The 55,067-nt window shown below is 65.1% G+C and carries 57 protein-coding genes (2 of these 57 cut by a window edge); 18 read left to right on the top strand and 39 right to left on the bottom strand.

Features of this window, described 5'->3' with window-relative positions; translation table 11 throughout:
* The 4 genes from RFM52_RS05935 to RFM52_RS05920 all read right to left on the bottom strand — a co-directional run.
* A protein-coding gene (locus RFM52_RS05935) for a MoaF C-terminal domain-containing protein (RefSeq protein WP_320294581.1) crosses the window boundary here: on the bottom strand, positions 1-178 show its 5' end (the start). Its footprint begins 617 nt before the window's first position; 178 of the gene's 795 nt are visible here — the first part of the coding sequence; its start codon is at positions 176-178; its stop codon lies beyond the left edge, outside the window.
* 13 nt (positions 179-191) lie between these two features.
* The gene (locus RFM52_RS05930) at positions 192-980 is read right to left on the bottom strand and encodes an SDR family NAD(P)-dependent oxidoreductase (RefSeq protein WP_320294580.1); all 789 of its coding nucleotides are present in this window, start codon (positions 978-980) and stop codon (positions 192-194) included.
* 182 nt (positions 981-1,162) lie between these two features.
* On the bottom strand, positions 1,163-1,750 hold the full coding sequence (locus RFM52_RS05925; protein WP_320294579.1) for a YceI family protein: 588 nt from the start codon (positions 1,748-1,750) through the stop codon (positions 1,163-1,165).
* Between the two features lie 40 nt (positions 1,751-1,790).
* Complete coding sequence (locus tag RFM52_RS05920) at positions 1,791-2,687, bottom strand: hypothetical protein (RefSeq protein WP_320294578.1); 897 nt, start codon at positions 2,685-2,687, stop codon at positions 1,791-1,793.
* 205 nt (positions 2,688-2,892) lie between these two features.
* Here RFM52_RS05920 and RFM52_RS05915 point away from each other — a divergent pair, with 205 nt between their 5' ends.
* Positions 2,893-4,395, top strand: a complete 1,503-nt coding sequence (locus RFM52_RS05915) for an aldehyde dehydrogenase family protein (RefSeq protein ID WP_320294577.1) — start codon at positions 2,893-2,895, stop codon at positions 4,393-4,395.
* 4 nt (positions 4,396-4,399) lie between these two features.
* The gene (locus RFM52_RS05910) at positions 4,400-5,989 is read left to right on the top strand and encodes a GMC family oxidoreductase (RefSeq protein ID WP_320294576.1); all 1,590 of its coding nucleotides are present in this window, start codon (positions 4,400-4,402) and stop codon (positions 5,987-5,989) included.
* Between the two features lie 2 nt (positions 5,990-5,991).
* On the opposite strand, the gene RFM52_RS05905 is transcribed toward RFM52_RS05910, so the two are convergent.
* The 3 genes from RFM52_RS05905 to RFM52_RS05895 are packed head-to-tail and all read right to left on the bottom strand — an operon-like array spanning position 5,992 to position 10,192.
* Positions 5,992-7,482, bottom strand: a complete 1,491-nt coding sequence (locus tag RFM52_RS05905; RefSeq protein WP_320294575.1) for an aldehyde dehydrogenase — start codon at positions 7,480-7,482, stop codon at positions 5,992-5,994.
* 2 nt (positions 7,483-7,484) lie between these two features.
* Positions 7,485-8,678 (bottom strand): cytochrome P450, encoded by a 1,194-nt coding sequence (locus tag RFM52_RS05900; RefSeq protein WP_320294574.1) that lies wholly within the window; start codon positions 8,676-8,678, stop codon positions 7,485-7,487.
* Positions 8,679-8,734: 56 nt separating this feature from the next.
* A complete protein-coding gene (locus RFM52_RS05895) occupies positions 8,735-10,192 on the bottom strand; it encodes an APC family permease (RefSeq protein ID WP_320294573.1) in 1,458 nt (485 codons plus the stop codon).
* 166 nt (positions 10,193-10,358) lie between these two features.
* Here RFM52_RS05895 and RFM52_RS05890 point away from each other — a divergent pair, with 166 nt between their 5' ends.
* From RFM52_RS05890 to RFM52_RS05875, 4 genes are read left to right on the top strand one after another with little or no spacing between them, the layout of a single operon-like run.
* Complete coding sequence (locus RFM52_RS05890; RefSeq protein ID WP_320294572.1) at positions 10,359-11,123, top strand: IclR family transcriptional regulator; 765 nt, start codon at positions 10,359-10,361, stop codon at positions 11,121-11,123.
* Positions 11,124-11,151: 28 nt separating this feature from the next.
* The gene (locus tag RFM52_RS05885) at positions 11,152-12,411 is read left to right on the top strand and encodes a Tm-1-like ATP-binding domain-containing protein (protein ID WP_320294571.1); all 1,260 of its coding nucleotides are present in this window, start codon (positions 11,152-11,154) and stop codon (positions 12,409-12,411) included.
* A complete protein-coding gene (locus RFM52_RS05880) occupies positions 12,408-13,073 on the top strand; it encodes an HAD family hydrolase (protein ID WP_320294570.1) in 666 nt (221 codons plus the stop codon). The genes RFM52_RS05885 and RFM52_RS05880 overlap by 4 nt, the downstream gene beginning before the upstream one ends.
* 23 nt (positions 13,074-13,096) lie before the next feature.
* Positions 13,097-14,455 (top strand): aminotransferase class III-fold pyridoxal phosphate-dependent enzyme, encoded by a 1,359-nt coding sequence (locus RFM52_RS05875; protein ID WP_320294569.1) that lies wholly within the window; start codon positions 13,097-13,099, stop codon positions 14,453-14,455.
* Between the two features lie 49 nt (positions 14,456-14,504).
* Here RFM52_RS05875 and RFM52_RS05870 read toward each other — a convergent pair whose 3' ends face one another.
* Positions 14,505-15,377 (bottom strand): helix-turn-helix domain-containing protein, encoded by an 873-nt coding sequence (locus RFM52_RS05870; protein ID WP_320294568.1) that lies wholly within the window; start codon positions 15,375-15,377, stop codon positions 14,505-14,507.
* Positions 15,378-15,472: 95 nt separating this feature from the next.
* On the opposite strand from RFM52_RS05870, the gene RFM52_RS05865 reads away from it, so the two are divergent.
* Positions 15,473-17,017, top strand: coding sequence for a 4-hydroxyphenylacetate 3-hydroxylase family protein (locus RFM52_RS05865; protein ID WP_320295019.1), 1,545 nt, complete (start codon positions 15,473-15,475; stop codon positions 17,015-17,017).
* Between the two features lie 25 nt (positions 17,018-17,042).
* Entirely contained in the window at positions 17,043-17,552 is a 510-nt protein-coding gene (locus RFM52_RS05860) for a flavin reductase (protein ID WP_320294567.1), read from the top strand.
* A 183-nt stretch (positions 17,553-17,735) separates the two neighbouring features.
* On the opposite strand, the gene hpaR is transcribed toward RFM52_RS05860, so the two are convergent.
* Positions 17,736-18,140: a homoprotocatechuate degradation operon regulator HpaR gene (gene hpaR / locus RFM52_RS05855; protein ID WP_320294566.1), complete on the bottom strand. Its 405-nt coding sequence runs from the start codon at positions 18,138-18,140 to the stop codon at positions 17,736-17,738.
* Positions 18,141-18,361: 221 nt separating this feature from the next.
* Here hpaR and RFM52_RS05850 point away from each other — a divergent pair, with 221 nt between their 5' ends.
* The 5 genes from RFM52_RS05850 to hpaH all read left to right on the top strand — a co-directional run bounded on the left by RFM52_RS05850 (position 18,362) and on the right by hpaH (position 23,199).
* A complete protein-coding gene (locus RFM52_RS05850; protein ID WP_320294565.1) occupies positions 18,362-18,748 on the top strand; it encodes a 5-carboxymethyl-2-hydroxymuconate Delta-isomerase in 387 nt (128 codons plus the stop codon).
* Between the two features lie 20 nt (positions 18,749-18,768).
* Positions 18,769-20,286 carry a 5-carboxymethyl-2-hydroxymuconate semialdehyde dehydrogenase gene (gene hpaE / locus RFM52_RS05845; RefSeq protein WP_320294564.1) on the top strand — a complete coding sequence of 506 codons (1,518 nt, stop codon included), beginning with the start codon at positions 18,769-18,771 and terminating at the stop codon, positions 20,284-20,286.
* 12 nt (positions 20,287-20,298) lie between these two features.
* Positions 20,299-21,279 carry a 3,4-dihydroxyphenylacetate 2,3-dioxygenase gene (gene hpaD / locus RFM52_RS05840; RefSeq protein ID WP_320294563.1) on the top strand — a complete coding sequence of 327 codons (981 nt, stop codon included), beginning with the start codon at positions 20,299-20,301 and terminating at the stop codon, positions 21,277-21,279.
* A gap of 244 nt (positions 21,280-21,523) precedes the next feature.
* The gene (locus tag RFM52_RS05835) at positions 21,524-22,399 is read left to right on the top strand and encodes a fumarylacetoacetate hydrolase family protein (protein ID WP_320294562.1); all 876 of its coding nucleotides are present in this window, start codon (positions 21,524-21,526) and stop codon (positions 22,397-22,399) included.
* Entirely contained in the window at positions 22,396-23,199 is an 804-nt protein-coding gene (hpaH, locus tag RFM52_RS05830) for a 2-oxo-hept-4-ene-1,7-dioate hydratase (protein ID WP_320294561.1), read from the top strand. The genes RFM52_RS05835 and hpaH overlap by 4 nt, the downstream gene beginning before the upstream one ends.
* A 221-nt stretch (positions 23,200-23,420) precedes the next feature.
* Here hpaH and RFM52_RS05825 read toward each other — a convergent pair whose 3' ends face one another.
* The 8 genes from RFM52_RS05825 to RFM52_RS05790 form a co-directional block, all read right to left on the bottom strand.
* Positions 23,421-24,440, bottom strand: a complete 1,020-nt coding sequence (locus RFM52_RS05825; protein WP_320294560.1) for an isopenicillin N synthase family dioxygenase — start codon at positions 24,438-24,440, stop codon at positions 23,421-23,423.
* Positions 24,441-24,610: 170 nt separating this feature from the next.
* Positions 24,611-25,267, bottom strand: a complete 657-nt coding sequence (locus RFM52_RS05820) for a methionine ABC transporter permease (RefSeq protein WP_320294559.1) — start codon at positions 25,265-25,267, stop codon at positions 24,611-24,613.
* Complete coding sequence (locus RFM52_RS05815; protein ID WP_320294558.1) at positions 25,248-26,339, bottom strand: methionine ABC transporter ATP-binding protein; 1,092 nt, start codon at positions 26,337-26,339, stop codon at positions 25,248-25,250. The genes RFM52_RS05820 and RFM52_RS05815 overlap by 20 nt, the downstream gene beginning before the upstream one ends.
* 80 nt (positions 26,340-26,419) lie before the next feature.
* A complete protein-coding gene (locus RFM52_RS05810) occupies positions 26,420-27,271 on the bottom strand; it encodes a MetQ/NlpA family ABC transporter substrate-binding protein (protein WP_320294557.1) in 852 nt (283 codons plus the stop codon).
* 209 nt (positions 27,272-27,480) lie between these two features.
* On the bottom strand, positions 27,481-28,278 hold the full coding sequence (cuyB, locus tag RFM52_RS05805) for a cysteate racemase (RefSeq protein ID WP_320294556.1): 798 nt from the start codon (positions 28,276-28,278) through the stop codon (positions 27,481-27,483).
* On the bottom strand, positions 28,275-29,639 hold the full coding sequence (locus tag RFM52_RS05800) for a dicarboxylate/amino acid:cation symporter (RefSeq protein WP_320294555.1): 1,365 nt from the start codon (positions 29,637-29,639) through the stop codon (positions 28,275-28,277). The genes cuyB and RFM52_RS05800 overlap by 4 nt, the downstream gene beginning before the upstream one ends.
* A gap of 2 nt (positions 29,640-29,641) precedes the next feature.
* Positions 29,642-30,481 carry a substrate-binding periplasmic protein gene (locus RFM52_RS05795; RefSeq protein ID WP_320294554.1) on the bottom strand — a complete coding sequence of 280 codons (840 nt, stop codon included), beginning with the start codon at positions 30,479-30,481 and terminating at the stop codon, positions 29,642-29,644.
* A gap of 199 nt (positions 30,482-30,680) precedes the next feature.
* Positions 30,681-31,364, bottom strand: coding sequence for an SDR family NAD(P)-dependent oxidoreductase (locus tag RFM52_RS05790; RefSeq protein WP_320294553.1), 684 nt, complete (start codon positions 31,362-31,364; stop codon positions 30,681-30,683).
* 185 nt (positions 31,365-31,549) lie between these two features.
* Here RFM52_RS05790 and RFM52_RS05785 point away from each other — a divergent pair, with 185 nt between their 5' ends.
* Positions 31,550-32,665 (top strand): anhydro-N-acetylmuramic acid kinase, encoded by a 1,116-nt coding sequence (locus RFM52_RS05785; protein ID WP_320294552.1) that lies wholly within the window; start codon positions 31,550-31,552, stop codon positions 32,663-32,665.
* Here the strand turns inward: RFM52_RS05785 and RFM52_RS05780 are convergent, their stop codons facing one another.
* A complete protein-coding gene (locus tag RFM52_RS05780) occupies positions 32,666-33,091 on the bottom strand; it encodes a GNAT family N-acetyltransferase (protein WP_320294551.1) in 426 nt (141 codons plus the stop codon).
* A 91-nt stretch (positions 33,092-33,182) separates the two neighbouring features.
* Positions 33,183-34,367, bottom strand: a complete 1,185-nt coding sequence (locus RFM52_RS05775) for an MFS transporter (RefSeq protein WP_320294550.1) — start codon at positions 34,365-34,367, stop codon at positions 33,183-33,185.
* Positions 34,368-34,415: 48 nt separating this feature from the next.
* Between RFM52_RS05775 and RFM52_RS05770 the strand changes: the two genes are divergently transcribed.
* Positions 34,416-34,955, top strand: a complete 540-nt coding sequence (locus RFM52_RS05770; protein WP_320294549.1) for an Lrp/AsnC family transcriptional regulator — start codon at positions 34,416-34,418, stop codon at positions 34,953-34,955.
* Here the strand turns inward: RFM52_RS05770 and RFM52_RS05765 are convergent.
* Positions 34,952-35,455 (bottom strand): hypothetical protein, encoded by a 504-nt coding sequence (locus RFM52_RS05765; RefSeq protein WP_320294548.1) that lies wholly within the window; start codon positions 35,453-35,455, stop codon positions 34,952-34,954. The two genes, RFM52_RS05770 and RFM52_RS05765, sit on opposite strands and share 4 nt — an antisense overlap.
* Before the next feature lie 50 nt (positions 35,456-35,505).
* On the bottom strand, positions 35,506-36,351 hold the full coding sequence (locus RFM52_RS05760; protein ID WP_320294547.1) for a class I SAM-dependent methyltransferase: 846 nt from the start codon (positions 36,349-36,351) through the stop codon (positions 35,506-35,508).
* An 85-nt stretch (positions 36,352-36,436) separates the two neighbouring features.
* On the opposite strand from RFM52_RS05760, the gene RFM52_RS05755 reads away from it, so the two are divergent.
* Complete coding sequence (locus RFM52_RS05755; protein WP_320294546.1) at positions 36,437-37,390, top strand: LysR family transcriptional regulator; 954 nt, start codon at positions 36,437-36,439, stop codon at positions 37,388-37,390.
* A gap of 79 nt (positions 37,391-37,469) precedes the next feature.
* Here RFM52_RS05755 and RFM52_RS05750 read toward each other — a convergent pair whose 3' ends face one another.
* From RFM52_RS05750 to RFM52_RS05740, 3 genes are all read right to left on the bottom strand, one after another.
* Positions 37,470-37,661 carry a hypothetical protein gene (locus RFM52_RS05750; RefSeq protein WP_320294545.1) on the bottom strand — a complete coding sequence of 64 codons (192 nt, stop codon included), beginning with the start codon at positions 37,659-37,661 and terminating at the stop codon, positions 37,470-37,472.
* Positions 37,648-37,983, bottom strand: coding sequence for a hypothetical protein (locus RFM52_RS05745; protein ID WP_320294544.1), 336 nt, complete (start codon positions 37,981-37,983; stop codon positions 37,648-37,650). Before RFM52_RS05745 ends, RFM52_RS05750 begins: the two co-directional genes overlap by 14 nt.
* A 67-nt stretch (positions 37,984-38,050) precedes the next feature.
* Positions 38,051-38,884 carry a helix-turn-helix transcriptional regulator gene (locus tag RFM52_RS05740; protein ID WP_320294543.1) on the bottom strand — a complete coding sequence of 278 codons (834 nt, stop codon included), beginning with the start codon at positions 38,882-38,884 and terminating at the stop codon, positions 38,051-38,053.
* A gap of 97 nt (positions 38,885-38,981) precedes the next feature.
* Here RFM52_RS05740 and RFM52_RS05735 point away from each other — a divergent pair, with 97 nt between their 5' ends.
* Positions 38,982-39,884: an SDR family oxidoreductase gene (locus RFM52_RS05735; protein WP_320294542.1), complete on the top strand. Its 903-nt coding sequence runs from the start codon at positions 38,982-38,984 to the stop codon at positions 39,882-39,884.
* Positions 39,885-39,900: 16 nt separating this feature from the next.
* On the opposite strand, the gene RFM52_RS05730 is transcribed toward RFM52_RS05735, so the two are convergent.
* The 8 genes from RFM52_RS05730 to RFM52_RS05695 form a co-directional block, all read right to left on the bottom strand.
* Positions 39,901-40,626 (bottom strand): GntR family transcriptional regulator, encoded by a 726-nt coding sequence (locus tag RFM52_RS05730; RefSeq protein ID WP_320294541.1) that lies wholly within the window; start codon positions 40,624-40,626, stop codon positions 39,901-39,903.
* 116 nt (positions 40,627-40,742) lie between these two features.
* Positions 40,743-41,474: an aspartate/glutamate racemase family protein gene (locus RFM52_RS05725; RefSeq protein WP_320294540.1), complete on the bottom strand. Its 732-nt coding sequence runs from the start codon at positions 41,472-41,474 to the stop codon at positions 40,743-40,745.
* A gap of 11 nt (positions 41,475-41,485) precedes the next feature.
* Positions 41,486-42,208 (bottom strand): ABC transporter ATP-binding protein, encoded by a 723-nt coding sequence (locus RFM52_RS05720; RefSeq protein ID WP_320294539.1) that lies wholly within the window; start codon positions 42,206-42,208, stop codon positions 41,486-41,488.
* Positions 42,205-42,984, bottom strand: a complete 780-nt coding sequence (locus tag RFM52_RS05715; protein ID WP_320294538.1) for an ABC transporter ATP-binding protein — start codon at positions 42,982-42,984, stop codon at positions 42,205-42,207. Before RFM52_RS05715 ends, RFM52_RS05720 begins: the two co-directional genes overlap by 4 nt.
* A gap of 3 nt (positions 42,985-42,987) precedes the next feature.
* Positions 42,988-43,968, bottom strand: coding sequence for a branched-chain amino acid ABC transporter permease (locus RFM52_RS05710; protein WP_320294537.1), 981 nt, complete (start codon positions 43,966-43,968; stop codon positions 42,988-42,990).
* Between the two features lie 7 nt (positions 43,969-43,975).
* Positions 43,976-44,842, bottom strand: a complete 867-nt coding sequence (locus RFM52_RS05705) for a branched-chain amino acid ABC transporter permease (RefSeq protein WP_112095129.1) — start codon at positions 44,840-44,842, stop codon at positions 43,976-43,978.
* Between the two features lie 81 nt (positions 44,843-44,923).
* Entirely contained in the window at positions 44,924-46,126 is a 1,203-nt protein-coding gene (locus RFM52_RS05700; RefSeq protein ID WP_320294536.1) for an ABC transporter substrate-binding protein, read from the bottom strand.
* Positions 46,127-46,418: 292 nt separating this feature from the next.
* Positions 46,419-46,688, bottom strand: coding sequence for a hypothetical protein (locus RFM52_RS05695; RefSeq protein ID WP_430699230.1), 270 nt, complete (start codon positions 46,686-46,688; stop codon positions 46,419-46,421).
* Between the two features lie 313 nt (positions 46,689-47,001).
* Here RFM52_RS05695 and RFM52_RS05690 point away from each other — a divergent pair, with 313 nt between their 5' ends.
* Positions 47,002-48,501: an HAL/PAL/TAL family ammonia-lyase gene (locus tag RFM52_RS05690; protein WP_320294535.1), complete on the top strand. Its 1,500-nt coding sequence runs from the start codon at positions 47,002-47,004 to the stop codon at positions 48,499-48,501.
* Positions 48,502-48,571: 70 nt separating this feature from the next.
* Here RFM52_RS05690 and RFM52_RS05685 read toward each other — a convergent pair whose 3' ends face one another.
* The 7 genes from RFM52_RS05685 to RFM52_RS05655 form a co-directional block, all read right to left on the bottom strand.
* The gene (locus RFM52_RS05685) at positions 48,572-49,339 is read right to left on the bottom strand and encodes an SDR family NAD(P)-dependent oxidoreductase (protein ID WP_320294534.1); all 768 of its coding nucleotides are present in this window, start codon (positions 49,337-49,339) and stop codon (positions 48,572-48,574) included.
* Positions 49,336-50,301, bottom strand: a complete 966-nt coding sequence (locus RFM52_RS05680; RefSeq protein ID WP_320294533.1) for a carbohydrate kinase family protein — start codon at positions 50,299-50,301, stop codon at positions 49,336-49,338. The genes RFM52_RS05685 and RFM52_RS05680 overlap by 4 nt, the downstream gene beginning before the upstream one ends.
* 20 nt (positions 50,302-50,321) lie before the next feature.
* A complete protein-coding gene (locus RFM52_RS05675; RefSeq protein ID WP_320294532.1) occupies positions 50,322-51,308 on the bottom strand; it encodes an ABC transporter permease in 987 nt (328 codons plus the stop codon).
* A complete protein-coding gene (locus RFM52_RS05670) occupies positions 51,305-52,336 on the bottom strand; it encodes an ABC transporter permease (RefSeq protein ID WP_320294531.1) in 1,032 nt (343 codons plus the stop codon). The genes RFM52_RS05675 and RFM52_RS05670 overlap by 4 nt, the downstream gene beginning before the upstream one ends.
* Entirely contained in the window at positions 52,333-53,859 is a 1,527-nt protein-coding gene (locus RFM52_RS05665) for a sugar ABC transporter ATP-binding protein (RefSeq protein WP_320294530.1), read from the bottom strand. The genes RFM52_RS05670 and RFM52_RS05665 overlap by 4 nt, the downstream gene beginning before the upstream one ends.
* Before the next feature lie 67 nt (positions 53,860-53,926).
* The gene (locus RFM52_RS05660; protein ID WP_320294529.1) at positions 53,927-54,928 is read right to left on the bottom strand and encodes a sugar ABC transporter substrate-binding protein; all 1,002 of its coding nucleotides are present in this window, start codon (positions 54,926-54,928) and stop codon (positions 53,927-53,929) included.
* Between the two features lie 102 nt (positions 54,929-55,030).
* Positions 55,031-55,067, bottom strand: partial view of an L-fuculose-phosphate aldolase gene (locus RFM52_RS05655; protein ID WP_320294528.1) — the 3' portion only. It continues 623 nt past the right edge of the window; 37 of the gene's 660 nt are visible here — the last part of the coding sequence; its start codon lies beyond the right edge, outside the window; its stop codon occupies positions 55,031-55,033.

Below are 55,067 nucleotides of genomic sequence, written 5' to 3'. Positions count from 1 at the left end.
CGCTCCATGCCACCGTGTCCGCGGCGGTGAAGGCGAGATCGATGACGCGGCCGGTTTTCAGCGTGATCTTGAAGGTCCGGCCGCGCAACGCATCGGTTGTCGGCAGCCGGTTGGTGGCGATGCCGGCGGCAAAGTCGTCAAAATGCTTCCAGTCGGCGGGTCTGTTCTGGTCGTTCATCGCCATCTCCAAATCAATCGACAAAAGCAAGCGTCGGCAGGTCGACGACGGTGGCGCCGCCATCGACGGTCAGGATCGAACCGTTCATCATCGCCGCCTCGGCGGAAGCGACGAAGCAGATGACGTTGGACACCTCCTCCGGCGTCGCCGGTCGGCCGAGCGGCACGTCCCTGGTGACAAGCCTGTAGGCTTCCTCGATCGAGCCAAGCCCGTGCTTGTCGACGATTACCTGCATCTGCTCGTCGGCCATGGCGGTCGCCACCCAGCCGGGGCAGATGATGTTGGTGCGAACGCCCTGGCGGCCATAGTCGCGCGCCAGCGATTTGCCGAAGCCGACACAGGCGTGCTTCATGGTGACGTAGCCCGCCGCCGCCGGTCCTGCGAACAGGCCGGCGATCGAGGCGACGACGACGATGTTGCCCTTGCGCGCGATGAGATCAGGCAGGCATTCGCGGGCGCAGACGAAGGCGGTGTCGAGGTTGGTGCGCGTCGCCAGCGCCCAGGTCTCGTCGCTCATCGTCACCGTCGGGCCGACACCATGACCGCCGGCATTGGCGACGAGGATATCGACCGGGCCGATCTTTTCGTGAACCTCGGCAAGAGCGGCGCGCACAGCCTTGGCATCGGCGGCGTCGCCCTGCACGACCAGCCCGCCAATGTCCCTGGTCACGGCCTCGAGGGGCTCGCGCCGCCGGCCCATCAGCACCACCCTGGCGCCGTCGGCGGCCATGCGCCGGGCGACAGCCGCGCCGATACCGGTGCCGCCGCCGGTGATGAATGCCGTCTTGCCGGAAAATCTCATGCTGCGGTCCTTGCGGGCACGACGCCCAAATGCTGCCGATCGTTGACCTGGAGTGTGCGACGAGAGTTCTCCGCCGTCTTGTCCGAGCGGGAACTTTGTTTTGACTGAGCGCGCACTTCTCCGCTCCTCTTGGGTGCCGCGCGAACTAGCCGCGCGGCATCATGCGATTGGCTTGCGGCGGCCTATTTCTTGATCGCCTCGAGATCGATGGCGATCTCCACCTCAGGTCCAAGGCCGAACCCATCGGCCGCCTTGGCCATCGGGAAGTCGGCCGTGCTCACCTTGCCGGTGGCGCTGAAAGCGGCCTTGGTCAGCGTCGCGTCCCACGGGGCCTGCGCCTCGTTGAGCAGCTTGACGTCGAGCGTGACCTCCTTGCTGACGCCGCTGATGGTGAGATTGCCGGTGACCTTGCCGGTCTTGTCGTCGACCTTCTCGACCTTGGTGCTTTCGAAGCTGATTTTCGGGAACTCGGCGGCATTGAAGAAGTCCGGTCCCTTCAAATCGCTGTCGCGCTGATCGAAAGCCGTATGGACCGAGCCGACGTCGAGCTCCGCCTTGACGCTGCTCTTGGTGACATCGGCCTTGTCCAACGTGATCGCGCCTTTGACGTCGTCGAACTGGCCATGCGCGATGCCATAGATGCCGTGCTTGATGGTGAAGGTGACCCAGGCGTGCTGGCCGTCGATCTCGTAGTTGTCGGCATGGGCAGACACGGCCAGCATGGATGCGCCGGCGAAAGCGAGCGCGGCAATCAGTTTTCTCGTTCTCACATGTTTCTCCCTGTTGTTGGTTGTTGTGTTTGGACCCGGCTCATGAGAAGCCGAGGGCTGCCCCGTGCGGCGCCCAGACGATCGCCGTCACGATGGCCAGCACCGCCGGAATGGCGATCAGGATGCCGGCGACGAGCGGCCGCAAAGGCCGCGTGCCGGGAAGCAGGCCTTGCAGCCGGCCGCGCACGAGCACGGCGGCGATCGGCGGCAAGGACGACAGGATGAGCGCGGCGGGATTGGCCTTGGGCGCGAGCAGCGCCACCTGGACCAGCACCGTGGCGGCGGCGTAGAGCAGCAGGAATTCGACGCCCTTGCTCCACCAGACGGCAGCGCCGCCGCGCAGCATCACGACATACTGCACGAGGCACCAGCCGCCGATCAGCGCGGCGAGCGAACCAAGCAATTGCCCGGTGACGATCGATGCGCCGAGCACCGAGACGATGGCGGCAGAGAGCGACAGGGCGAGCACCGCTGCCGGCGCCAGGAACGGCTCTTCGGGTGACGGCATTGGCGAGGGTTGCCGTGCGGTGAGCAGCGCGGCGCCGATCAGCGTCAACAGTCCGACAGCCAGCGCGGCAATCATCTGCAGGTCGAGCGAGCCGCCGGCCAGCCGCCGCCAACCGAGCCACAGGAAGGCCGCCGCAAAAGCGATGACGGCGACAAAACTCGTTGCGCGGCCCAGCATCCGCTCGGGCAGCAGACCGATGACGATGCCGGCGAAAGCGAGATAGATCAGCTTCTGGCTGGCGGCGACCGGCGGCACGGCTGGTGGACCAAGCGTGTCCCAGTAGAAGAACAGGAGCAGCGCTGCCCAGAACAGCGTCAACACCGGCGATGCGGCCGGCAGGGCAAAGCGCGCAGCGAGTGCCAGCACGATGCCAAGCAGCAGCGGCAGCGCGGCGGTGGTGACCATCGGATTGCCGAGAATTGCGCTCAACCGCCGCCGCCCTCCAACACTGATTGAGACCATCCGGCGTGGCTGATCTCGTCATTCAATCTTGATTGGCCTTGAGCGAAGCGTCTTGTCCGAGCGGGAACTTTGTTTTGACTGAAAGCGCACTCGCGACGGCTTCGGCTTGAAGGTGCCTGGCGCGCTCCATAACCCTCTCGAAAAAATGTCGTCAGCATTCGAGGAGGATGGCGTGAACGAGAGAACCGTGCCGCCGATCAGCGTGGCCGCCGCAGCGTTCCTGTCGCGGCCGCATCGGCCCTTCATCAATGGACGTTTCGTCGATGGCCTCGCCGGAGACGGGCTGGCGGTCGATGATTCCGCTTCCGGTGAGATCGTCGCTTATGTGCCGGAGAGCGGCCCCGAACTCGTCGACCAGGCGGTGCGCGCGGCACGCGCGGCGCTTGAGGGGCCATGGGCCTCGATGCGGCCGGTCGACCGCCAGAACCTGATGCTGAAGCTTGCCGATGCAGTCGAGGCCGACGCCGACCTTTTGGCCGAGATCGAAAGCATCGAGAACGGCAAATCGCTGGGCGTCGCGCGCATGTTGAGCGCCGGCGGCACCGTCGACTGGCTGCGCTACTATGCCGGCTGGGCGACCAAGATCGAAGGCTCGACCTTCCAGGTGTCGATCCCGGTGCCGCCGGGCGCCAAGCATCATGCGATGACGGTGATGGAGCCGGTCGGCGTGGTCGGCGCCATCGTGCCGTGGAATTTTCCGCTGCTGATCGGCATGTGGAAGATCGCGCCGGCGTTGGCCTGCGGCTGCACGATCGTGCTGAAGCCGCCGCAGGAAACGCCGCTCGGCCTGCTGAGGCTCGCCGAACTGATCGAGGCGTCAGGTTTCCCGCCCGGCGTCATCAACATCGTCACCGGCAGCGGCACCGTGACCGGCGAGGCGCTGATCCGTCACCCGGGCATCGACAAGCTGACCTTCACCGGCTCGACCGAGGTGGGCAAACGCATCGGTCACGCCGCCGTCGACCGAGTCGCGCGCTTCACCCTGGAACTCGGCTCCAAGTCGCCGATGATCCTGCTCGCCGACATGGAGGACGGCATCGAGCCGCTGCTTGCCGGGCTCGGCATGTTCTTCAACCAGGGCCAGGTCTGCACTTCGGCGGCGCGGCTCCTGATCGAGAAGCCGATCTACGACCGCACGCTGGCGCGACTGGCCGAGATCGCCGACGGCATGACGATGGGCGCCGGTCGCGACGCGGAAGCGCAGATCAATCCGCTGGTCTCGGCCAAGCACCGCAACAGCGTGCAGGGTTTTGTCGAGCGCAGCCTGGCGGCCGGCGTCGAACGGGTAAGTGGCGCGCGGCCGGTGCCCTCGAAGGGTCACTATGTGGCGCCGACCATCCTGCATCATGTGAAGCCGGAGATGGAGATCGTGCGCGAGGAAGTGTTCGGGCCGGTGGTGGCGGCGATGCCCGTCGCCGATCTCGACGAGGCGATCCGCATCGCCAACGATACGCGCTACGGCCTGTCGGCCTCGATCTGGACCCGCGACATGGGCAAGGCAATGACGGCGATCCACGGCCTCAAGGCGGGCACGGTATGGGTGAACTCGCACAACACGCTCGATCCGGCGGCGCCCTTCGGCGGCTTCAAGCAGTCCGGCATCGGCCGCGAGCACGGCCGCGCGGCGATCGAGGGTTACCTCGAGACCAAGACCGCCATCATGCGCTACGCCTGACCAGATGACGGAGGCTTACGACTACATCATCGCCGGCGCAGGCTCGGCCGGCTGCACGCTGGCGAGCCGGCTGGTCGCGGCCGGCAAGCGCGTGCTGGTCGTCGAAGCGGGGCCGGCCGACAACACACGTTTCATCGACATGCCCGCCACCTTCGCCAGGGTGATCGGCACGGCGCGCAGCTGGATCTACCAGTCGGATCCGGAGCCGAGCGTCGGCGGCCGCTCGCTGCCGATCCCGCAAGGCCGCACGCTGGGCGGCGGCTCGTCGATCAACGCCATGCTCTACATTCGAGGGCAAGCTGAAGACTATGACGGCTGGCGCGATCTCGGCTGCCCCGGCTGGAGCTGGGACGACGTGCTGCCGGTCTACAGGCGGCTGGAGCGCAACGAGCGGCTGGCAGGCGAACGGCATGGCACCGAAGGTCCGCTGCCGGTCTCCGACCCACGCTACCGGCATCCGTTGTCGCTTGCCTATGTCAAGGCGGCGCAACAGGCTGGCTATCGCTTCAATGACGACTTCAACGGCGAACGGCAGGAGGGCGTCGGCTTCTACCAGACGACGACCGCAGACGGTGAGCGACAGTCGGCGGCCAAGGTGTTCTTGCGGCCGCTCGCCGGCAACGCCAATCTCAAGATCGTCACCGATGCGCTGGTGACGGCGCTGACGCTGGAGAACGGCGCCGCGACCGGCCTGTCCTACCGGACGCCGGACGGCCACGACCATGTGGCCTCGGCGAAGGCCGAAGTCATCCTTGCCACCGGCGCGCTGGCGACGCCGAAGCTCATGATGCTGTCCGGTCTCGGTCCTGCGGCGCATCTTGCCGAGATGGGCATTCCTGTCATCCGCGACATGCCTTCGGTCGGCCAGGACCTGCAGGATCATGTCGCCGCTCCGCTCTATGCGCTGACCCGCAAGCCGGTCTCGCTACTCGGCGAGGACCGTGGGTTGAAGGCGCTGCGGCACGGCATCGAATATCTCATGTTCCGTCGCGGGTTGCTCGCCTCCAATGTGGTCGAGAGCGGCGGCTTCTTCGACACCGACGGCGATGGCCGGCCCGACATTCAGTTCCACGTGCTGCCGGTGATGATCGAAAATGCCGAGCACGGCTCGGTCGAGCGCCACGGCATGGAGCTGAACCCGTGCTTGCTGCGGCCGAAATCGCGCGGCTCGGTGCGGCTGCGCTCCGCCGACGCAAGCGACCCTATCCGCTTCACCACCGGCTTCCTGTCGCATGCCGACGACCTTGCCTTGCTTCTTGCTGGCATGAAGGTTGCCCGCGCCATCGTGCGCCAGCCGGCGCTGCGCGAGATCGTCGCCGAGGAGCTTGCGCCAGGCAGGGCGGACGATCTCGGCGACCAGGCGATAACCGACCACATCATCCGCCACGCCAAGACCGTCTATCACCCCTGCGGCACATGCCGGATGGGAACGGATGACCTAGCGGTGGTCGACCCGCAGCTTCGCGTGCGCGGCGTGCCGCGCCTGCGCATCGCCGATGCCTCGATCATGCCGAGGCTCACCAGCGGCAACACCAACGCGCCGGCGATCATGATAGGCGACCGCTGCGCCGATTTCATCCTGGGGACCCGTTGAGGTCAGCCGAGATTGATCCAGGCCGTCTTGAGGTCGGTGTATTTCTCGATGGCGTGCAGCGACTTGTCGCGGCCGAAGCCGGATTGCTTGAAGCCGCCGAGCGGCACGGTGATGTCGGCGCCGCCATAGGTGTTGACGTGAACGACGCCGGCATTGATTGCACGCACCATGCGGTGCGCGGTCGACAGGTTCGAGGTCCATACGGCCGAGGCGAGGCCATAGACGGTCGCGTTGGCGAGACGGACCGCCTCTTCCTCCGTCTCGAAGCGCATGACGCCGAGCACCGGCCCGAACACTTCCTCACGGGCGAGCTGCATTTTCTCGGTCACGTTCTCGAAGATCGTCGGCGCCATGTAGCTGCCGCCGGTCTCGGCCAGGATGCGTTCACCGCCGGTGACCAGACGGGCCCCCTCCTCCGCGGCCTTGGCGACGAAGCCGAGGTTCTTGGTCAGTTGCTCAGCGCTCGACACCGCGCCGACATCGGAGCCGAGATCGAGCGGATCGCCGACCTTCAGCTTGGTGGTTGCCTTGAGAAGCTCGTCCATGAAGCGGTCGTAGACCGAGGCCTGGACCAGCAGCCGCGACCCGGCGACGCAGACCTGCCCGGAATTGCGGAAGATGCCGTTGGCCGAGACGACCGCCGCCTGCTTCAAATCGGGCGCATCGGCAAAGACGATGTTCGGCGACTTGCCGCCAAGCTCCAGGAAGACGCGCTTGAGGTTCGAGCGCGCCGAATATTCAAGCAGGCGGCGGCCGACAGGGCCGGAGCCGGTGAAGGCGATGGCGTCGACATCCATGTGCAGGCCGAGCGCCTCGCCGGCGACCGAGCCACGGCCGGTGACGACGTTGAAGACGCCCTCCGGCAGTCCGGCCTCGGCGGCAAGCTCCGCCAGGCGCAGCAATGTCAGCGAGGCGATCTCCGGCGGCTTGACGACGATGGCGTTGCCGGCAGCGAGCGCCGGCGCGATCTTCCAGGCGCCGATCATCAGCGGGAAATTCCACGGCACGATGACGCCGACGACGCCGAGCGGTTCCTTGTGAATGAGGCCCAGCACATTGTCGGCCGTCGGCGCGATCTCGCCATAGACCTTGTCGATCGCCTCGGCATAGTAGCGGATGGTGCCGGCGGCCGACAGCGGCTCGGCCTTGTAGGCCATGCCGATCTCGGTGCCATTGTCGCGCACGCCGAGCACCGCAAGCTCCAGCGCGTGCTTTTCGACCAGCTCGGCGAATTTCGTCAGCACCTTCTTGCGGAGGGCGGGAGCCGCACGCGACCAGGAGCCCTTCGCGAACGCCTTGCGCGCCGAAGCGACGGCGCGGTCGATATCGGCGGCGGCACCGTCGGCGATGCTGGCGAAGGGACGGCCGTCGATCGGCGAGATCACCTGCAGGCTGGCGCCGCTTTGCGCGTCCACCTGGGTTCCATCGATGAACAGACGCCGCGCGCCGACCTCCGCCTTGCGCAGCGTGTCGATGGTGTCCTGGTTGATCATTCTCAATTTGCTCCAAATTCTACATGAAGTGTCGCCGGCGCACGGAACTCCCAGCCGCGGAAGATCGGCTCCTTGCCCGGCACCAGTCGTAAATCGGGAAAACGCTCCAGCAGCAATCTTACTGCAAGGCACATCTGCTCGCGCGCGAAGAAGCGTCCCGAGCAGAAATGATGGCCGAAGCCGAAGGCGGCGTGGTTGCCTTCGTCGCGATGGATATCGAAGCGGTCCGGGTCGGTGAAGCGGCTTTCGTCGCGGCTGGCCGAGGAGACGAGCGCAGCGACTGGGGCGCCGGCAGGAATGGTCGCGCCGCCGATCTCCACGGCACGGGTCGTTTCACGCGTCTGCGTCCCGATCGGCGCCACCCAGCGAAGGCCCTCGTCGACCGCCTTGGGCACGAAGGTATCCGGATCGTCGAGCACCTGCCGCAACTGCTCCTGATGCGAAAGCAGACCGACAAGAATGGAGCCGGCGCCGTGGCCAGGCTCCTGCATGCCACCGAGCAATATGACCTTGATGGTCGGCATCAGGAAATCGATCGGGCGCGTCGCGCCTTCCGGCATGCCGTCATGCAGCATGTGCGACAGCGCCGTTTCGTCGGGGTCGCGGATCAGGCGTTCGAGCGTCGGCCGGACGGCGGCGCCGACCTCGGCGCTGATCGCGTCGGCGATTTCCTGCCGCTTCGGATCGTTCTCGAAATTGATGGCGCCCTGCGCAAGACCGTAGAACCACCGCCGCAAGGTCTGCATGTCGACGTCGGCGAGGCCAAGCGAGCGCGCCAGACTTAGCGTCGACACCGGTTCGAAATAGTCGGCCACCAGTTCGGCGGAGCCGCGCCTGGCCATCTCGTCGAGATAGGGCTCGGCGATCGAGCGCACGAGACCGCCGGCATAGGAAGCGACAGTGCGTGGCCGGTATTTCGGGTCGACACCCTGACGAAGGTCCTTATGGATCTCGCCGTCGGTGGTCAGGATGGTCGGCTTGCCGAAGGAGCGCTCGACGGGCGACACGCCCACTCTGACGATGGCCGAGAAGATGTCCGGCGACTTGGCGACAGTCTCAACATCCTTCCAGCGGGTGACGAACCAGAGGTTGACCGCCGGCACGAACGTCACCGGAGCGCTGCGCCTGAGCTCGGCGTAGATCGGATAGGGGTCGGCTTCCAGCGCCTCGACCGTGATATCATCGGCAAAGCTCATGCCGCTGCTCCCTTGCGATGGAAAGGGCGGCGCATGCGCCGCCCCACCTGTCAGTTTCAGTCCTTCAGAGGCACACCGAGATTTTCGAAGGCGACCGGATCGCGGGCCTTTAGCGCCCCCGCCAGCAGCAGGCCGACCACGGCCGCGATCAGCACCAGCGCCGGCAGGAACACGCCGAGGAAGCCGCCGGCTCCCGACAGGCTGCCGAAATTGATGACGATCAGGTAGATGATGATGGCGAAGGCGATGAAGGTCAGCCCCGGCAGGATGGCGGTCTTCAACGCGTTCTCCTGGGCGGACGGATTGGCGCGGAAATACATCACGACGGCGAGCGAGGCCACCGCCATCATGACGATGACGCCGAGCGTGGCGACGTTGGTGAGCCACGAGAACAGCGCCAGCACCGGGTCAAGGCCGAGCACCGCGAACAGCCCGACGACGACGGCCGCGAGCACGGTCTGGATCACCGAGGCGACATGCGGGCTTTGATGCGCCGAATGCGTCACGCCGATCGACTGCGGCAGAAGCTTCTCGCGGCCGGAGACGTAAATGTAGCGGGCGACCGCATTGTGGAAGGCGAGCACGCCGGCGAACAGGCTGGAGACAAAGAGGATGCTCATGGCGTGGGTAAGCGCCGTCCCGGCGTAGCGGTCGGAGAGGCCGAACAGGAAGGTGGTCGGGTCCTGCAAGGCCTGCAGCGATGGCAGGAGCTTGTCGACGCCGGCGCCGACCGCCATCAGCCAGGCGGTGATCATGTAGAACAGGCCGATCAGGATGACGGAGAAATAGGTCGCGCGCGGAATGGTCACCTTCGGGTCGCGCGCCTCCTCGGCATAGATCGTGGTCGCCTCGAAGCCGATGAAGGCGGCGAAGCAGAACAGGATGGCGATGGCCGGCGCGCCGCTGGTGATCTGGCTCCAGCTGAAGGGCGCGGCGGACAGGCCGCTGTCGCCGCCGGTCTTGAGGATGGTGAGGTCGAGGATCAGCACGACCACATATTCGGCAAGCACCAGCACCGTCAGGATCTTGGCCGACAGGTCGACCTGGCGGTAGCCGAGCACTGCGACGATGGCGATGGCGATGAAGCTCCACACCCACCAGGGCAGATTGATGCCCCAACCGGCGAACAGCCCGGCGGTGGCCGCGCCCAGCAGGCCCATGACGCCGATCTGCATGGCGTTGTAGGAGAGGATCGCGATCAGCGCGACGGCGCCGCCGGCAAGACCGCCCAGCCCACGCGCGGCATAGGCGTAGAAGGCGCCGGCATTGCCCATGTGGCGCGACATGGCGACATAGCCAACCGCGAACAGGAGCAGCAACAGCGTCACGATCAGATAGGTGCCGGCAAAGCCGGCGCCGTTGCCCATCAGCATGCCGAGCGGCGTGCCACCCGCAACGGCCGTGAGCGGGGCGGCGGCCGAAATCACCATGAAGGTGATGGCGCCGACGCCAAGGCTGTTCTTCCTCAGCCGGTTCACTTCCCCGGCTTCAACTGTGGTCATTTTTCCCTCCATTCCGCGTTGCGGAAACCAAGTGTCCCTGAGATGCCGAGGGCCTTCTGAGAGGGCCAATGTGCATTTCATTATTTGCAACGGCATTTCGATATTAGACTTGCAAAGGAATCGACTTGCTGTCAAGTTAATTCGCACGTTAAGTATCTGACGGAGGATCGGACACGCGATGAGCACGGTGGCCAAAGCCATTTCGCTGCTGGAACTGCTGGGCGGCGGCGCGCCCGAGGCGGCGCTGGCCGACCTTGCCAGGGCCGCCGGCTTCGACAAGGCGACGACGCGCCGGCTGCTGGTTTCGCTCATCGCGCAAGGGCTGGTCGAACAGGATGAGACGACGCGGCTCTACCGGCTCGGCGCCGGCCTGACGCGGCTGGCGCTGATGCGCGAGGCGCAGTTTCCGTTCCTGCGCATGGCCGTGCCGGTGGTCGAGATGCTGGCCGCCGAGACCGGCGAGACCGTGCATCTCTCGGAATATTCGAAGCGCGGCCTGATAACCGTCCAGGTCATCGAATCGGCCAAGGCCAATCGTGTCAGCGTGCAACTCGGCGACGTGCTGCCGATGCATGCGACGGCGTCCGGCATCGCGTTCCTGGCATTTGCCGAGGAACGCATTCGGCAAGGTATCCTGGCCGGACCACTACCGGCCTTCACGCCCTTCACCATAGGCGATGCGGCGACGCTCGCCGACCATGTCGCCGCGGCCCGCGCGCGCGGCCATTCGATCGGCGCGCAGGGTTTCGAGGAAGGCGTGATGAGTGTCGCGGCACCCATCCTCGGCGCCGACGGCTACTCCATCGGCGCCATCGCGGTGGCGGCGCCCAGAGTGCGCACCCAAAAGGCCGATATCGAACGGCTTGGCGTCATTGTGACCGCCGCGGGTCGCGAGATTGGCGAGCGGCTGTTCGGCAGGCTGCCCGGCCAGAAGCGGGCTTAACAACCAACAGGACTGCAGGGAGATTGACGTGGAGGAGAAACGCCGAATCCTGGTTATCGGCACCGGCGACACCAAGGCCGACGAGCTTCTGTTCATGCGCGAGCGCATCGAGGCCGTCGGCGGCGTTGCCGTGATGATGGACGTGAGCGTGCTTGGCGACCCGCCCTACAGGCCGGAGCATGACAAGCATGCGGTGGCGCGCGCGGCGGATGCGACCATCGAGGCCATCATCGCCAGCGGCGACGAGAATACCGCGATGACGCTGATGGCGCTTGGTGCTGCGCGGCTTGCGCGCTCGCTCTACGACCGGGGCGAAATCGACGGCTTCATCGCGCTGGGCGGCTCGATGGGCACCGACCTTGCGCTTGACGTGGCGCTGGCGCTGCCGCTCGGCGTGCCGAAATTCGTCGTCTCGACGATCGCCTATTCGCATCTCGTTCCGCCGGAGCGCATCGCCACCGACCTGATGATGATCCTGTGGGCAGGCGGCCTCTACGGGCTCAACAGCGCCTGCAAGGCGGTGCTGTCGCAGGCCAGCGGCGCCGTGGTCGGCGCCGCGCGGGCCGTCGTCAAACCCGATATGTCGCGGCCGAAGATCGGCATGAGCTCGCTGGGCAAAAGCTGCCTGCAATATATGGTGACGCTGAAGCCGGAGCTGGAAAAGCGCGGCTACGAGGTCATCGTCTTCCACACCACCGGCATGGGCGGACGGGCCCTTGAGGCGATCGCGGCGCAGAAGGGTTTCGTCGCGGTGCTCGATTTCAGCCTGCAGGAGCTCGCCAACCAGCTCACCGGCTCGGTGGTGAATTCGGGCACGGACCGGCTGGAGAATGCCGGGCGGCAAGGCATCCCGCAGATCGTCGCGCCCGGCGCCATCGACATGGTGGATTTCCCGACCTGGCAGGCAGTGCCGTCGCGCTTCGCCCAGCGGCCATACCACGCGCATAACCGGCTGCTGGCGTCGGTGACCTCCGACGGCGCGACGCGCCGGGAGATCGCGCGCGCCATCGGCGACAAGCTCGCCGCGGCAACCGGGCCGACCGCCTTCATCCTGCCGGCCGGCGGCATCCAGCAATGGGACCAGGAAGGCGAGCCGCTCTATGAGCCGGAGGCGCTGTCGGCCTTTGTCGAGGAGATGAGGGCGCGCGTGCCGGACAATGCCGAGCTGCATGAGATCGCTGGGCACATCAACGATGCCGCCTTCAGCGCCAAGGCACTGGAGATCTTCGATCGCTGGGTGGCCGAGGGCGTCGTTCCGCCCGGCGTGACCGGCAGGCGCGTGGCATGAGCCCGTTGAAGCCGCAGGCGCTGGTGCTCGATTTCGGCGGCGTGGTCACCCGCACTTTGTTCGAGACGCATGCGCTGACCGAGCAGGCGCTCGGCTTGCCTGCCGGCAAGCTGCGCTGGAAGGGTCCGTTCGATCCTGGCAGCGATCCGCTTTGGCGATCGATGCAACGCGACGAAATCAGCGAGCGCGACTATTGGACGGAACGAACGCGCGAGGTCGGCGCTCTGGTCGGCGAAAACTGGACCTCGATGCAGACCTTCGTGCAGCGGGCGCGTGGAGCGGAGCCGGAAAAAGTGGTGCGACCGGAGGCCGACCAAGCCATCCGCACCGCGTATGCCGCCGGTGTCCGCCTCGCCATCCTGTCGAACGAGCTCGACCTGTTCTATGGCGCTGATTTTCGCCAGCGCCTGCCGCTGCTTTCGCTTTTCGAGGCGATCGTGGATGCGACCTATACAAAGATCCTCAAGCCCGACGCCCGCGCCTATGCGATGGTCGGCGAGGCGCTGCGCCTGCCGCTTTCGGCCTGCGTCTTCGTCGACGACCAGAAGCGCAATGTCGACGGTGCGATTGCCACCGGCATGCCAACCGTTCATTTCGACGTCGCCCGACCGGCGCAAAGCTATGCCGAGGCGCTCAGCCATTTCGGCCTGACGCTCTCCTGATTGGAAAACCGGAGTTCCTCCCGATGCGTGACATCAACTTCCTCACCGAAAACAACGCCAAGCCGATCTGGCATCCGATGGCGCATCCGGCCGAAATGCGGGCGAGCCCGCCGAAGATCATCATGAAGGGCGAAGGCGTTTCGGTGACCGATGCCGAGGGCCGCACCGTGCTCGACGCCGTCGGCGGCCTGTGGAACGTCAATCTCGGCTACAGCTGCGATCCGATCAAGCAGGCGATGACCGCGCAGCTCGACGCTCTGCCCTATTATTCAGGCTTTCGCGGCACCTCGACCGGACCGTCGATCGAGCTCGCCTATGAGCTCACCGAATGGTTTGCGCCGGAAGGCATGGTGCGCGCCTTCTTCACCTCGGGCGGCTCGGATTCGGTCGAGACGGCGCTCCGGCTCGCCAGGCAGTATTGGAAGATCCGCGGCCAGGCCGACCGGACGAAATTCCTGGCGCTGAAGAAGGGCTATCACGGCACCCATTTCGGCGGCGCCTCGGTCAACGGCAACTCCAATTTTCGCCGCAACTACGAGCCGCTTTTGCCCGGCGTCTTCCACACGCCGGCGCCCATGACCTACCGCAACCCGTTCGACGAGACCGATCCGGCAAAGCTGGCGAAACTCTGCGCGCGCGCGATCGAGGAAGAGATCGCCTTCCAGGGCGCCGACACGATCGCCGCCTTCATCATGGAGCCGGTGCTCGGCGCCGGCGGCGTGATCGTCCCGCATGAGAGCTTCATGCCGATGGTGCGGGCGATCTGCGACCGCCACGACATCCTGTTGATCGCCGACGAGGTGGTGACGGGCTTCGGCCGCACCGGCGCCTGGTCAGGCTCAAGGCTCTCCAGTACGAAGCCGGATTTCATGACCATCGCCAAGGCGATCACATCGGGATACTTCCCGCTCGGCGCGACGATGATCGGCGCCAAGGTCGCCGAAATCTTCGAGGCCGACAAGACCAGCTTCGGCGCGATCGGCCATGGCTATACCTATTCCGGCCATCCGGTCGGCTGCGCGGCCGGTCTGGCGACGCTCGCCGAGACGAAACGGCTGGCCGTCAACGAGAATGCCGCAGCGCGCGGCGTCGAGCTCGGCAAGGCGCTGGAGGCGCTGAAGGCCAAGCACCAGCTGGTCGGCGATGTCCGCTACCAGGGTCTGATGGCGGCGCTCGAGCTGGTCTCGGACCGCGCCGCGAAGAAGCCGGTCGACAAGAAGACGATGGCCGCCGTCGCGGACGGCGCTTACGAGGCGGGCGTCATGCTGCGCGTCTCGGGCAACAACATCATCCTGTCGCCGCCGCTGATCATCACCGCGGCCGATGTGGCGAAGATTGCCGAGGGGTTGGATGCGGGGTTGACCGCTGCTGCCGCAGCCTAGCGAATAGGGAATAGCGAGTAGCGAATAGGGAGCGGCTTTCCCCTACTCGCTATTCGCTACTCACTATTCGCTCTCTGCGCCATGCCGCCGGCGCCATTCCAACCGCCTGCCGAAAGAAGCGCGAGAAGTATGCCGGATCGTTGAAGCCGGTCTCGTAGGCGATGTCCTCGACCGTGCGTATGGTGAAGAGCAGCAGGCGCTTGGCCTCGACCAGGCGCCTGTCGCCGATCGCCTGGCGCACGCCCGAGCCCAGCACCTGATGCGCCGCCTTGTCGAGCAGGTGCCTGGTGGTGCCGAGCTCCTCGACATAGCGCTCCACCGGCCAGTCGTCGCGGAAGTGGCGGTCGATCAGCCGCCTGAGTCGGCCACCCAGCGCCACCGCCGCCGGCACGGTCACCGCATGCGACTGGGCGTCGAGACGGGCGATGTGCGACAATGCCACCGCGATCAGCGGCGGCAGGATCTTTTCCGCGCCGGCTTGGGCCTCGGCATATTCGGCCTGGATCATCCTGACGGTGTCGCCCAGCCTTTGCCAAAGCGCTCCATCACCCCGCGCGGTGATGAAAACCGGTTGATCGAGCGGCAGCGCCGAATGTTCCGCGATTGCCGCGAGCGCCGCATCCGCAACCGAGACGACGATGGCGTCGGTGCCCGGCTCGATGTCGAAGCCATGCACCACGCCGCTCGGCATGTAGCTCACCGTCGGCGCCGAAAAACTCCAGGTCTTGTCCTCGATCCGATAGAGGCCCTGCCCGCTCGTCCAATAGGTGATCTGGGCCATTTGCGGATGTTTGTGCGCCAGAACGTGGCCGCGATGCACCGAAGCGCGGGCCTGCACGGTCTCGACATGCAGGAATCCGATCTCGAGCGCCCGAGCCGGCTCGCCGTAGACGAAGAATTCCAGAATGGCGGTCTGGCTCATAGGCAGCCGGAAAAAGTCCAAGCGGTTTTGCGCTTTCGTCCATAAACCATTGTGACGTATCCGGCTACTCTCTACCAATCCAAGGGAGGATCATGATGCGATCGGAAGATTTCCGGGCCGACAATTCGCGGCCGTTCACGGGCGCCGAATATCTGGCGAGCCTGCGCGACGGACGCGAGGTCTATATCAACGGCGAACGGGTGGCGGACGTCACCAGCCACCCGGCGATGCGCAATTCGGTGCGCTCGCTGGCGCGGCTCTACGACGCGCTGCACGACCCGGCCCAGCAGGCGATGCTGACCTCGCCCACCGACACCGGCTCGGGCGGCTTTACGCACAAATATTTCCGCGTCGCGCACTCCTCCGCCGAGCTTGCCGCGCAGCAGGGCGCGATCGCGCATTGGGCGCGCATGACCTATGGCTGGATGGGCCGCACCGCCGACTACAAGGCGGCGCTGATGAACACGCTCGGCGCCAACGCCGATTGGTATGGGCCGTTCAAGGACAATGCGCGCGCCTGGCATAAACGCGCGCAGGAAGCGGTCCTGTTCATGAACCACGCCATCGTCAATCCGCCGATCGACCGCCACAAGCCAGCCGAGCAGGTGAAGGACGTCTTCGTGCACATCACCAAGGAAAACGACGCCGGCATCTGGGTGTCGGGCGCCAAGGTGGTGGCGACGTCGTCGGCGCTCACCCACTACAATTTCCTGGCGCAGAGCTCGGCCACGGTGACCGAGGATCCGTCGCTGTCGGTGATGTTCATCGTGCCGATGAACGCGCCGGGCATAAAGATGTTTTGCCGCGTCTCCTACGAGCAGACGGCCAACACCGTGGGCCATCCCTTCGACTATCCGCTGTCCTCGCGCTTCGACGAGAACGACGCGATCCTGGTGCTCGACAACGTGTTTATCCCCTGGGAGGACGTGCTGGTGCTGCGCGACGCGCAAAAAATCCTGTCCTTCCATCCCGCGTCGGGCTTCATGCATGGCTATTGCTTCCAGGGCTGCACGCGCTTTGCGGTGAAACTCGACTTCCTCGCCGGGCTGCTGGCCAAGGCGCTGCGGGCCACAGGCGGCGACGCCTTCCGCGGCAATCAGGCGGCGCTCGGCGAGGTGATTGCGCTGCGCCACATGTTCTGGAGCTTTTCCAATGCCATGGCGCACAACCCCATACCATGGGCGAACGGCGCGGTGCTGCCCAATCTCGAGGCCGCGCTCGCCTATCGCACCTTCATGTCGGAAGCGTATCCGCGCGTCATCGACACGGTGCGCCGGGTGGTCGCCTCGGGGCTGATCTACCTGCCCTCCTCGGCGCGCGACTTCGACAATCCTGAGATCGGCCGCTACCTCGCGCAATATGTGCGCGGCTCCAACGACATGGGCCATGTCGAGCGCATCAAGATCATGAAGCTGCTGTGGGACGCGACCGGCACCGAATTCGGCGGCCGCCACGCGCTCTACGAGCTCAACTATGCCGGCGCGCCGGAAGAGGTGCGGCTGCAGGTTCTGAAGGGCGCCGAGCGCGGCGGCCGGCTGAAGCAGATGGAGGAACTCGTCGACCAATGCATGGCCGACTATGACGAAAAGGGCTGGACCGGCGACACCTGGCTGCCGCCGCTGTCGGCCCAGGCCAACTGACGGGAGGCCGGCCATGGAGACGCCCATGGAAACACAAGTCGCAAGGCTGGAATTCCGCGAGGCCATGGCGCGGGTCTGCGCGCCGGTAAACATCGTCACCACCGACGGCCCGGCCGGGCGCGGCGGCTTCACCGCAACCGCCATGTGCAGCGTCTCCGACGACCCACCGACGCTGCTTGTGTGCATGAACGAGCGCTCGGCGCAGACCGGCATGTTCCTCGCCAACCAGCGCTTCTGCATCAATGTGCTGACCCAGTCGCACATGCACCTGGCGGCAAAATTCGCCGGCGCGATCCGCGACATGGCCGAGCGCTATCAAGCCGCGCGCTGGCAGACGATGCCATCCGGCATGCCGGCGCTGCTTGACGCCATCGTCAGCTTCGACTGCGAGATCGGCGCGGTGAACAAGGTCGGCACGCACAATGTGATGTTCGGCCGCGTCGTCGACATCCGCCACGGCAGCGACGAGGCGGCGCTGCTCTATGTCGGGCGCAACTACATGCAGCCGAGCGCGCTGGGGAGCTTTGGAGGGTGAGCGCGACTTCGCCTTCTCCCCTTGTGGGAGAAGGTGGATCGGCGCGTAGCGCCGAGACGGATGAGGGGTGTTGGAAGGAATGAGGCTGCGGTGGATTTCGTGCGTCTCACTCCGCTGGAGCACCCCTCATCCGTCCGAGCTTCGCTCGGCCACCTTCTCCCACAAGGGGAGAAGGAAAAGGCGTCACCCCTCCACCGTCTCCGACTGGATCAGGCTCTCCAGCATGTCGAGCAGGCGCTCATGCTCTTCGGCGCCGTAGCGCTTTTCAATGGCGTCGTAGATGGCGACCCGCTCAGGGGCCAGCTCCTCGATCAGCGCCACGCCGGTGGGGCTGATCGCGAGCAGGGCACGGCGGCCGTCATCCTTGACCTTGTTGCGGGAGATGAACTCGCGCTCTTCCAACGCCTTGATGATGCGGGTCAGGCTCGGCGGCAGGATCGAGGCGCGGTTGGCGAGCTCTGTCGCTTCCAGCGGGCCGGCTTCGGCGAGAACGCGCAGCACGCGCCACTGCTGCTCGGTGATGTCGTGGCGGGCGAGCATCGGCCGGAAATGCGCCATGATCACTTCGCGGGCGCGAAGCAGAGCCATGGGCAAGGAGCGGCGGGTGCTGGGCGGTAGCAAAATCAGGTCTCCGAAAATTCCAGTCCAGTACGACTCGCAACAAGGATTAAGGTCCGGATCGCAGCTATATCCGCGATTTTGCCGGGAGCGGCAATCCCGCCCCGGAAGCTGCATCCACAGAGAGAACGACGCTTGACATTCCGGCGTCAAGATGTAATTCACATGTTAACTACAAGGTGGAGGAAACCTTGCCCCATATGGCGATCGAATATTCGGCGAATCTCGACGCGAAGGTCGACATGGGCGAGCTTTGCGCGCTGGTCTCGCGCACCATCCTCGAAACAGGACTGTTCGAACCGGGCGCGGTCAGGGTGCGCGCCTTCCGCGCCGAAGCCTATGCCATCGCAGACCGGCTTCCGGAAAACGGCTTCATCGACATGAATTTCCGCATCGGCAAGGGCCGCAGCGCGGCGGAAAAGAAGAGCGCCGGCGAGGCGATCTTCGCAGCCGTGACCGATCATCTGGCATCGCTGTTCGCCACGCAGCATTTCGCGCTGTCGCTGGAGATCCGCGAGATCGACGCCGAGCTGAGCTGGAAGAAGAACGCCATCCATCCGCGCCTGCGCGGCAAGTGATCTAGAACGGGAAAGAAATCATGGCGGCACTGGACGACAATCTGCGGAAGGCCGAGGCCTATCTGGAACGATTCCGGAAAAACGGCGTGCTGAACCAGATCGGCGGCGAAGCGGTGCCTGCCGCGGACGGCTCGACCTTCGAGACGCTTTCGCCCGTCGACCTCAAGCCGATCGCCAAGGTTGCGCGTGGCAAGGCGGCCGACATCGACAGCGCGGCAAAAGCGGCCAAGGCCGCCTTCAAGGACTGGGCGGCGATTTCCGGCGACGCGCGCAAGAAGCTGCTGCACAGAATAGCCGACGCTATCGTGGCGCGGGCGGAAGAGATCGCCTTCGTCGAATGCATGGACACTGGCCAGTCGCTGAAATTCATGGCCAAGGCGGCGCTGCGCGGCGCCGAGAACTTCCGCTTCTACGCCGACCGCGCGCCGGAAGCGCGTGACGGCCGGACGATCCGCGCGCCGAACCAGGTCAACATGACGACGCGCGCGCCGATCGGCCCGGTCGGCGTGATCACGCCGTGGAACACGCCCTTCATGCTGTCGACCTGGAAGATCGCGCCGGCTTTGGCGGCCGGCTGCACGGTGGTGCACAAGCCGGCCGAGCTGTCGCCGCTCACCGCCCGGCTGCTGGTCGAGATCGCCGAGGAGGCGGGCCTGCCCAAGGGCGTGTGGAATCTCGTCAACGGTTTCGGCGAGGATGCCGGCCGGGCGCTGACCGAACACCCCGACATCAAGGCGATCGGCTTCGTCGGCGAAAGCCGCACCGGCTCGATGATCATGAAGCAAGGGGCGGAGACGCTGAAGCGCGTGCATTTCGAGCTCGGCGGCAAGAACCCAGTCATCGTCTTCGCCGACGCCGACCTGGAGCGGGCGGCGGATGCCGCCGTCTTCATGATCTATTCGCTGAATGGCGAGCGCTGCACGTCGTCCTCGCGCCTGCTGGTCGAGGCTTCCGTCCACGACAAGTTCACCGACCTGGTGGCTGAGAAGGCGAGGCGCATCAGGATAGGCCATCCGCTCGATCCCGACACAGTGGTCGGGCCGCTGATCCATCCGGTGCATGAGGAAAAGGTGCTCTCCTATATCGAGATCGGCAAATCGGAAGGCGCGGTCGTCGCCGCCGGCGGCGGCAAGTTCGCCGGTCCGGGCGGCGGCTGCTATGTCAGCCCGACGCTGTTCGTCGGCGCCACCAACAAGATGCGCATCGCCCAGGAGGAAATCTTCGGGCCGGTGCTGACGGCGATCCCGTTCAAGGACGAGGCCGAGGCGCTGGCTCTCGCCAACGACACGCAATACGGCCTGACCGGCTATCTATGGACCTCCGACGTCACCCGCGCGCTGCGCTTCACCGACGCGCTCGATGCAGGCATGATCTGGGTGAATTCGGAAAATGTCCGGCACCTGCCGACGCCGTTCGGCGGCGTCAAGAGCTCGGGCATCGGCCGCGACGGCGGCGACTGGTCGTTCGACTTCTACATGGAAACCAAGAACATCGCATTCGCCACGGCGCCGCATTCGATCCAGAAGCTCGGCGGCTGACCGGAGACAACCATGGCCCTGCCCCAACCCAACCTCTACCCCGCCTTCAACATCGTGCGGCTCTCCCATGTCGAGCTCGCCGTCACCGACCTTGCCAAGTCACGTGCCTTCTATGTCGACACGCTCGGCCTGCAGGTAACCGACGAGACCAGCGGCGCGATCTATCTGCGCGCCATGGAAGAGCGCGGCCACCACTGCATCGTGCTGCGCAAGGCGACGACGCCGGAAGCGCGCGAACTCGGCTTCAAGGTGTTCTCCGACGAGGACCTCGACAAGGCCGAGCACTTCTTCAAGGGAAAAGGCCTGCCGGTGGAATGGGTCGAGCGGCCTTATCAGTCACGCACCTTCCGCACCCGCGATCCGCATGGCATCCCGCTCGAATTCTATTCGAAGATGGAGCGGCTGCCGCCGATCCACCAGAAATACGCGCTCTATAAGGGCGTGAAGCCGCTGCGCATCGACCACTTCAACTGCTTCTCGCCGAATGTCGATGAATCGGTGTCCTTCTACAACGAGCTCGGCTTCCGCGTGACCGAATACACGCAGGACGAAGAGACCGGTAAGCTGTGGGCGGCCTGGACGCACCGCAAGGGCGGCGTGCACGACATCGCCTTCACCAACGGCCTCGGCCCGCGACTGCACCATGTCGCCTTCTGGGTGCCGACCCCGCTCAACATCATCGACCTGCTCGACCTGATGGCGACCACCGGCTATGTCGGCAACATCGAGCGCGGCCCGGGGCGGCATGGCATCTCCAACGCCTTCTTCCTCTACATCCGCGACCCCGACAACCATCGCATCGAGATCTACTGCTCGGACTACCAGACGGTCGATCCGGATCTCGAGCCGATCAAGTGGGATCTCAAGGACCCGCAGCGCCAGACATTGTGGGGCGCGCCGGCGCCGCGAAGCTGGTTCGAGGAAGGCAGCGTGTTTGCGGGTGTGGAACCGCGCAAGTCCGATCTCGCGGCCTCGCCGATCGTGGCGCCTTGATGGGCTATTGGGAGATGTTCGCGTTCTGCCGCGCCCCCCTCTGTCCTGCCGGACATCTCCCCCTCAAGGGGGGAGATTGGATGTCATCTTCGACTTCGCCAATTTTCAACACCGCAAGAAAAGCGCCGGCCGCGAATTCTGCCAATCTCCCCCCTAGAGGGGGAGATGTCCGGCAGGACAGAGGGGGGCGCCGTAGAACTCGACGCTTCCGGTTGGCCGATAGAATCCACCGTGGAGCATCAGCATGAGCGCGGGACGCCTCGCCACCTTCACCGTCGGCGGCAAGACGCGCTACGGCGCGATCACCGACAAGGGCGTCGTCGATTTGTCGGCGCGGCACGCGGAATGGCCGACGCTGCGCGAGGCGATCGAGGCCGGCGCGCTGGTGAAACTAGCCGAGGAGGCCGACCGCCTCGCGGCCGATTTCCGGATCGAGGACATCGCCTACGAAATACCGATCCCCTCGCCGGAAAAGATCATCTGCGTCGGCGTCAACTATCCGGATCGCAACGAGGAGTACAAGGACGGGCAGGCGGCGCCTTCGAACCCGTCGCTGTTCATCCGCTTCCCACGCTCCTTTGTCGGCCATGGCGCGCCGCTGGTGCGGCCGCCGGAATCGACCCAGCTCGACTATGAGGGCGAGGTCGTCATCGTCATCGGCAAGAGCGGGCGACGCATCGCCGAGGCCGATGCGCTTGGCCATATCGCGGCGCTGTCGCTGTGCAACGAAGGCACGATCCGCGACTGGGTGCGCCACGCCAAGTTCAACGTCACGCAGGGCAAGAATTTCGACCGCACAGGCTCCATCGGGCCGTGGCTGGTGCCGTTCACCGACGAGGCGCAGATCGCCGATATTTCGCTGACCACGCGCGTCAATGGCGAGGTCCGCCAGCAGGACCGCACGAGCCGCATGATCTTTTCCTTCCGCAAGATCATCAACTACATCTCGACCTTCACCACGCTGGTGCCGGGCGACGTCATCGTCACCGGCACGCCGACGGGCGCAGGCGCCCGATTCGACCCGCCGATCTGGCTGAAGCCGGGCGATGTGATCGAGGTCGAGGCCGACGGCATCGGCCTGCTCCGAAACGGCGTGGTCGACGAAGGAGCCGGCCAATGATGACGGAGATGGAAGTCGAGGACGCCGCGCAGCGGCTGTTCGAAGCCGAGCGCGACCGCCGCCAGATCAGGCTGCTCAGCCTCGACTTTCCGCAAGCGACGATGGACGACGCCTACCGCGTGCAGGCGGCGCTGGTGAAGCGCAAGGCCGCATCGGGACTGACGATCAAGGGCTGGAAGATCGGCCTGACCTCGAAAGCGATGCAGTCGGCGCTCAGCATCGACATCCCGGATTCCGGCATCCTGTTCGACGACATGTTCTTCGAAGACGGCGGCATCGTGCCGGCCGATCGTTTCATCCAGCCGCGCATCGAGGCCGAGATCGCCTTCGTCATGAAGGCGCCTTTAGCCGGCCCGGACATTTCGATCGACGACGTGCTCGACGCCACCGACCACATCACGCCGGCGCTTGAAATCCTCGACACCCGTATCGAGCGGATGAACAAGGAGACCGGCAAGATCCGCACCTTCTTCGACACGATCTCGGACAATGCCGCCAATGCCGGCATCGTCGTCGGTGGCCGCAAGGCGGGTCCACTCGAGGCTGATCTGCGCTGGATCGGCGCCATCGTGTCGCGCAACGGCGAAGTCGAGGAGACCGGGCTCGGCGCCGGCGTGCTCGATCATCCGGCGAAAGGCATCGTCTGGCTCGCCAGCCGGCTGCATCAATACGGCATGCAGATCGAGGCCGGACAGGTCGTGCTGTCGGGCTCCTTCATCCGGTCGGTCGAATGCCGGCATGGCGACCGGATCGTTTCGGATTTCGGCTCGTTTGGTGAGATCCGCATCGCCTTCGCCTGATCGGCGCATTTCTCGGCATCTGAAAAGAAAAAGGCCGGGCGCGAAAGCGGCCCGGCCAAGCATGAAGGTCATAACCTTCAGAGGGGAACATCGCCCGGCGCAATGGGAGGAAAACACCGAGCGATGATGTGCATTTGGGGTCTGAACGGAGGATTTTCCACGAACGAAATTCCAAAAAAGATCGAAGTCGCGAAAAATTCTCACTCAATCACGACGAATCGTCAGCCGGCGGCCGATGCTTTTTCCAGAAGGTCGGCATAATGCCGCCGGGCCACGTCGGGATGCGACCTCAGCCGGCTTTTCAGCACATTGGTTCCGACATTGCGGAAGAGCGGATTGTCAGGGTCGCTGGCCGGGCCGCGCGCTTCGGCAGCGAGTTCCTCCGGCAGGTCGAGCAGCGGGATCGTCGCGTCGAGACGTGCGCTGAAGAAGAACGGAACCGAAATCCGTTCGACGCCGGCCGGCGGCGTGACGACGCGGTGCACGGTAGCCCTGAGATAGCCGTTCGAGGCGAGTTCGAGCAGCTCGCCGATGTTGACCACGAGCGTTCGCGGGATCGGGTCGACATCGACCCAACTGCCGTCATATTCGACCTGCAGGCCCTTGTTCTCGTCCTGCAGCAGGAGGGTCAGAAAACCGCCATCCTTGTGCGCGCCGACGCCCTGGTCGTCGCCGGTGGCGTCGCGGCCGGGATAGCGCACGATCTTCATGCGATGGTTCGGCTCGCCGCGATAGATCGGATCGAAAGCGTCCTCCGGCTGGTCGAGCGACAGCGCGAAAGCCTTGAGCAGCCGGATCGCCACGTCAGTCGCCTTGGCCTGCCAGGCAAGCAGCGCGGGCTTGAGCTCGGGAAGTGCTGTGGGCCACTGGTTCGGGCCCTGCAGCCGCGTCCAGGCGGGAACGCCCGGCCCTTGCGCAATGGTCGCGCGCTCGACGCCGATGTCGAGCTGCTCACGCCAGTCGGCCTTGCCCCTGGTCAGCTCGCCGCCGGCGCGCGTATAGCCTCGAAACTGCGGCGACTTCACCATTTCGATGCCGAGCTTGTCGGGTTCCGGCAAGGCGAAGAAGCGGCGCGCCGCGCCGAGCACGGCATCGATTTCCGGCTGGGTGATGCCGTGACCGCTCAGATAGAAGAAGCCGACGTCGCGGGCTGCTGTGCGCAGGTCGAACAGGAAAGTTCGAAGTTCCGACGGACCCTGCTCCAAGCGATCGAGATCGAGCACCGGAATTATTCTGGGCATGGACAGGCTCCTCTCGGCGGTAACTCTTTGTTTTAGCTCCCCGCCCGCACGATGACATGGGCGCCATTGCCGGTGAAGAAACACACCGACCAATCTCATTGCAAACGGCGCAAGCCGGCGCTCAATTCCCGGCATTTGCGGCAAATTGCGTTCGCGTCCGGTGCCCGCCCCTATCCGCGACGGTCCAGCCGCGCGACCAGCCGGTCGCCGATGCACTGGATGCCGCAGACCAGCACGATAAGCACGACAACCACGGCGACCATCACGCTGGTCTCGAAGCGCTGATAGCCGTAGCGAATGGCGAGATCGCCGAGACCGCCGGCGCCGATGGCGCCAGCCATGGCCGAAGCGCCGACGAGCGTCACCAGCGTCACCGTGAAGCCGGCGACGATGCCCGCCAGCGCTTCCGGCACCAGCACCTCGCGAATGATCGTCCAGCGATTGCCGCCCATGGCGCGCGCCGCCTCGATCAGCCCGTGATCGACCTCGCGCAGCGACACTTCGGCAATGCGGGCATAGTAGGGCGTCGCCGCGATCGACAGCGGTACGATCGCTGCCCAGGTACCGATCGAGGTGCCGACGATCAGCCGCGTCACCGGGATCAGCGCCACCAGAAGGATGATGAAAGGCACCGAGCGGAAGCCGTTGATGATGGCGCCGAGAATGCGGTTGACCCAAAGGCTCTCGGCAATACCGCCGCGGTCGGTGGCGACCAGCGCAAGGCCGAGCGGCAGGCCGAAGACCAGCGAGATGAGACCGGACGCTCCGGTCATCAGCACCGTTTCCCAGATCGAGCGGATGAGGAGTTCAAACAGGACCGGCGACATGGCCAAGCACCTCCACCCGCGCGCCGCGGTCTTTCAGGAATGCGACAACCGCCGCCAGATGCGCGGCATCGGCTCCGGGAATGGACAGGAACAGCGTGCCGACAGGCTGGCGCTGCACGTGGTCGATGCCGCCGTGCACAAGGCGGAACGGTCCGGGCACGCCGGCGCTCAGCTCAGACAACAACGGGCGACGCGCCGCCTCGCCGGCGACGTCGATCCTGAGGATCGTTTCCACGCCTTCGCCCGCGACGAGCCGAGCAGCGATCTCCGGCGGCAATTGCGGCCGGATGCCGCCGAGCAGGCTGCGTGTGATCTCGGATTTCGGATCGGCAAAGACCTGCCACACGGCGCCCTCCTCGACGATCCGGCCGGCATCGATCACCGCGATGCGATCGGCAATCGAACGGATCACCTCCATCTCATGCGTGATCAGCAGGATGGTGAGCCCGAGTCTCGCATTGATGTCTTTCAGCAGAGCGAGGATCGAGCGCGTCGTCTCCGGATCGAGGGCCGAGGTCGCTTCGTCGGATAAAAGCAGCGCCGGTCGCGCGGCCAAAGCCCTGGCGATGCCGACGCGCTGTTTCTGGCCGCCCGAGAGCGATGCGGGGTAGGCGCTGGCCTTCTCAGACAAGCCGACGAGTTGCAGAAGCTCGGCCGCACGCGCCATGCGCTCGGCGCGCGGCCGCCCTTCGATCTTGAGCGGCAGCGCGACATTGTCCTCGACGGTCTTCGCCGACAGAAGGTTGAAGTGCTGGAAGACCATGCCGATACGGCGGCGCAGCGGCTGCAGCTCGCGCTCGCCCAGACGGCCGATCTCGCGGCCTTCGATGAAGACCTCGCCGGAATCGGGTCGTTCCAGGCCGTTCAGGCAGCGGATCAGCGTTGACTTGCCGGCGCCGCTGCGGCCGATAATGCCGAGGATCTCGCCCTTGCGCACCGTGAGCGAAACGCCGTCGAGGGCGGCTGTCGCGCCGAAGCGACGCTTCAGGCCGACGAGGCGGACAACGTCTTCCTGCCCGACCGGCTGGACGTGGACCGTATCGGCGAGTCCGGCCGTGACATGCTGGTTCATCTCTATTTCCGTTTCAGTGCGAAAATACGATGGCGGCCCGCTCAAAAGCGGACCGCCTGTTCCCGACAACCAGGCCTCGGTCAATAGGCGCTGATCCCGGTGCCCTTGTAGACCTTGTCGAACTCGGCCTTGACCGCCTCGTTCTGGTAGGAGGCGACCAGCGTCTTCACCCAGGGCTCGTTCTCGGTTCCGGCCTTCACCGCGATGAAGTTGCGGTACGGATTGTCGGCCACCGGCTCCTGCGCGATGCGGTTTCCAGGGCCGAGGCCGCTCTTCAGCGCCCAGTCGGTGTTGACGACCGCGGCGTCGAGATCGTCGACAGAGCGGCCGACGATGCCGGCGTCGAGCTCCTTGATCTCGAGCTTCTTGGGGTTGTCGGCAATGTCGGCGGTCGTCGCCAGGATGCCAGTGCCCTCCTTGAGCTTGATCAGCCCCTCATGCTCCAGGACGTGCAGCGCGCGGCCTTCGTTGGAGGGATCGTTGGGCAGGCCGATGACGGCACCTTCAGGCAGATCGGCGACCTTGGTGTGCTTCTTCGAATAGAGCCCGATCGGCCAGACGCCGGTATAGCCGACCGGTACGATGTGGTAGCCTTGCGTCTTGATCTGATTGTCCAGATAGGGCTTGTGCTGGAAGGCGTTGGCGTCGATCTCGCCGCGTTCCAATGCCTCGTTGGGCTGGGTGTAGTCGTTGAAGACGACGGTCTCGATCGTCAGCCCTTTCTTGGCCGCCTCGGCGGTGACGACGCGCCAGACATCCTCATCCTCGCCGCTGATGATGCCGACCTTGATCGCCTTCTTGTCCTCGGCGAAGGATGGCGACGGTCCGGCGAAGCCGACAACGGCCAGTGTCGTGGCGAAAAGCGCGGCAAGTCCGGCGCGCCGGGTGATTGACGTAACGAGAGAATTTGAAGCGTTGCCGCGTTCGGCCATGATGCGTTCCTTGCGATCCTGAAATCATTTCGGCCCGGCGGGATGCGAAGCCTTGATCTCAGGATCATCAATGCTGCCTCATTGGGCAAAGAAGCGCTTTTCCTCTCGAAGGGAGTGCGGAAAATATTCTCTCAAAGATTTTGTGACTTGGAGAACACCGGTTGTTGGCAAGCCGATTTTGACCCGGCGCAGGTCGAAGCGGTAAACGCCTAGGAGGCCCGCTGCGCGGCGCGCCAGGTCGACCGGCCATTCCCCCGCAAGCGAGGCACCGTCGGCAGGCCCCGGGCTTCCTGAACGCTGAAGCCCAATCGCGTCAGGCTTGCCCGCGCCAGGGCCGCGTTGCTGTCGATGACGATCAATCCGTTCGTGTCGCCGAGGCTGGCCGCCACCACCGACAGTTCGGTGCAGCCGAGAAGCGCTGCATCGGCGCCAGCCAGTTGCGCGAGGTGAAGCGCCTGCTCGGTCTCGGCCGCGGCTTCTCCGATCGAGCCGGCCTTGACGAGCGCAATTGCGTTGTCGACCCGCTCTTGAAATTCCCTGTCCTGCGGAAGGCAGAGGTCGAAACCCGCCGCCGAAATCCTGTCCTGGTAGAAGCCGGAGGCCAGCGTGCCCCGGGTTGCGAGATTCGCGACCCTGCCGCGCTCCAGGCCACGGCGGATTTCTGCCACCACCGCGTCGCCGATGTGGATGATCTCGGCCTGCGAGTTCGCCGCCAGCTTATCGTACCAATGATGGGCGGTGTTGCAGGGCATCGCGATACAGGCGACGCCGAGCGCGTTGAGCGTCGAGACCGCAGCCGTCAGCGGCGCCAGCGGCCCGTCATGGCCGGCTAGGATCGCCTCGGTCCTGTCGGGCAATTGCGGCACGCTGAGGATGACCACAGGCACATGCTCGTTGTCGCGGAGCGCGTCGGTCATCCGGGTCAGCTTGAAGTAGAAGTCGGCCGATGCCAGCGGCCCAAGACCGCCGATGATGCCGAGCTGGGGACGGATGCTGTCGTCGATCATCGAACGGGCTCGGCTTCGAGCTCGCCCGCGACGATTTCATCGGACTGCGCCGTCTCCCTGTGACTGGGCGCGATCATTGCCGTGCTCGCCGCCACGGTGCAGACGCTGGATAGCGTCATGAACGTATCCACGGCCGCATCCACCGCGACGAAAAGGGCAAACGCCGCCTCGAAGGGGAGCTTCAGGTAGCCGCAGACGATGGACATCTGCGACAGGATGAGCAGGCTGCCCATGCCGCCGGTCGTCAGCGCCAGAAGCGCCGAGACGATGCCCACGAGCAAGAGGTCCGGGATCGCCAGCTGATGGCCGTAGAGCTGGGCGATGAACAGGGCGCCCGAAGTGTAGACCAGCGCCGGACCCGTTCGCAGCAGTGCGGCCTGCAGCGGCACGAGCAGTTCGACGACCACCAGGTTGAAGCGCAGGCGCTCGCTCAACAAGTTGATGACCCAGGGAAGCGAGGCGACCGAGGAACGGGTGGTGATGGCCACCATCAGGAGCGGCTGGCAGGTCTTGATCGTGGCCCAGTAGCTTCGCCGCGACCTGATGGCGATAATTGCAAACGCGCCGGCGAGGAATGTCAGGCAGGAAAGACCCATCACCAGCAGATAGCCGCCCATCAGCATCAGCGGCTTGGTACCCGTCGACGCGGTCTGGTCGGCGATCAGGATGAAGGTCGCGAAGGGCAGTCCCCAGACGAACCAGTTGGTCAGCACCGTACAGGCCCGGTACACCGCGTTGAGCGCCTGCGACAGGCTGAGCGACGAGGGCTGCGGGATCTTGCCCATCGCCAGACCGAAGAGCAGGCAGAACAACAGGACCTGGATGGTCTGGCCCGAGGCCAGCGCGTTGAAGACGTTGTTCGGCACCAGATCCATGAAGATCGAATGCCCGCCGTTCGGATCGCCGGTCGGCGGTGGCGGCTGGAACGGGAATGCGAGATCGGTGGAGACGCTGCCTTGGGAATTGATGAACTCGCCGAGCTCGATGCGCGACTGCGGGTTCTCGATCTGGCCGGGCTTGAGGATCAGCGAATAGGTGCCGCTCACCATTACGGCGAGGAACGATACGACCAGCACGGCGATGCCCACCTTGCCGAGGTAGCGGACCGATTTCGGGTCCTGGACCATCGCGGTGATGGAGAAGATGACGGACGACACCAGATAGGGCAGGACGACCATCTTGAGGAAATTCAGGTAGACCTGCGCGACAGGACTGACCGCGTGGGCGAAGGCCGGGTAATAGAGGCCGCACAGGATCCCGGCCAGGATCATGATCGTCGTCGTCAGCGGCGAGCGCAGGATGCGCTTTGCCGCCAGGCGCCAGTCGAAAGCCATGGGTGCAGCTACGTCCGAGACAGCCATTGTCAGGCTTTGCTCCCCTGGCGATAGCGCGCGATGATCTCGTCGGTGTTGAGGACCTGCTGGCCCTTTGCCAGATCGAGATAGAGATCGACAAAGGCCGCGAGATGCGGATTGTCCGGACTGATGCCGACCGCGATCGTGTCGACCTTGTCCGTCAGCGTGATCGAGCGCGCGACCACCGTCATCGAGGGATCGTCGACCATCAGCTTCTTGATCTCGAAATCGTCGCGATAGGCGAGGTCGATCCCGCCGTTGCGGATCGCGTCGACAACCGTGTTCCAGCCCGCGAAGCGGCGGATCTGCGCGTGCGGGAAAGTGGTCGCCGCATAGGTGGCGAAGGACGAGCCCTCGATCACGCCGAGATTGCCGGAGAAATCGCGGATGATCTGTTCGGGCGGCTTGCCTTGCGCAATGCGCGCCAGGTTCACGCGGTTGGCGAGCAGCCCCTGGTGCAGCATGGCGTAGGGCCGCGAATAGAGGATCGAGCGACCGCGCCGAAGGGTGCGGCTTAACTTGCCGATCGCCAGATCCGCCTCACCCGAGGTCAGCTTTTGCACCATGGCGTCGAAGGTCAAGGCGGACCGGTCGAACGCCGGTTCGACGCCAAGCTCCGCAGCTATGCCGCGCGCCAGATCCATATCGACGCCCTTGTCCCCCGAGCCGTCGGCCGGAAAGAAGGGATCGGAAGCGAAAGCCGGCATGGCGATGCGCAACTTGTTGTCGCTCACGATAGGCTTGGCGGGGTTCTGGGTCTGTTGTCCTTGCGCGGCCACGACTTGCGCCTGCGCGATCAGCAGCCCTCCGCCTCCGGCTGCAAACAGCGTGCGACGTGTAAGCGGCATGCGCGTTCTCAATTCGTGCAGGAGAGCCGGACAACAAATCTGACCAATCCGCAGTATGCACGCCGAAGTTAAGTAAAGGTATCTTTCACACCCTGCCTTTTTATATAGTAGATCACTAAAATTTTATCAGAAATATGCAGAGCCCCTAAAATAACAGAGGCGCGCGAAGAGGCGTGTTACTGCCTCGGGCAATTGATCGTCAGAACGTCTCGACCCAAGGCCTGAGATCGACCTCGAAGCTCCAGGCGCTGCGATGCTGGCGATGGGTAGCCAGATAAGTCTCGGCGATCGCATCGGGCGACAGGTGGCTGTCCGGCCGCTCGGGCGTCCTCGCGGGCGAGGCGATCTGGCCGTCAATGATAAAATGCGCGACGTGGATGTTCTTCGGGCCGAGCTCGCGCGCCATCGATTGCGACAGCCCGCGCAGGCCGAATTTCGGCATGGCGAAACCGGCGGAACCGGAAAAGCCCTTGAGGCTTGCGCTGGCGCCGGTGAACAGGATCGAGCCGGAGCCGCGCGCAAGAAGCCGGCGCGCTGCTTGCTGACCAACCAGGAAACCGCCATAGGCGCCGACGAGCAGAGCTTGCTTGACCGCCTCGGGATCGAGCTCGGTGATCGGACCGCGCGTGCGACCGCTGGCGTTGAAGACGGCAATTTCGAGCGGACCCGCTTTGTCGGCCGCCTCGAACAACCGCTCGACGGAGGCCACGTCAGACACGTCGGTTTCCACGGCTTGAGCGCCGGTTTCCTTGACCAGCGCGGCCAGCTTGTCGACGTTGCGGGCAGCAAGGACGACGCGCAAGCCTTCCCTGGAGAGGAGCCGTGCCAGCGAGGCGCTTAGCCCGGACCCGGCGCCCGCGATCACCGCAACATTGGCTGCCATGCCGTTTCCTCCTTTGGGATCGATGTCGGACCCGCAGGCTCGCGCCTTTGGCGGCGAGAGGCAAGAACGTGGTTGCTCGATTTTCGCCATTTGGCGCAAAAGGCACCCGCAAGGGCGCGGCGGAAGACTTGCCTGCCGGACCGATCCGTCCGACACGTGGATGAATGGCGATTCGAGGAACGACCATGGAACCAATCTGGGCCGTCGGCCTGATGACCGGCACGGTGCTCGACGGCAATATCGACGTGGCGCTGATCAAGACGGACGGCGAGCGCATCGCCAACACCGGCACCTACACGCTAGCCCCCTACCCGCAGTCGATCCGCGCCCTGCTCGAAGAGACGCTGCGCCAGGCGCGCGCCTGGAATTTCGAGGGACCGGAGCCGGCGATTTTTCGCGAAGCCGAGGAGGCGCTGACGCGCGCGCAATCGGCCGCGGTCAGGGATCTGGTCGAGAGCCAGGGCATGAGCATGACCGATATCGGCGTCGTCGGCTTCCACGGCCAGACCGTGCTGCATCGCGCGCCGCAGCCAGGGCGGACCGGCCGTACGCGCCAGCTCGGCGACGGCGAGCTGATGGCGTCGCTGCTCGGCACCAAGGTCGCCTATGATTTCCGCTCGGCCGATGTCGCGGCCGGCGGGCAAGGAGCGCCTCTGGCCGCCGCCTATCACGCGGCGCTGCTCAAGCAGGCGGACGTCAGCGGCGACACCGCCGTGCTCAATCTCGGCGGCGTCGGCAACATCACCTGGTGGGACGGCAAGGGCGATATCGTCGCTTTCGACACCGGGCCGGCCAACGCGCCGGTCAATGATTTCATCAAGTTGAAGGGCCTCGGCGAGATGGACCGCGACGGCAGGCTGGCCGCCGCCGGCAAGGTCGACGAGGAACGGCTCGCCCGGCTGCTCAAGCATCCCTATCTCACCAAACCCTATCCCAAATCGCTCGACCGCTTCGACTTCACCGCGGCGATGGCCGACGGGCTCGACGCCAAGGATGGTGCTGCGACATTAACGGCCTTCACCGTGTCGGCCGTCGGCAAGGCGCTCGACCTGTTGCCGCGCCGGCCGAAGCGGCTGGCGGTCAGCGGCGGCGGCCGCCACAACCCGACGATGATGGCGATGCTCGAGAGCCGCGCCGGCGTCGAAGTGGTGCAGGCCGAAACGCTCGGATGGAAGGGCGACGCGGTCGAAGCGGAGTGTTTTGCTTTCCTCGCCGTGCGCGTGCTGCGCGGCCTGCCGATCAGCTTTCCGAGCACCACCGGCGCGCCCGAGCCGATGCGCGGCGGAAAGCTGGCTGGCTGATCAGGGCTGCAATTTCTTCTGCAGGAAGATGCGGCTGCGGCCGATCGGAAAATCGGGCAGCGATCCAAATGGCTCATATCCCTGGCGCCGATAAACCTTTTCGGCGATCGGATTGAAGGTGTCGATCCAGGCGCCGTGGCAGCCGCGCGCGATGGCTTCCCGTTCGGCGGCGTCGAGCATACCGGCGGCTGTGCGCCGGCCGCGCAGCCTTTCGTCGACCCACAGCCACTGCACGTAGAGCCAGCCCCACGCAGTGTAGCCGGAGATGCCGGCGACGATGACGCCATGCTCGTCGCGCACGAAAACCGCGATCGGCTTTCGGCCTGACGCGCCGACATCGGCATCGTTGAAGGCGGTGAGACTTTCGCCCAGAAAAGCAAGGTCCCGCGGCATGGGCTCGGCGGTGATCTCGAGGTTGGTCTTCATCGGCTGCGGCTCCGGTTCGCAAGCCAGCCTTAGAGCAATTCCAGGAAAAGCGCGAAACGGTTTTCCGGCCGCAAGCGAAGAGCGGGGCCTGTTACCGAGGACCGGCTGAGCGCCACGCCGCGGCGCCTGCCGCCACCAGCATCAATCCGGCGGCGATCAGGGCGCAATTGGAGAAGCCGAGGCTCGTATAGAGCGGGCCGAAGCCTGCGGTGCCGACGGTGACGGCGAGATAGGTGACCGCGCTGTTCAGGCCCATGATGGTGCCGCGGCGCGACGGGTCGAGCGCGGTCAGGCGCATGACCAGCACGTTCAGCCCGAAATGGTTGGCCAGGCCCCAGGCGGCGATCGTCGCGATCAGCAGGCCGAAGCCGGTGCTGGCCAGGGCGATCGCGACGTAGACGGCGGCGACCAGCAGATAGGCGAAAGGCATGACACGGCGCGCGCCGACGCGATCGATGACGCCATCGAGCAAGGCGGCCGCGCCGAAGCCGAGGCCGTAGGCAACCGCCGCCAGGCCGTTGGCGCTGACCGGCTCGCCGAGGGCTTCATGGAGATGATCGCCGAGATAGCCGTAGACACCATAGAAGGCGGTCATGAAGGCGCCGCAGGCAATGAGCAGCGGCACGATACCGGGAACGGCGAGCGCGCCGAGCGGCGACGGCGCCGGACCGCTTTTCCTGGTGTCGTGAAGCGAGCTCATCGCCAGGCCGCCAACGGCCGCTCCCGCCAGCAGCGCCACGGCGGCGAAGACGGCGCGCCAGTGGATGAGATCGGCAATCACGGCGGACAGCGAAACGCCGGCGACCATCGAAAGCGTCCAGCCCGTCAGCACCACCCCGATGGTGCCGCTCTCGCGGCCGGGCGGCGCGATCGCGGCCGAGCTGGCATAGATAGCCGGCATGGCGATACCGGCGGCAATGCCGGCTACGAGTTGGGCGACCACCAACGCCATTACCGTCGGCGCGAGGGCACTGGCGACCAGCGCGATGGCCAGTAGCAGCAATGCGCCCTGCAGCATGCGGCGCGCGCCGATCCGGTCGATGTAGCGGGCAAGGAAGAGCGCGCTGGCCGACGTGCCGAGGCCGAAGGCGGCGGCGGCCGTCATCACCGCCGGCACGCTGGCGCCGAACGATGCCGCGACGGCCGGCGCAATGGGTCCCAGAACCAGCGAATTGGAGCCGATGACGGCGATGCAGCCCGTCAGCAGATAGGCGGTCGCCGGGATCGGCGCACGCGGCGCCGCGGTCAAAATTGCTGATTGATCACTGTTCGACATATCATCATAATGGCCGAACTAAATTCCGCATCAATGGAGAATTTCCATATGGACGTAGAAACAGATGACATTCAGCGGAACAAGCCTCCGACCCGTGAGATCGACCCCATAGACCGAAAGATATTAGGCGTTCTCGTCGAGGACGCGACCATCAGCTATGCCGAGCTCGGCGAGCGCGTCGGCCTGTCGCCGCCGGCGGCGCATGAGCGGGTCAAGCGGCTGAAGCGCAGCGGCGCCATCCGCGCCACATCGGCGATCATCGATCCGCGAGCGGTGAAGAAGCCTCTGCTTGCCTTCGTGCATATCGACACCAGGGGCTGGGGCAAGACGCCGGAACTGATGGCGGTCTCCAAATATCCGGAGGTCGAGGAGATCCATACGGTGGCCGGCGACACCTGCATGCTGCTCAAGGTGCGCACCGAGGACACTCGGGCACTGGAAGGATTGCTGGCCCGCCTCTATGACACGCCCGGCGTGACCTCGACGCGCAGCTATGTGGTGCTGTCGACCTATCTCGAGCGTCCGGTGCAGCCGGAGATCACCAGTGAATGGCCGGCACCGAAGCACATGGCGAATCCGATGTATTAGGTCGCCGCCAACTGATGGCGCCTGGAACGCGCCAGCAGATAGAACGCCGCGACATGCGTGATCATCAAAAGCGGCACGTAGAGGATCGGGATCGCGTAGGTCGCGCCCAACTGCCCGGCATGGCCGGGGAGGTCGAGCGTGACGCCGTGATAGTAGTCGCCGACAAGGTCGACCACGCCAACGAGGTTGAAGGCGACAACCGACGGCCAGAAGATCGCGGGCCTCGCCACTGCGAACAGCGCCAGCATGGCGAGCAGGCCGGTCGCGAAGTCGCCATAGGCGGCGAAGGCAGCAAAGCCGGCGGGCAAGTCCGGTCCGGTGATGCCCGGGATGAGGAAGACGAGCCCGAAGAAGCGGAAGCTGTGCAACGTGGCGATGGCGCGCTGCGCCTCTAATGGCTCCATCGACCTCAGCCTTGGCCAGATATAGGCGGCGAAGCAAAGCAGCCATGGCACGTAGCCCAGCGCAAGGTGGATGTTGAGGATCATCGCTGGTGTCATCTTCGCCTCCTAATTGTCAGTTCTTTGCGCAATTCCGGACGGAAAACCGCTCACACTTTTCCTGGAATTGCTCCGTTGACCGGGACGGCTTCGAACACCGCGGTGAGGATGCCCAGCCGGTCTTGCATCAGATTGCGCCCAAGATTGGTGGTGGGTTCGGCGAAACCCTGCCCCATGACGATGCCGAGATTGAGCGGTGGCGGGCCGGAGACGCGGAGCTCGGCGAACCAGGCCTTGGCGGCAGCGGTGTCGTCGCGGCGCACGAGCGTGCCGAAGCCGGCGGCCTCGATCGCCTCGCAGGTCGCTTCGGCCGTCAGCAGGAAGCTTTCGCCGGGCGTCTTCGCCCACGGCACCGGATAGAGCGGATCGCCGCCATTGAGCACGACGTCGAAGGTGGCGAATTTTCCACCCGGCTTCAGCACACGCCTGATCTCGCGATAGAGCAGTGGCCGGTCGGTAATGTTCATCGCCACATGCTGCAAAAGCGCGGCGTCGAACCGGCCGTCTTCGAAAGGTAGCGCCAACGCGCTGCCGGTTTCGAACGACACGTTGTCGTCCTGGCCGGTTCGCGCGGTCAGATAGCGCGCGGCCTCTACGAAAGGTTCGCTGAGATCGAGGCCAGTCACCTTGCAGCCATAGGTCGCCTCGAGGAAGCGAGCCGGCCCGCCGACGCCAGATCCGACGTCCAGCACCGACATGTCGGCGTCGATGACGGCCAGATTGGCGAGCTCGGCCGTCGCGGCCAGCCCACGGGTGTGGAACTGGTCGAGCGTGGCCAGTTGCTCGGGCTTCAGACGCTGTTCTTCCGATCCAAAGACCGCCAGCGCGGTCTTCAACCGATCGGTCAGGCCGGTCGCGCGGTAGTGATCGCGCACGCGATCGAGTTCATCGGTCATTGCCCACTTCCTTTCAGCCTTCCGGGTCACAGCAGAAATACGACCGCTTTCAGACGGAAACTATCCGCGATAATGTCGATGGGTCATGAAGCAGAACTTCACAGTCAGGCACGGCGCGCTCGATGGTGTCGAGGCGTTCTTGAGCGTCGCCAGGCACCGCAATTTCCGCAAGGCGGCGGGCGAGCTTGCCGTCACCCCGTCGGCGATCAGCCAGGCAATACGCACGCTCGAAGCGCGCATTGGCGCGGCGCTCTTCATCCGCACCACGCGCAGCGTCGGCCTGACCGAAGCCGGCGAGCGTTTTTTCGCGCGTGCCCGACCAGCCTTCGAGGAACTGATCGCCGCGAGCGAGATCGCGCGCGGCATGGGCCAGCGGCCGGCCGGGCTGTTGCGTCTTTCAGTGCCGCCGGCCGTTGTGCCGGTGCTGCTGGAGCCGATGATCGCCTCCTTCTGCCAGGCCTATCCCGAGATCGAGTTGGAGATCGTCGCCAGCGGCGAACTGGCCGACCTCGCCGCCGAAGGGTTCGACGCCGGCATCCGCATGGGCGACCTGGTCGCGCCCGACATGGTCGCGGTCCGGCTGACACCGTCCTTCCCGATGGCGGTCGTCGGCAGTCCCGACTATCTGCGCCGGCGCGCGGCACCTGAGCGCATCGAGGATCTGCGCGACCATGCCTGCCTGCGCATGCGCCGCTCGAACGGCTCGGTCGCGCCCTGGTCCTTTGTCGATGGCAACAAGACCGTCGAGGCGATCGTCTCGGGACCACTGATTGCGCACGACTATCCGTCGCTTCTCGGCGCGGCGATCCAGGGTGTCGGGCTGGCGCAGGTGCCAGGCCCGATCGCCGAAACGCCCATCGCCGACGGGCGCCTGCAGGCGCTGCTAGGCCGCTTCGCGGTGACCACGCCGGGCGTATTTCTCTACTACCCCGAACGGCACCAGGTGCTGCCCAAGCTGAGGGCTTTCATCGACCACATCAGGCAACCGGGCGGCGTTGATGCTTCCCCGAAGCGATCGGGCAAACGGCCGCAAAGCTGACGCTTCACATCTGGCGCTTCACTGGGCTGGATGCATCTGCGGATATTCGAGCTGCATGGCGACGAAATCCGTGGTGCGGCTACGGCTCGAAGCCGCGCGAATGGCGGTGGGGACCAGCAACGCGCCGCTCGACCATATCGCCGAGCACAGCGGTTTCGGCGATGCCGGGCGCATGCGCCGTGCTTTCGTGCGGGAGCTTCAGCCAGCCGCTGCAGGCGCTGAGGCGCGCGGCGACACGGAGGTAGTTCTCGCGCGCGCTATTCTCTCGCATGCCAGGAAAGGAACCTGCTTATCTCTTCCCGTTTGTCTTGCGACAAACCGACAAGGAGCTTCTCGTCGAGATACCCATCCCGGATAAGACTGCCAAAGACAACGATTAGCTGCGAGTAGCGATAGTCGAACATCTGCTCAAGGTTTCGCCGTTGCTGTCGCAGATGGTCTTCGATCTCCCACATGTCGGAAAACGTCGCCGCGTCGCTGGCCTTCCTTTTGAATTCGGCCAGTGTCTTGCTTAGCGCCACCTCCAGCGCCTTATCGAATGCGCTGCGGGCGACCTTCTTCTCGGACGAAGACCATTTCATATCGAAGCTCATGCAATACCTCCCTGGTTCTGCGGCCCAATCTCGGGCGCTCCGCGAAGCAAAGACAACGGACACGCCACTAGCCGGAGCGGGGCGCGATCAGCGACTGAATCCGCTCGGCGTCGGCGGGTGTCGCGGGGTTGTAGACGATCATGCCGAGCTCGGGCCGGCCGTCGACCGCAAAGACCGAGAACTCCAGCTCGATCAGTCCGATCTCGGGATGCCGCAGGCGCTTCACGCCCTCGCCATGGGCCGCAACGATGTCATTGTCGCGCCACAGCGCCTCGAATTCCGGACTGATCCGGCAAAGCTCTTCGACGAGCTGGGTGATTTCCGCGCCTGCGCCCGCCCTCGTGGCATCCGCCCTGAAGGATCCGACCACGAAGCGGGCGACGCTCTGCCAATCGTCCTGCGCGTCGCGCACGCGCGAGTTCCCAAACATCAAGCGCAGGATGTTGCGCTGTTCGCGCGGCAGCTTGGAATAGTCGGTCAGCATCGCGGCCGCGGCACGGTTCCAGGCAACCACGTCCCAGGTTGCGGTCTTGATGATGGCGGGGCTCGGGTCCAAGGCGTCGAGCACGCGCTGCAGGCGCGGCGTCACGCTGTCGACGTTCCTGTAGCGGACTTCCGGCGGTCGCCCGAGGCCCAGCATGAACAAATGCTCGCGCTCGGGCTCTGTCAGCATCAGTCCGGTCGCGATGCGGTTCAGCACGTCGGCGGACGGCGCGCCGCCCCTGCCCTGCTCCAGCCAGGTGTACCAGGTCGGGCTGATATTGGCGCGCTGCGCCACCTCCTCGCGGCGCAGCCCCTGCGTGCGCCGCCGCCCCGGGACGAAGCCGAAGGCGACCGGGTCGAGGCGCATGCGGCGATCCCGCAGGAAATTGCCGAGCTTGTTGACGGTCTGCGCAGGCATGACGATCCTGTTGATTATTATACCATGATAAAGTCACTACTTTAACAGGATGATTTATAGCGCGAGAAGGGCCTCCGAACAACAGAGGAGATCCCCCATGCGTGTATTCCTTACCGGCGCGACCGGTTTCATTGGTTCCAGGATCGTGCCCGAACTTCTTGCCGCCGGGCACCATGTGCTCGGCCTGACCCGCTCCGAAGCCGGTGCGCGGTCGCTTACGGCGGCTGGCGCCGAGCCCCATCGCGGCGACATCGAAGATCTCGATAGCCTGCGCGACGGCGCGGCGAAGTCGGATGCGGTGATCCACACCGCCTTCGACCACAACTTTGCGAACTTCGTCGCCAATTGCGAGAAGGACAAGCGCGTCATCGAAGCGCTGGGCGGGGCGCTCGCAGGCTCGGACCGGCTGCTCATCATCACGTCGGGCGTGGGCATGGGTTCGGGCGAGCACGGGCAGCCCGCGAGAGAAGACATCTTCAACACCGAACACCGCAATCCGCGCATCCGGTCCGAGCTCACCGGCGCGGCGATGGCCGAGAAGGGCGTCAAAGTATCGGTGGTGCGGCTGCCGCAGGTGCATGACACGGTGAAGCAGGGCCTGATCACCCCGCTCATCGAGATCACCCGCACCAGGGGCGTGTCGGCCTATCTTGGCGAAGGCCAAAACCGGTGGTCGGCAGCGCACGTGCTCGATGTCGCCAAGCTCTACCGCCTGGCGCTGGACAAGCAGGAAGCCGGAGTGCGCTACAACGCCGTCGCGGAGGAAGGCATTGCCATGCGCGAGATCGCGGAAGTGATCGGCGCCGGCCTCAACGTGCCGGTGGTCTCGCTGTCGCAGGAAGAAGCAGCCGACCATTTCGGATGGCTTTCCATCTTCGCCGGCCTCGATATGCCGGCATCGAGCGAATGGACGCGTGCGCATCTCGGCTGGCAGCCGACCGGACCCGGCCTGATCGCCGACCTCGAACGGATGGATTATTCGCAGGCGGCCGCGGCCTAGCCATATCCTTGGCGGTTCAGCGACCCGGCTGGACCGCCGTCTGCAGCAGGTCCGCCAGGCTGTCAGACTTTTCGACTTTGTCGGTGAGATCGAGCCCGGACAAAAGGTCGACCAGATGGCTGTTCATCAGGGCGGCCGCGTCGGCGCTATCGCCGGCCTCGATCGCATCGACCAACGCATGGTGGGCGTGCTTCTCGCATGTGGCGTCGCGACGCTTCCAGTAAAGCGCGATGATCAGCGAGGAGTGCGAGACGAGGTCGCGCACGAAGTTGGTGAACACCGAATGCGCGGCGATCTCGGCGATGCCGACATGGAAGCGCGCCGACAGCATGATGGCGTCGCTGTCGCGGCCGTCATGCAGCGCCTCGTGCTCCTTTTCGAGATGCTGTCTCAGTTGCGCGATGTCGGATGGCACCGCGGCTCTGGCGGCGAGTGCCGCCACCTTGGGCTCGATCAGCGCCCTCGCCTCGAACACTTCGCGCGCCTCGATCTTCGAGGGCTGCGCGACGAAGGCGCCGCGATTGGGCTCGAGCCGGGCCAGCCGGTCATGCGCGAGTGCCTGCAAGGCGGCGCGAACGACGGTGCGGCTCACCGAATAGATCGAGGCGAGTTCGTCCTCCGGCAGCTTGGTGCCCGGCGCGAGGCGATGGCTGACGATGGCATCCCTCAACCCATAATAGATCGGCGACCAGCGCGCTGCGGGCCTGTCGTCTCGATCTTCTTCCTTGAGGACTGTCAGCATGCTCTTCAACGCGCAGGCGCAACACGCCTGATTTGCCTCCACCGGTAGAGGTGAGTTCAATCTAATATGGCTTGCGCGAGGGTCAATCCCGGCAGCCGGTCGTACAGGATCTCCTCTCAGCCGGTCGGCGACAGCGAGGCGAAAACGCCCGAAAAGCGCTTGCCACGAGGCGCGGCGTAGCCACCGATCTTCGATGTCTTCAAGCCGACCTTGAACAGGCTCTCGGCCAGCGTGACGGCGCAAACGACGCCGTCAAGCACCGGAACGCCGTGCTCCTCGGACAGGCTGTGCGCGAGGTCGGCCATACCGGCGCAGCCGAGCACGATCGCCTCGGCATGATCCTCGCGGATGGCGCGCGCGATCTCCTGCGAAATCCTGTGTCTTGCATTCGAGCCCGGACGTTCGAGCTCGAGCACGGCGACTTCCGACGAGCGCACCTTGGCGCAGCGCGAGGCAAGGCCGTATTTCGCCAGATTGTGCTCGATCGCCGGCACCGAGCGGGCAAGCGTGGTGACGACGCTGAATTTGCCTGCGACAAGGCTCGCCATATGGAACGCCGCCTCGCCGATGCCGATGACGGGAGCCTCAGTGGCGCAGCGCGCGGCATCCAGCCCGGTGTCGTCGAAGCAGGCGATAACGTAAGCATCCGCGGCCGGCGCCTTGCCCATCTCGGCGATGATGCCCGGAATGGCGAAGACCTCGTCGAAATAGCCCTCGATGCTCGGCGGGCCGTCGGCCGGATTGACGGCGACGATCTCCGTCGCGCTGGAGGCGACGCTTGCCGCCGCCTCGCCGATCTTGGCGGTCATCGATTGGGTAGTGTTGGGATTGATGACGAGGATGCGCATTCCAATCAGCCTCAGATCTCGCCGCCGAGATAAAGACGCTTGACCCGGTCGTCGGCCAGCAATTCGGCGGAGTTGCCGCTCAGCGCGACGCTGCCGGTGGTCAGCGCATAGGCGCGCTGCGAGATGCGCAGCGCCATGCGCGAATTCTGCTCGACCAGCAGCACGCTGACCTTCTCGTCGCGGTTGATGGCGACGATCGAGCGGGCGATGTCTTGGACGAGTTTGGGCGCGACGCCGAGCGAAGGCTCGTCGAGCAGCAAGAGCTTCGGTTTCGCCATCAGCGCGCGGCCGATGACCAGCATCTGCTGTTCGCCGCCGCTCATCGTGCCGGCGGCCTGCGAGAAGCGCTCCTTCAGCCGGGGAAACCGCCCCAGCACCATCTCCATCGACGCCGCTATCTCGGTCTTGCTGGTGCGCGTGAAGGCGCCCATCAGCAGGTTGTCCCTGACCGACATGTAAGGAAATACGCGGCGCCCTTCCGGCACCATGGCGATGCCCATCTTGACGATCTCGTCGGGCGCGGCGCCATCGATGCGTTTGCCGCCATAATGGATCTCGCCGGACCTGATCTTGCGCAGGCCGGTGATGGCGCGAAGGATCGACGACTTGCCGGCGCCGTTGGCGCCGATCAGCGCGACGGTCTCGCCTTCGTTGACCTCGAGCGAGACGCCTTTCAGCGCGTATACGTGGTCGTAGTAGAGCTCGACATTGGCGAAGTTCAGGATCTGGTTCATAGGCCGATCGCCTCGTCTTCGCTGCCGAGATAGGCTTCGATCACCTTCTCATCGGCCTGGATCTCCGACGGCGTTCCCTCGGCGATCTTCTGCCCGAAATTGAGCACGACGAGCCGGTCGGAAATCTTCATCACGGCCGGCATATCGTGCTCGACCAGGAGGATGGTCAGGCCGCGCTCGCGCAGGCGCCGCACCATTTCCACCATGCGCATGGTCTCGTCGTGGTTCATGCCGGCAAAGGGCTCGTCGAGCAACAGGATGGACGGGTTGGTGGCAAGGCCGATGGCGATGCCCAGCGCCCGCAAATGGCCGTGCGGGAGGTTGCGGGCGGTCTCGTTGGCGAGCGAGGAGAGGCCGAGCAGCGCGAGGATCTCGTCGGCCGATTGGCCGAAGGCCGCTTCGTCGGCCTTCGCCGCGCCGGTGCCGAGGAAGAAGCCGAAGAGGCTCGCCTTCGAGCGCAGATGGTGCGCGATGATGACGTTGTCGCGCACGCTCATGTTCTTGAAGATCGTCGTCTCCTGGAAGGTGCGCACGACGCCCCTGCGGGCGGCGATGTGCGGGGCGAGACCCGATATGCGCTCGCCCTTCAGGCGCACCTCGCCCGTCGTAGGCTTGAGGAACGACGAGATCAGCTTGAACAAAGTCGACTTGCCGGCGCCGTTCGGACCGATGACCGACAGGATCTCCTTTTCGCGCACCGAGAAGGAGACGTTGTTGACCGCGACGAGACCGCCGAAGCGCTTGGTGATGCCGGAGACTTCGAGCATTTCGGCCATGGCTCAACCCTTCTTCCGGGTCATTTCGGCAAGGCTGAGCAGGCCGTTGGGCAGAACCAGCATCAGGACGATCATCAGGCCGGAATAGATGAGCAACTGGAACTGGCCGGTCTGGAACAGAAGATCCCAGCCGAAATAGAGCACCAGCGTGCCGAGCATCGGACCGAACACGTAACCCAGGCCACCGAGGAAGCAGTTCAGCATGAAGTTGACGGAATCGGTGACGGTGAAGCTCGACGGGTAGATCGACTGCGAGATGGCGGCGAAGATGGCGCCGGAAACGCCGCCGAAGAAGGACGAGACGGCATAGGCGATGACGCGCAGCCATGCGATGTTGACGCCGATCGAGGAAGCGAGCTCCTCATTCTGCTGCAGCGACTGGCAAAGCTTGCCGATGCGCGAATTGACCAGCCGGTACATGACCGCGAAGCAGACCACCATCAGCGTGACCGCCAACAGGTAGAAGGCAAGCCGCGAATTCTGCAGCGTGGCGAAATCGGGGATCAGCGTGATGCCGAAGACCGAGAGCGCACCTGGCAGCGGGATGCTGACGATGCCCTTGGCGCCGTTGGTGATCGGCAGCGCCAGCGCAAGCAGGCGCGCCACCTCGGTCAGCACCAGCGTGACCATGGCGAAATAGACGCCGCGCAGGCGCAGGATCGGCAGGCCGATCAGCACGCTGGCACCGGCGCAGAACAGACCCGCGACCGGGAGCGTCAGCCAGAACGACCAGCCATGGTTCATGACCAGTATGGCCGAAACATAGCCGCCCGTCAGCGCGTAGGCGCCCTGGCCGATGTTGATGCGGCCGATATAGAAGGTGAGCCAGACACCGGCGCTGGCGATGCTGAGCAACGCCACCGAGGTCAGCGTGTAATAGAGGTCGAAGCGGCCGCTCGACGAGATCGCGGCCGGCACGACGACAAAGACGATCGCGAGAAAGGCGACGACCGCGGCGATCCTGGTGTTGCGATTGAGGGTCATGGCGCGATCAACCCCACGGCTTGCCCATCAGCCCGTTCGGACGGACCGACAGGAACACCATCAGGGCGGCGAAGATCACGAGGTAGGTCACGTCGCCATATTCGCGCAGCACGGTGAGGCCGACCGACTCCATCATGCCGAGGATGAAGCCGCCGGCGATCGCGCCCCCGACGACGCCGGCGCCGCCGATCATCACCATCAGGAAGGCCTTGATCGAGATCGGCCCGCCAATGCCGGAATTGACGCCGGTGATGGTGACCAGCAGCCCGCCGACGACGCCGGCCAGCATCGCGCCCATGGCGAAGCCGATCATCGAATAGCGGTCGACCCTGACACCCATCAGCTGGGCGGCGACGCGGTCCTGGGCGAGCGCCCGCATGGCGCGCCCGACCCGGCTGTACTGCATGTACAGCACGAAAGCGGCGATGAAGACGATGGCGAGCGCGCCGACGACCAGCCGGTCGTAAGGCATGATGATGCCGGCATCGTTGAAGACGCCCTTGACGATCTTGGGAACGCCGCGCTGCTTTTCGCCGAAGAGGAGCAGGATGACGGCGTCGAAGAAGAAAGCCGTCGCCGCGGCGAGCAGCATCGTGCTTTCCTCGCGATGACTGCGCCTGATGACGGTGCGGAAGAGGAATTTCTCCATCAGCGCGCCGATGACGGCGAGCGTCACGCCGGAGGCGAGCAACGCCACCACGAAAGGCAGGCCGAGCTGGCCGTAGACGGTGTAGGTTATGAACCCGCCCAGCACATACATCTGGCCGTGGGCGAAATTGAGCACGTTCATCAGGGCGAAGATCAGGGTGAGCCCCAGCGCGATCAGCGCGTATTGGGCACCGAGATACAATCCGTTGGCGATGACCTGTTCCATGGATACCTTCGATCTCCCGCGGGGTCCGGCCTATCGACCGGCCCCGCGGCAAGCTTGAGGAATTGACGCTCGAAGGTAACGCTAGTCGACGGAGCCGACGAACAGGGTCTGGAAAGCGCCATCCTTGTATTCGTTGACCACCATCGGCACCGACAACTGGCGCTTCTGGCCGAAGGACGTCATGCCGACATAGCCCAGCTTGGCGTCGCCCTTGAGGAAAGGATTGGGCGCGGTGAAGGTGTCCATGGTCTTCTTGAATTCGGCGACGTCGTTGATGGCCGCCGGATTGGCCTTCAGCGTGTCGAGAATGTATTCCAACGCGTAGACCTTGGTGTTGGACTCGTCGTTGTATTCGCCGAACATCTTGGTGTAGCGGGTGACGAACTCTTTCATCGTGTCGGAGGCAATCTCTGGCGTGGAAGCCCCGCCGACGGAGATGAAGCCGTTGGCGTATTCGCCGGCGCCTTCTTCCAGAACCTTGGCGTCCTGGGCGGTTTCGGTCGAGATCAGGCCTTCATAGCCGAGCTCGCGGGCAGCGCGGATGAGCAGCGGCGCGTTGGCCGGCGCTACGCCGGACAGCACCAGCAGGTCGGGCTTCAGCGCCACGATCGGCGTCAGCACCGGCGTGAAGTCGCGGGTGTCGTTCTGGTAGGTGTCGTTCTGGGCGACGATCTCGAGGCCCAGCGCCTTGGCCGCCTCGACGCCGCCGTCGCGCTGGCTGAGCGGATCGGATTCGTTGGCGGCGACAAAGGCGATCTTCTTCACGCCCTTGTTTTCCTTGAGATATTTATAGATCGCCGGACCGGATTGGTAGTTGGCGATCATGCCGAGCACGGCATTCGAAGCCGGCTTCTGGTAGAGCGCCTTGGGGAAAGCGTAGGGGAAATAAATGATGCCGTTGGCCTCGGCGACGGGGCGCACAGCGGCGGCGCCGTCATCGACATTCGGGCCGACGACATAGTGGACGCCCTCCTGCGCCATCTTTTCCATGCCGGCGATGGCGCGCTTGGGGTCCTTCTGGTCGTCGAAGGTGACGATGTTGATGTTGTAGGTGTCATTGCCGATCTTGACGCCGCCGGTCTCGTTGAGCCAGGCGGCGCGGGTCTGCATCGAGCGTACGTTCGAGGTGCCCCAGGCGGCGGCCGGACCGCTGGTGACGCCGACGAAGCCGATCTTCAGTTCCTTGTTTTCAGCCTGCGCGGACGAAATGCCGACAGCGGCAATGGCCAGGGTCGAGACGGCGCCGAGCGCCATTGATTTCAGAGTCGAGCGACGGTTGATCATATCGGTAGTTCCCCTTGGTTATCGCGCTTTGTGTTTTGCTCGTAGGCTGCGCGTATAGCGTAAGGGAAACCGGCCGGCGTCGATTGTCAACATCTTTCTTCAACATTGTATACAATATCTGGGCCGAATGTGCGCGATGGCCCGCCAACCATAACAAGATCAGCGTTCAAAGGGGGCCAGGTCTCGTCAACGGCAGCCACCCCAGCGACTGCGATAGGGTCGCAGGAACCATAAACGCAAAGGTGGCCGAGGCCTGTCGAAAGCCGGCTCCGGAGGAATGCCGCCGGGAATCCTACTTCCCGCAATAGTGATCGTTGATGTCGTTCACCGCATTCGCGTCCGGCCCGACGCGGTGATACGAGCAGGCCCCCGCCGGCGTGGTGGACATTTGCTGGTCGTAGTAGCGCGGACCGCCGAACAGCGTGTCGATGATGTCGTCACTGGCCGGAACATAACGCTCATGCTCGGTGACGCGGTGACGATGTTCGCCGGCGGAAGCCCGGCCGACCATCACGGCTGCCGCGGCAAGCATGAGCGCGGCGATTGCAAAATGTTTCGTCATAGCAGCGACCTTCCGGCAATTTGGATTTGCAGCATATCCAAAATCGCCAGCGGAGCAAAAGTTCCCACACGGGCGGGTCCGCACACCGCTGACAGTCATGGTCGGTTCCTTTCGTTGCTTCCGACCTCAAGACGAGCGAGGCTTGACCTCGTGGGACATCGACGCGGGAAATTTTGTCTGTCGAGCCCCCTATCCGGATCGCCGAAAAATATCGGCAATCGCGACGGCGGATTTTCGACAATGGCGGGCTCCGATGCCGGATATCCTGCATTCGTTCGGCCACCAGCCCGGAGGCCAAAGGAATAGCCGCGAGATGACAGCCAGAGTGATCGTCCTCGACGCCAAGCCGCTAAGCGCAGGCGATGTCGCCGAGATCGCGCGGCGCAATGCCCGGCTCGTGCTTGGCGAGCAAGCCATGCGCCGCATCCGCGCAAGCCGCGCCCTCATCGAGCATCTCACCCAGCTCGGCAAGCCGCTCTATGGCGTCACCACCGGGCTTGGCGCCTGTGTCGACACGCCGCTGGCGCAAGCCGACCTGATCGCCTTCCAGCACAGCGTGCCGCTCAGCCACTCGATGGGCGCCGGCCCGTCGCTGTCGACCGAGGCTGTGCGGGCGCTGCTGGTCGCACGCATCTGCGGCATGGCCGCGGGCGGCACCGGCACCTCGGAAGGCGTCGTCATGGGCCTGATCGCAGCGCTTAACGCCGGCGTTCATCCGGTCATTCCGAGTTGGGGATCGGTGGGCGCCGCGGATCTCGCGCCGCTCGGCCATCTGGCGTGGGCGCTGCGCGGCGATGGCGAGACGGAATATCAAGGCCGGATCATGCCGTCCGCCGAGGCATTGAAGCTCGCCGGACTCGAACCGCTCGACCTGCGCGAGAAGGACGGCCACGCCATCATCGTCGCCAACAGCCTTTCGACCGGAACGGCGTGCCTGGCGCTCGAAGAAGTTGCGTGCCTGATCGACTGGTCGCTGGCGGCGGTGGCGCTGAATTACGAGGCATTCCGCTCGTCGCTCAAGGCCATCGACGAGGATGCGCTGGCGGCGCGGCCGGCCTTCGGCCAGGTCGAGATCGGCGCAAGGCTGCGGGCCGAGCTTTCAGGCTCCGGGCTGTGGCAGGAGAATGCCGCGCGGCGGCTGCAGGATCCGCTCAGCTTCCGCTGCGTGCCCCAAGTGTGGGGCGGCCTGCTCCACGCCTATGAGCAGGCGAAGCTGGCGACGGAGATCGAGCTTGGCCATTCCGGCGACAATCCCGTTATCCTGCCCGAGGCGGAGCGGGTCGTCTCCAACGGCAATTTCGACCTGACCGCATTCACGCTGACCTGGGAAAACCTCGGCCAGGCGCTGGCGCATTGCGCGGTCGGCACCGCCAACCGCTCGATGAAGCTGATGTCGCCGACGGTGGCGGAACTGCCGCGCTTCCTGTCGGCCAGAGGCGGCAGCCGCCAGGGCTATGCGGAACTGCAGAAGCCGGTCGCGGCGCTCGAAGCGGAAATCCGGCACCTCGCCAATCCGATGTCGCTCAGCCCCCTGGCCATCTCGGATGGTGTCGAGGACCAGTCGTCGATGGCGCCGCGCGTCGTGGCCAAGACGGCAGGGATCGTCGAGCGCCTGCGCTATCTGGTGGCGATGGAGCTGATCTTCGCCGCCACAGGCGTCGAGCTGCGCGGCGTGCTGGACAACATGGGCGAAGGCCCGCGGCGCAGCTATGAAGCCGTTCGGGCGCTGGTCGCCCCGCTCGACGACGACCGCGAGATGAGCGCCGACATGGCGCGGGTGGCGCGCATGGTGGCGGGGCCGCGGCTGCTGTAGAGCGGGCCAAGAGGCCCGCTGCAACCGCACTTCCCTTCACACGAAGGTACTCTTCGGGGCGCCCTGAGCCTCAGTGGTAGTAGATGCCGCCGTCGACGTTGAGCGCCTGGCCGGTGACGAAGGCCGAGAGATCCGAGGCGAAGAACAGCACCGGGCCGACGACATCCTCGGGCGCGCCGAGGCGCTTCAGCGCGGCGACGTCCTCCCAGTGGCGGATCGCGGCTTCGCTGCCCAGATTGTTCTTGCCCATCTCGGTCAGGATGATGCCGGGGCAGATCGCGTTGACGGTGACGCCGTCCATGCCGACCTCCTGCGCCAGGACACGCGTCAGCGTGATCACCACCGCCTTGGTCGCGGCGTAGTGGCCCTGCGTCGGCACGCCCTGCCGGCCGGCGATCGAGGCGATGTTGATGACCCGGCCCGACTTCCTGGCGCGCATATGCGGCAGCACCGCCTGGCACATCATCAGCACGCCCTTGGCGTTGATATCGAAATGCGCATCCCAATTGGCTTCGTCGAGATCCTGCAGCAGGCTGGGCTTCAGGATGCCGGCATTGTTGACCAGCACGTCGATGCTGCCCGCCGCCTCGAGCAGGGCCTGCGCGGTCGCCTCGATGTCCTTCTTCTTGCTGACATCCATCGTGTAGACATAGGCCTTGCGGCCGGCCGCCTCGATCTCGCCCTTGGTGACGTCGAGCTCGGCCGCCTGCGACGGCAGATCGGTGATGGCGACATCGAAGCCCGCTTCGGCAAGCCCTTTCGCGAGCGCCCTGCCGATGCCACGGCTGGCGCCGGTCACGAGAGCCGTCTTGCCCTTGGCCTCAGAGAGAATGGTCATGCTGCTTCCACCTTTGATGTCTTGACCGGGAGCAAGTTCATCGCCGCGATCGTGTCGTCGAATGAAACGAGTTTGCCGTCGGAGCCGAGCCCCATCGCCACCTTGGCGGCGACCGCGCTGGCAAAGCGCGCGGACTGCTTCAGATCCCAACCCTTGACGATGCCGACGATGATGCCGGCTGTGAAGGAATCGCCGCAGCCTGTCGTGTCGAAGACTTCGACCTCGAAGGCCGGTAGATGGAAATCCTCGCCATGCTCGGGCGAGACATAGACGCCGCCGGCGCCGAGGGTGAGGATGCAGTTCTTCACGCCCCTCGCCTTGAAGAAGGCGGCGACGCGGGCCGGATCGCGGTCATGCGCCATCTCGCCGGCCTCGTCGATGCTCGGCACGAAATAGTCGATGTAGGGCAGGCAGGGCTCGACCAGCTTCCATGTCTCCGGCGTCGCCTGGATGAGGTCGAAGGTGGTGACGCGGCCAAGTTCCTTGGCGCGTTTCAAAAGCCGCACCGTCGGCTCGCCGTCGAAACGCTTCAGCAGGCCGGTGCCGCCGACATGGACGACGGTCGCGTCGAGCGCGGCGTCGAGATCGGTATCGGCGACGTCAAACAAGGTGGCGGTGCCGGGCACATGCAAGGCGGGACGCTCGCCGTTCGGCCGCACCGGCAGAATGGTGGACGAGGTCTGGAGGCTGCCGTCGCGGCGCACGAGGCTCGTCTCCAGGCCGTATTTCTTGAGCTTGGCGAGGAACCAGTCGCCCATGTCGTCGGTGCCGAGCGTGGTGACGGCGCGAGTCTTCAGCCCGAGGATGGCGCAGTCCATGCCGGTCGCGCCTGCCGTGCCGGCAACGGTCATGCGGATCTCCTCGATATAGTCGGCGCGGCCGCCTTCGGGGATGCGAGAGACTGGACGTCCGAGGATGTCGAGGACGTAGAAGCCGATCGAGCTGACGTCGAATTGTGGCATGGCTGACTTACCTTTCGAACTCAATGGGCGGCGCGGCGCAGGCCGAAGCTCGCGGCCAGCACCAGGAAGACGAGCACGCCGATGCCGACCTGCTGCCAGTAGAAATTCCAGCCGACGAGCAGCAGCCCGTTCTTGACGATGGCGAGCAGCAACACGCCGAGCAGCGTGCCGATGACCGAGGGCTTGCGCTCGCGGCTGAGCGTCGTGCCGATGAAGGTGGCGCCGATGGCGTCGAGCAGGAAGGCATTGCCCGACAGCGGCACGTAGGACTTCACCGTCGCCGAGAGCAGGATGCCGGTGACGCCCGCGAGCAGCGCGCACAGCACATGCACCATCGACAATTCGCGCGGCACGCGGATGCCGGAATACCAGGCGACGCCGGGCTGCGCGCCCATCGCCTGGACATAGCGGCCGAAGACCGAACGATGCAGCAGGAGATGGACCGCGACGGCGAGCACGATCAGTACGATAACCGGGGTCGGCACGCCCAACAGAGCCGTGCGGGCGATGGCGTTGAACTGGTCAGCGGCATAGCCGCTGGTGAGATAGATCGGCTGGCCGCCGCTGGTCGCGAGCTGCTGCGTGCTCTGGCCGATGAAGAGCACGCCGAGCGTCGCCAGGAAGGGGCTGATGTTGAGCCGGGTGATCAGGATCGCGTTGAGGATGCCGACGATCAGCGCCGCGCCAAGTCCGCCCGCGACGCCGACCACGCCGCTATAGCCGGCGGCCAAGAGCATGACGAAGACCATGCTCGCCATGTCGACGGACACGCCGACCGAAAGATCGATGCCGCCCGACGAGATGACGATGGTCAGCCCCAGCGCAACGATTGCCAGCATGACGACGTTGTTGACCAGCACGTTGAAGAGGTTGGCCGGCGTCAGGAAGGTCGGGCTCGCCACCGAAAAGAAGATGACGATGGCCGCGAAGGCGATGAGCACGCTGTATTTGGCGAGGAAGCCGCGCACACTCACCTTGGCTGCGTTGTCGTTGGCCGAGACGCTCATCGCGAACCCTCCGAACCGCGGGCAAAGGATGTGATGGCCACCACCAGCAGGATCAGCGCGCCCTGCACGCCGTTGACCCAGTAGCTGGAGACGTTGAGCAGCTGGAAGCCGTTGGCGAGGAGGCCGATGAAGAGAACGCTGAGCAGCGTGCCGCCCATGGTCGGCACAAAGCGGCGCGAGAAGACGGTACCGAGCAGTGCCGCGGCCAGCACCGACAGAAGCAGTTCGCCGGAACCGGGCGTGCTGGCCGAAAGGCGCGAGACGGTGAGGATGCTCGCCACCGCCGCGCAGAAGCCGCTCAGCACATAGGTGAAGGACACATAGAACGGCACGCTGAGACCGGCCGCGCGGGCTGCTTCCGGATGACCGCCGACAGCGTAGAGCCTGAGCCCGAACGACGTGCCGTGAACGACCACGATCATGATCGCGGAGAAGACGATCAGCGCCCAGGCAAGCGCGGAGACGCCGAGGAAGCTCCCCGACACCAGCACGCCGAGCAGTGGGGAGGATGCGCCGACGACCGTGTTCTGGGTGAGCGTGAGTTCCATGCCGGCCGCGACATTGAGCACGGCAAGCGTGGCGAGCAGCGGCAGGATGCCGAGGCCGACCACGGCAAGCGCGTTGAGCGCGCCGACCGCCATGCCGACGGCAATCGCCGCGAGCACCGAGAGGAGGTCACCATAACCCATCGACAGGAGCGTCGCATAGACGGCGGCGCAGAGCCCCATATTGGCGGCGATCGACAGGTCGATGCCGCCTTCGGTGACATCGGAGCCGCCGCCGATGATCACGGCCGTCATGCCATAGGCGAGCACGCCCAGGATCGCCGACTGCTCGACGACGTTGATCAGGTTGAAGGTCGAGGTGAAGCCCGGCGCGAAGATGACGAAATAGGCCATGATCGCGGCAAAGGCAGCGATCGCGCCAAGCCGCACGACGAGCGCGCCGAAGCGCCGGCCGGCGCTCTTGGCGGCGGCTTGCTTTTCGTCGGAGACGCCGACTTCAGTGTGGAGAACAGTCGCGCTCATGCGGCCACTCCGTCAGCGTTCGAGCGCGCGCCTGACGAAGCAGCCAGCAGCGCGTCACTGTTCATCGCAGGACCGGAGAAACTGCCGGCAAGCCTGCCGCGATAGACGACCAGCACGCGGTCGCAGACGCCGACCAATTCGAGCAGGTCGGAGGACAGAAGCAGGATCGCCGCGCCCTCGCCCGCCAGGCGATTCAGGAGGTTGTAGATCTCGACCTTGGCGCCGACATCGACGGCCACCGTCGGTTCGTCCAGCACATAGACACGCGACTGGCAGCTCAGCCATTTGGCGATAGCCACCTTCTGCTGGTTGCCGCCCGAGAGCTCGCGCACCAGCGCGTCGCGATGCGGCGTCTTGATCGACAGTTCCTTGATCAGGCTGTCCACCGCCTGGTTCTCAGCGCCACGGCTGACCATGCCAGCCCGCGAGTAGCGGCGCAGGCTGGCCAAGGAAATGTTCTCGCGCACCGAAAGACCTAGCGCGACGCCATGGGCGCGACGGTCTTCCGGCAGCATGGCGATGCCGTCGCGCACCGCCTTGACCGGCGTCGACAGCGACAGCTCCCTGCCCTCGACCTTGACCTCACCGCCATCGGCGGTCTTGAGGCCGAACAGGCACTGGACGATCTCCTTGGCGCCGGAGCCGAGCAGGCCGGTGAGGCCGACAATCTCGCCGGCGCGCACGTTGAAGCCGATGTTCTCGAAGCTGCCGCCGAGGCGCAGATTGGAAACCTCCAGCACCGGCGTGCCTAAAATGACCGAGCGCTTCGGGAACATCTCGCCGACATCGCGGGCGATCATCATCGAGATGATCTCGTCGATCGGCGTCTGGCGCGGATCGACCGTGCCTACATCGGTGCCGTTGCGCATCACGGTGACGCGGTCGCAGAGCTTCTCGATCTCCTGCATGTAATGGGAAATGAAGACCACGGCGATGCCGTCGTCGCGCAGTCGGCGCAGCACGTCGAACAGGCTGTCGACCTCGCGCTTGACCAGCGCCGCGGTCGGCTCGTCGAGCACCAGCACCGATGCCTTTTGTGCCAGCGCCCGGGTGATCTGGACGACCTTCTGCTGTGCCGTGGTGAGGTCCTTGACCAAGGTTCCAGCCGGCAGCTCCATGCCGAAGAACCGCTTCAGCAAATCGGCCGCGCGGCGCTCCATGGCACGGCGGCTGACGAACGGGCCGAGGCCGATCTCGTGACCGAGGAAGACAGCTTCGCCGACGGTCGCCGTCGGCACCAGAAGCCTGTCCTGGTGGATGAAATGGACGCCGAGCTTTTCGACCGACGCCGGTGTCAGCGTGCTCGCGGTCTCGCCATTGATGACGATCGAGCCGCTGTCCGGCTTGATGATGCCGGCCAGCACCTTGATGATGGTCGACTTGCCGGCGCCGTTCTGGCCGACAAGGCCGAGGATCGAGCCGCGCGCGATCTCGAGGTTCGCGTTTTCCAAGGCGCGCACCGGACCGAACCGCTTCGATATGCCCGTCATCGACACAGCAATGTCGTGCTTTGCTGTCTGCATGGCCATCAGTCCTGGTTGGATATGACGGGCAGCCGCATAAGTGCGGCTGCCCGTCGTTTCGTCCGCTCTACTTAACGCCGGCCTTCTCGGCGGCGTCGAGGAAAGGTTTACCCTTTTCGGCGGCATTTTCCTTGTTGATCAGCACCGCCGGGACGAAGGTGAAGGGCGGCACCTTCTGGCCGGCCAGGTACTTGGCGACGTTGTCGACCGAGGTCTTGCCGATCTCATAAGGCTGCTGCGCCGCGACCGCGCCGGCCGACGACTTCGGGTCCATCACCATCTTGACGACTTCCGGGCTGCCGTCGATGCCGTAGGTCTTCACCTCGTTGCGGCCGGCCGCTTCGACGGCCTGCGTGGCGCCGATCTGCGGCACGTCCCAGCAGGCCCAGACCGCGCCGATTGAACCCTTCTCCGGCGACTTGGTCAGCATGTCGGTGACGTTGGAATAGGCGCTCTGCACCGTGTTCGGGATGACGTCGCGCAGTTCCGGCTCGACGATCTTCACATCCGGAAACGAGGTCAGCACATATTTCAGCTGATCGTAGCGGATCTTGCAGACCGGCACGCTGTAGAAGCCGTTGAACACCAGCACGTTGCCCTTGCCGCCCATGTCGGCGACCATCTGCAGCGCGATCTCGGCGCCGATGTTGTAGTTGTTCGACGTGGTGTTGTTGATGGCGTGCGGCGTCGCGGTGTCGACCGTGAACAGCGGGATGCCGGCGTCGCGGATCTTCTGCAGCCACGGGTTCAGCACTTCGAGATTGCCGAGCTGCTCGATGATGGCGTCGGGCTTCTGCGCGATCAGCGTCTGCAGCTGGGCGATCTGCTGCTGGTCCTTGCGGCCGGCGTCGAGCGCGATGACCTCACCGCCGAGCTCCTTCACGCGGTCCTGGATCCCTTTGAACGCCATCAGGTCCCAGTAATGGTCCGTGCCTATCGCCGAGACGCCGATGCGCTTGCCCTTGAGCGACAAATCCTCGGCGCTCGCGCCGGAGACGGCGGCAAGGCTGCAAGCCGCCGCCAACCCCAAAGCGAGCGCCTTGACGAGGCCTTTCATTGATCCAGTCATTGTCATTTCCTCCCTTGTTGATCGCTCCGGGCCTTCCCGGAGGATTCTGCCAGATGGGCGCCGCGCGGTCCCTTGCTGGTCGCTTCGGGCTAAGCCCTCCGCTTACGCAGCGGCCTCGTTCTCGCGCAGGCCGTAGCTC

This window comes from Mesorhizobium humile (assembly GCF_033977215.1).
Lineage (GTDB): Bacteria > Pseudomonadota > Alphaproteobacteria > Rhizobiales > Rhizobiaceae > Mesorhizobium > Mesorhizobium humile.
The sequence above is the reverse complement of the archived record's forward strand: the minus strand, read 5'-3'. Positions and strand labels throughout refer to the sequence as shown.

What these genes read in the sequence shown, in the direction of transcription:
- RFM52_RS05725 (WP_320294540.1), bottom strand. Translation starts at nt 41,474, where the DNA reads ATGCGCATCCTCGTCATCAATCCCAACACTACCCAATCGATGACCGCC.
- RFM52_RS05880 (WP_320294570.1), top strand. Translation starts at nt 12,408, where the DNA reads ATGAGCCCGTTGAAGCCGCAGGCGCTGGTGCTCGATTTCGGCGGCGTG.
- RFM52_RS05690 (WP_320294535.1), top strand. Translation starts at nt 47,002, where the DNA reads ATGACAGCCAGAGTGATCGTCCTCGACGCCAAGCCGCTAAGCGCAGGC.
- RFM52_RS05775 (WP_320294550.1), bottom strand. Translation starts at nt 34,367, where the DNA reads ATGTCGAACAGTGATCAATCAGCAATTTTGACCGCGGCGCCGCGTGCG.
- RFM52_RS05765 (WP_320294548.1), bottom strand. Translation starts at nt 35,455, where the DNA reads ATGACACCAGCGATGATCCTCAACATCCACCTTGCGCTGGGCTACGTG.
- RFM52_RS05685 (WP_320294534.1), bottom strand. Translation starts at nt 49,339, where the DNA reads ATGACCATTCTCTCTGAGGCCAAGGGCAAGACGGCTCTCGTGACCGGC.
- RFM52_RS05795 (WP_320294554.1), bottom strand. Translation starts at nt 30,481, where the DNA reads ATGCCGCTTACACGTCGCACGCTGTTTGCAGCCGGAGGCGGAGGGCTG.
- RFM52_RS05770 (WP_320294549.1), top strand. Translation starts at nt 34,416, where the DNA reads ATGGACGTAGAAACAGATGACATTCAGCGGAACAAGCCTCCGACCCGT.
- hpaE (WP_320294564.1), top strand. Translation starts at nt 18,769, where the DNA reads ATGGCGGCACTGGACGACAATCTGCGGAAGGCCGAGGCCTATCTGGAA.
- RFM52_RS05790 (WP_320294553.1), bottom strand. Translation starts at nt 31,364, where the DNA reads ATGGCAGCCAATGTTGCGGTGATCGCGGGCGCCGGGTCCGGGCTAAGC.
- RFM52_RS05695 (WP_430699230.1), bottom strand. Translation starts at nt 46,688, where the DNA reads ATGACGAAACATTTTGCAATCGCCGCGCTCATGCTTGCCGCGGCAGCC.
- cuyB (WP_320294556.1), bottom strand. Translation starts at nt 28,278, where the DNA reads ATGATCGACGACAGCATCCGTCCCCAGCTCGGCATCATCGGCGGTCTT.
- RFM52_RS05800 (WP_320294555.1), bottom strand. Translation starts at nt 29,639, where the DNA reads ATGGCTGTCTCGGACGTAGCTGCACCCATGGCTTTCGACTGGCGCCTG.
- RFM52_RS05835 (WP_320294562.1), top strand. Translation starts at nt 21,524, where the DNA reads ATGAGCGCGGGACGCCTCGCCACCTTCACCGTCGGCGGCAAGACGCGC.
- RFM52_RS05815 (WP_320294558.1), bottom strand. Translation starts at nt 26,339, where the DNA reads ATGAACCAGCATGTCACGGCCGGACTCGCCGATACGGTCCACGTCCAG.
- RFM52_RS05710 (WP_320294537.1), bottom strand. Translation starts at nt 43,968, where the DNA reads ATGACCCTCAATCGCAACACCAGGATCGCCGCGGTCGTCGCCTTTCTC.
- hpaR (WP_320294566.1), bottom strand. Translation starts at nt 18,140, where the DNA reads ATGGCTCTGCTTCGCGCCCGCGAAGTGATCATGGCGCATTTCCGGCCG.
- RFM52_RS05760 (WP_320294547.1), bottom strand. Translation starts at nt 36,351, where the DNA reads ATGACCGATGAACTCGATCGCGTGCGCGATCACTACCGCGCGACCGGC.
- hpaD (WP_320294563.1), top strand. Translation starts at nt 20,299, where the DNA reads ATGGCCCTGCCCCAACCCAACCTCTACCCCGCCTTCAACATCGTGCGG.
- RFM52_RS05730 (WP_320294541.1), bottom strand. Translation starts at nt 40,626, where the DNA reads ATGCTGACAGTCCTCAAGGAAGAAGATCGAGACGACAGGCCCGCAGCG.
- RFM52_RS05665 (WP_320294530.1), bottom strand. Translation starts at nt 53,859, where the DNA reads ATGCAGACAGCAAAGCACGACATTGCTGTGTCGATGACGGGCATATCG.
- RFM52_RS05820 (WP_320294559.1), bottom strand. Translation starts at nt 25,267, where the DNA reads ATGTCGCCGGTCCTGTTTGAACTCCTCATCCGCTCGATCTGGGAAACG.
- RFM52_RS05875 (WP_320294569.1), top strand. Translation starts at nt 13,097, where the DNA reads ATGCGTGACATCAACTTCCTCACCGAAAACAACGCCAAGCCGATCTGG.
- RFM52_RS05825 (WP_320294560.1), bottom strand. Translation starts at nt 24,440, where the DNA reads ATGCCCAGAATAATTCCGGTGCTCGATCTCGATCGCTTGGAGCAGGGT.
- RFM52_RS05740 (WP_320294543.1), bottom strand. Translation starts at nt 38,884, where the DNA reads ATGCCTGCGCAGACCGTCAACAAGCTCGGCAATTTCCTGCGGGATCGC.
- RFM52_RS05780 (WP_320294551.1), bottom strand. Translation starts at nt 33,091, where the DNA reads ATGAAGACCAACCTCGAGATCACCGCCGAGCCCATGCCGCGGGACCTT.
- RFM52_RS05930 (WP_320294580.1), bottom strand. Translation starts at nt 980, where the DNA reads ATGAGATTTTCCGGCAAGACGGCATTCATCACCGGCGGCGGCACCGGT.
- RFM52_RS05890 (WP_320294572.1), top strand. Translation starts at nt 10,359, where the DNA reads ATGAGCACGGTGGCCAAAGCCATTTCGCTGCTGGAACTGCTGGGCGGC.
- RFM52_RS05720 (WP_320294539.1), bottom strand. Translation starts at nt 42,208, where the DNA reads ATGAACCAGATCCTGAACTTCGCCAATGTCGAGCTCTACTACGACCAC.
- RFM52_RS05675 (WP_320294532.1), bottom strand. Translation starts at nt 51,308, where the DNA reads ATGAGCGTCTCGGCCAACGACAACGCAGCCAAGGTGAGTGTGCGCGGC.
- RFM52_RS05860 (WP_320294567.1), top strand. Translation starts at nt 17,043, where the DNA reads ATGGAAACACAAGTCGCAAGGCTGGAATTCCGCGAGGCCATGGCGCGG.
- RFM52_RS05910 (WP_320294576.1), top strand. Translation starts at nt 4,400, where the DNA reads ATGACGGAGGCTTACGACTACATCATCGCCGGCGCAGGCTCGGCCGGC.
- RFM52_RS05905 (WP_320294575.1), bottom strand. Translation starts at nt 7,482, where the DNA reads ATGATCAACCAGGACACCATCGACACGCTGCGCAAGGCGGAGGTCGGC.
- RFM52_RS05680 (WP_320294533.1), bottom strand. Translation starts at nt 50,301, where the DNA reads ATGCCACAATTCGACGTCAGCTCGATCGGCTTCTACGTCCTCGACATC.
- RFM52_RS05865 (WP_320295019.1), top strand. Translation starts at nt 15,473, where the DNA reads ATGCGATCGGAAGATTTCCGGGCCGACAATTCGCGGCCGTTCACGGGC.
- RFM52_RS05810 (WP_320294557.1), bottom strand. Translation starts at nt 27,271, where the DNA reads ATGGCCGAACGCGGCAACGCTTCAAATTCTCTCGTTACGTCAATCACC.
- RFM52_RS05735 (WP_320294542.1), top strand. Translation starts at nt 38,982, where the DNA reads ATGCGTGTATTCCTTACCGGCGCGACCGGTTTCATTGGTTCCAGGATC.
- RFM52_RS05670 (WP_320294531.1), bottom strand. Translation starts at nt 52,336, where the DNA reads ATGAGCGCGACTGTTCTCCACACTGAAGTCGGCGTCTCCGACGAAAAG.
- RFM52_RS05755 (WP_320294546.1), top strand. Translation starts at nt 36,437, where the DNA reads ATGAAGCAGAACTTCACAGTCAGGCACGGCGCGCTCGATGGTGTCGAG.
- RFM52_RS05700 (WP_320294536.1), bottom strand. Translation starts at nt 46,126, where the DNA reads ATGATCAACCGTCGCTCGACTCTGAAATCAATGGCGCTCGGCGCCGTC.
- RFM52_RS05745 (WP_320294544.1), bottom strand. Translation starts at nt 37,983, where the DNA reads ATGAGCTTCGATATGAAATGGTCTTCGTCCGAGAAGAAGGTCGCCCGC.
- RFM52_RS05705 (WP_112095129.1), bottom strand. Translation starts at nt 44,842, where the DNA reads ATGGAACAGGTCATCGCCAACGGATTGTATCTCGGTGCCCAATACGCG.
- RFM52_RS05870 (WP_320294568.1), bottom strand. Translation starts at nt 15,377, where the DNA reads ATGAGCCAGACCGCCATTCTGGAATTCTTCGTCTACGGCGAGCCGGCT.
- RFM52_RS05750 (WP_320294545.1), bottom strand. Translation starts at nt 37,661, where the DNA reads ATGCGAGAGAATAGCGCGCGCGAGAACTACCTCCGTGTCGCCGCGCGC.
- RFM52_RS05900 (WP_320294574.1), bottom strand. Translation starts at nt 8,678, where the DNA reads ATGAGCTTTGCCGATGATATCACGGTCGAGGCGCTGGAAGCCGACCCC.
- RFM52_RS05715 (WP_320294538.1), bottom strand. Translation starts at nt 42,984, where the DNA reads ATGGCCGAAATGCTCGAAGTCTCCGGCATCACCAAGCGCTTCGGCGGT.
- RFM52_RS05785 (WP_320294552.1), top strand. Translation starts at nt 31,550, where the DNA reads ATGGAACCAATCTGGGCCGTCGGCCTGATGACCGGCACGGTGCTCGAC.
- RFM52_RS05895 (WP_320294573.1), bottom strand. Translation starts at nt 10,192, where the DNA reads ATGGAGGGAAAAATGACCACAGTTGAAGCCGGGGAAGTGAACCGGCTG.
- hpaH (WP_320294561.1), top strand. Translation starts at nt 22,396, where the DNA reads ATGATGACGGAGATGGAAGTCGAGGACGCCGCGCAGCGGCTGTTCGAA.
- RFM52_RS05660 (WP_320294529.1), bottom strand. Translation starts at nt 54,928, where the DNA reads ATGACTGGATCAATGAAAGGCCTCGTCAAGGCGCTCGCTTTGGGGTTG.